The sequence below is a fragment of the Streptomyces sp. CB02959 genome, from assembly GCF_002803155.1.
Taxonomy (GTDB): Bacteria; Actinomycetota; Actinomycetes; order Streptomycetales; family Streptomycetaceae; genus Streptomyces.
This window is the reverse complement of sequence record NZ_NNBP01000035.1, coordinates 1-57,671: the sequence shown is the minus strand read 5'-3', so window position 1 is coordinate 57,671 and position 57,671 is coordinate 1. Positions and strand designations below refer to the sequence as shown.

At 73.2% G+C, this 57,671-nt stretch carries 48 protein-coding genes; 27 read left to right on the top strand and 21 right to left on the bottom strand.

Annotation, left to right across the window (positions count from 1 at the left end; translation table 11 throughout):
• Positions 1–104 precede the first annotated feature (104 nt).
• The gene (gene recQ / locus CG747_RS39385; protein ID WP_374701876.1) at positions 105–2,168 is read left to right on the top strand and encodes a DNA helicase RecQ; all 2,064 of its coding nucleotides are present in this window, start codon (positions 105–107) and stop codon (positions 2,166–2,168) included.
• A gap of 216 nt (positions 2,169–2,384) precedes the next feature.
• Here recQ and CG747_RS39380 read toward each other — a convergent pair whose 3' ends face one another.
• Both CG747_RS39380 and CG747_RS39375 read right to left on the bottom strand, forming a co-directional pair.
• Complete coding sequence (locus CG747_RS39380) at positions 2,385–3,677, bottom strand: ATP-binding protein (RefSeq protein ID WP_100606690.1); 1,293 nt, start codon at positions 3,675–3,677, stop codon at positions 2,385–2,387.
• On the bottom strand, positions 3,674–4,384 hold the full coding sequence (locus CG747_RS39375) for a hypothetical protein (protein ID WP_257981029.1): 711 nt from the start codon (positions 4,382–4,384) through the stop codon (positions 3,674–3,676). The genes CG747_RS39380 and CG747_RS39375 overlap by 4 nt, the downstream gene beginning before the upstream one ends.
• Positions 4,385–4,624: 240 nt before the next feature.
• On the opposite strand from CG747_RS39375, the gene CG747_RS39370 reads away from it, so the two are divergent.
• Positions 4,625–4,909, top strand: a complete 285-nt coding sequence (locus CG747_RS39370) for a hypothetical protein (protein WP_100606689.1) — start codon at positions 4,625–4,627, stop codon at positions 4,907–4,909.
• Positions 4,910–5,067: 158 nt separating this feature from the next.
• Here the strand turns inward: CG747_RS39370 and CG747_RS39365 are convergent, their stop codons facing one another.
• A complete protein-coding gene (locus CG747_RS39365) occupies positions 5,068–6,087 on the bottom strand; it encodes an isocitrate lyase/phosphoenolpyruvate mutase family protein (RefSeq protein WP_100606688.1) in 1,020 nt (339 codons plus the stop codon).
• A 63-nt stretch (positions 6,088–6,150) separates the two neighbouring features.
• Here CG747_RS39365 and CG747_RS39360 point away from each other — a divergent pair, with 63 nt between their 5' ends.
• On the top strand, positions 6,151–6,981 hold the full coding sequence (locus tag CG747_RS39360; RefSeq protein WP_257981028.1) for a helix-turn-helix transcriptional regulator: 831 nt from the start codon (positions 6,151–6,153) through the stop codon (positions 6,979–6,981).
• Positions 6,982–7,035: 54 nt separating this feature from the next.
• Here the strand turns inward: CG747_RS39360 and CG747_RS39355 are convergent, their stop codons facing one another.
• Positions 7,036–8,541: a hypothetical protein gene (locus CG747_RS39355; RefSeq protein WP_100606687.1), complete on the bottom strand. Its 1,506-nt coding sequence runs from the start codon at positions 8,539–8,541 to the stop codon at positions 7,036–7,038.
• A gap of 286 nt (positions 8,542–8,827) precedes the next feature.
• A complete protein-coding gene (locus CG747_RS39350; RefSeq protein ID WP_100606686.1) occupies positions 8,828–11,545 on the bottom strand; it encodes a D-alanyl-D-alanine carboxypeptidase family protein in 2,718 nt (905 codons plus the stop codon).
• Positions 11,546–11,807: 262 nt separating this feature from the next.
• On the opposite strand from CG747_RS39350, the gene CG747_RS39345 reads away from it, so the two are divergent.
• The 3 genes from CG747_RS39345 to CG747_RS39335 all read left to right on the top strand — a co-directional run bounded on the left by CG747_RS39345 (position 11,808) and on the right by CG747_RS39335 (position 14,192).
• Positions 11,808–12,575 carry a GPP34 family phosphoprotein gene (locus CG747_RS39345; RefSeq protein WP_100606685.1) on the top strand — a complete coding sequence of 256 codons (768 nt, stop codon included), beginning with the start codon at positions 11,808–11,810 and terminating at the stop codon, positions 12,573–12,575.
• 331 nt (positions 12,576–12,906) lie between these two features.
• Positions 12,907–13,773, top strand: a complete 867-nt coding sequence (locus CG747_RS39340; protein ID WP_100606684.1) for a helix-turn-helix transcriptional regulator — start codon at positions 12,907–12,909, stop codon at positions 13,771–13,773.
• A gap of 209 nt (positions 13,774–13,982) precedes the next feature.
• Positions 13,983–14,192, top strand: a complete 210-nt coding sequence (locus tag CG747_RS39335) for a DUF397 domain-containing protein (protein ID WP_100606683.1) — start codon at positions 13,983–13,985, stop codon at positions 14,190–14,192.
• A 148-nt stretch (positions 14,193–14,340) separates the two neighbouring features.
• On the opposite strand, the gene CG747_RS39330 is transcribed toward CG747_RS39335, so the two are convergent.
• The gene (locus tag CG747_RS39330; RefSeq protein ID WP_100606682.1) at positions 14,341–15,237 is read right to left on the bottom strand and encodes a hypothetical protein; all 897 of its coding nucleotides are present in this window, start codon (positions 15,235–15,237) and stop codon (positions 14,341–14,343) included.
• 170 nt (positions 15,238–15,407) lie between these two features.
• Here CG747_RS39330 and CG747_RS39325 point away from each other — a divergent pair, with 170 nt between their 5' ends.
• The 3 genes from CG747_RS39325 (at position 15,408) to CG747_RS39315 (ending at position 19,444) form a co-directional block, all read left to right on the top strand.
• A complete protein-coding gene (locus CG747_RS39325; protein WP_100606681.1) occupies positions 15,408–16,631 on the top strand; it encodes a PLP-dependent aminotransferase family protein in 1,224 nt (407 codons plus the stop codon).
• Between the two features lie 200 nt (positions 16,632–16,831).
• Entirely contained in the window at positions 16,832–17,617 is a 786-nt protein-coding gene (locus CG747_RS39320) for an SDR family oxidoreductase (protein ID WP_100606680.1), read from the top strand.
• Positions 17,618–17,920: 303 nt separating this feature from the next.
• Positions 17,921–19,444 carry a sodium:solute symporter family protein gene (locus CG747_RS39315; RefSeq protein ID WP_100606679.1) on the top strand — a complete coding sequence of 508 codons (1,524 nt, stop codon included), beginning with the start codon at positions 17,921–17,923 and terminating at the stop codon, positions 19,442–19,444.
• Between the two features lie 41 nt (positions 19,445–19,485).
• On the opposite strand, the gene CG747_RS39310 is transcribed toward CG747_RS39315, so the two are convergent.
• A complete protein-coding gene (locus tag CG747_RS39310; protein WP_100606678.1) occupies positions 19,486–20,607 on the bottom strand; it encodes an ADP-ribosylglycohydrolase family protein in 1,122 nt (373 codons plus the stop codon).
• Positions 20,608–20,873: 266 nt separating this feature from the next.
• On the opposite strand from CG747_RS39310, the gene CG747_RS39305 reads away from it, so the two are divergent.
• Together CG747_RS39305 and CG747_RS39300 are read left to right on the top strand one after the other, a co-directional pair.
• Positions 20,874–21,878, top strand: coding sequence for a D-2-hydroxyacid dehydrogenase family protein (locus tag CG747_RS39305; RefSeq protein WP_100606677.1), 1,005 nt, complete (start codon positions 20,874–20,876; stop codon positions 21,876–21,878).
• A 103-nt stretch (positions 21,879–21,981) separates the two neighbouring features.
• Positions 21,982–22,236, top strand: coding sequence for a hypothetical protein (locus tag CG747_RS39300; protein WP_100606676.1), 255 nt, complete (start codon positions 21,982–21,984; stop codon positions 22,234–22,236).
• 62 nt (positions 22,237–22,298) lie between these two features.
• On the opposite strand, the gene CG747_RS39295 is transcribed toward CG747_RS39300, so the two are convergent.
• From CG747_RS39295 to CG747_RS39285, 3 genes are all read right to left on the bottom strand, one after another.
• Complete coding sequence (locus CG747_RS39295) at positions 22,299–24,962, bottom strand: bifunctional FO biosynthesis protein CofGH (RefSeq protein ID WP_100606675.1); 2,664 nt, start codon at positions 24,960–24,962, stop codon at positions 22,299–22,301.
• Between the two features lie 178 nt (positions 24,963–25,140).
• Positions 25,141–25,542 carry a VOC family protein gene (locus CG747_RS39290; RefSeq protein WP_100606674.1) on the bottom strand — a complete coding sequence of 134 codons (402 nt, stop codon included), beginning with the start codon at positions 25,540–25,542 and terminating at the stop codon, positions 25,141–25,143.
• Between the two features lie 196 nt (positions 25,543–25,738).
• A complete protein-coding gene (locus CG747_RS39285; protein WP_100606673.1) occupies positions 25,739–26,563 on the bottom strand; it encodes a TIGR03619 family F420-dependent LLM class oxidoreductase in 825 nt (274 codons plus the stop codon).
• 227 nt (positions 26,564–26,790) lie between these two features.
• Here CG747_RS39285 and CG747_RS39280 point away from each other — a divergent pair, with 227 nt between their 5' ends.
• The gene (locus CG747_RS39280) at positions 26,791–28,308 is read left to right on the top strand and encodes a CehA/McbA family metallohydrolase (protein ID WP_100606672.1); all 1,518 of its coding nucleotides are present in this window, start codon (positions 26,791–26,793) and stop codon (positions 28,306–28,308) included.
• 79 nt (positions 28,309–28,387) lie between these two features.
• Here CG747_RS39280 and CG747_RS39275 read toward each other — a convergent pair whose 3' ends face one another.
• From CG747_RS39275 to CG747_RS39245, 7 genes are all read right to left on the bottom strand, one after another.
• On the bottom strand, positions 28,388–29,974 hold the full coding sequence (locus CG747_RS39275) for an APC family permease (RefSeq protein WP_100606671.1): 1,587 nt from the start codon (positions 29,972–29,974) through the stop codon (positions 28,388–28,390).
• Positions 29,975–30,241: 267 nt separating this feature from the next.
• Positions 30,242–31,714 carry an aldehyde dehydrogenase family protein gene (locus CG747_RS39270; RefSeq protein ID WP_100606670.1) on the bottom strand — a complete coding sequence of 491 codons (1,473 nt, stop codon included), beginning with the start codon at positions 31,712–31,714 and terminating at the stop codon, positions 30,242–30,244.
• The gene (locus tag CG747_RS39265) at positions 31,711–33,450 is read right to left on the bottom strand and encodes an amidohydrolase family protein (protein ID WP_100606669.1); all 1,740 of its coding nucleotides are present in this window, start codon (positions 33,448–33,450) and stop codon (positions 31,711–31,713) included. Before CG747_RS39265 ends, CG747_RS39270 begins: the two co-directional genes overlap by 4 nt.
• A gap of 67 nt (positions 33,451–33,517) precedes the next feature.
• Positions 33,518–34,654 (bottom strand): LLM class flavin-dependent oxidoreductase, encoded by a 1,137-nt coding sequence (locus CG747_RS39260; protein ID WP_100606668.1) that lies wholly within the window; start codon positions 34,652–34,654, stop codon positions 33,518–33,520.
• A 159-nt stretch (positions 34,655–34,813) separates the two neighbouring features.
• Positions 34,814–35,599, bottom strand: coding sequence for an SDR family NAD(P)-dependent oxidoreductase (locus tag CG747_RS39255; RefSeq protein WP_100606667.1), 786 nt, complete (start codon positions 35,597–35,599; stop codon positions 34,814–34,816).
• Between the two features lie 51 nt (positions 35,600–35,650).
• Positions 35,651–36,601 (bottom strand): TIGR03619 family F420-dependent LLM class oxidoreductase, encoded by a 951-nt coding sequence (locus CG747_RS39250; protein WP_100606666.1) that lies wholly within the window; start codon positions 36,599–36,601, stop codon positions 35,651–35,653.
• 260 nt (positions 36,602–36,861) lie between these two features.
• Complete coding sequence (locus CG747_RS39245) at positions 36,862–37,161, bottom strand: hypothetical protein (protein WP_100606665.1); 300 nt, start codon at positions 37,159–37,161, stop codon at positions 36,862–36,864.
• Positions 37,162–37,494: 333 nt separating this feature from the next.
• Between CG747_RS39245 and CG747_RS39240 the strand changes: the two genes are divergently transcribed.
• The 5 genes from CG747_RS39240 (at position 37,495) to CG747_RS39220 (ending at position 40,817) form a co-directional block, all read left to right on the top strand.
• Positions 37,495–38,721 carry a helix-turn-helix transcriptional regulator gene (locus CG747_RS39240; protein WP_100606664.1) on the top strand — a complete coding sequence of 409 codons (1,227 nt, stop codon included), beginning with the start codon at positions 37,495–37,497 and terminating at the stop codon, positions 38,719–38,721.
• Positions 38,722–38,871: 150 nt separating this feature from the next.
• A complete protein-coding gene (locus CG747_RS39235; RefSeq protein WP_100606663.1) occupies positions 38,872–39,090 on the top strand; it encodes a hypothetical protein in 219 nt (72 codons plus the stop codon).
• The gene (locus CG747_RS39230; RefSeq protein ID WP_100606662.1) at positions 39,077–39,586 is read left to right on the top strand and encodes a DUF6879 family protein; all 510 of its coding nucleotides are present in this window, start codon (positions 39,077–39,079) and stop codon (positions 39,584–39,586) included. Before CG747_RS39235 ends, CG747_RS39230 begins: the two co-directional genes overlap by 14 nt.
• Positions 39,583–40,416: a helix-turn-helix transcriptional regulator gene (locus tag CG747_RS39225; RefSeq protein ID WP_100606661.1), complete on the top strand. Its 834-nt coding sequence runs from the start codon at positions 39,583–39,585 to the stop codon at positions 40,414–40,416. The genes CG747_RS39230 and CG747_RS39225 overlap by 4 nt, the downstream gene beginning before the upstream one ends.
• Positions 40,417–40,601: 185 nt before the next feature.
• The gene (locus CG747_RS39220; protein WP_100606660.1) at positions 40,602–40,817 is read left to right on the top strand and encodes a hypothetical protein; all 216 of its coding nucleotides are present in this window, start codon (positions 40,602–40,604) and stop codon (positions 40,815–40,817) included.
• An 85-nt stretch (positions 40,818–40,902) separates the two neighbouring features.
• Here the strand turns inward: CG747_RS39220 and CG747_RS39215 are convergent, their stop codons facing one another.
• Entirely contained in the window at positions 40,903–42,234 is a 1,332-nt protein-coding gene (locus tag CG747_RS39215; RefSeq protein ID WP_257981026.1) for an amidohydrolase family protein, read from the bottom strand.
• Between the two features lie 657 nt (positions 42,235–42,891).
• On the opposite strand from CG747_RS39215, the gene CG747_RS39210 reads away from it, so the two are divergent.
• The 6 genes from CG747_RS39210 (at position 42,892) to CG747_RS39185 (ending at position 50,373) form a co-directional block, all read left to right on the top strand.
• Positions 42,892–45,828 carry a BTAD domain-containing putative transcriptional regulator gene (locus tag CG747_RS39210; RefSeq protein WP_100606659.1) on the top strand — a complete coding sequence of 979 codons (2,937 nt, stop codon included), beginning with the start codon at positions 42,892–42,894 and terminating at the stop codon, positions 45,826–45,828.
• A gap of 229 nt (positions 45,829–46,057) precedes the next feature.
• Complete coding sequence (locus tag CG747_RS39205) at positions 46,058–46,243, top strand: hypothetical protein (protein WP_100606658.1); 186 nt, start codon at positions 46,058–46,060, stop codon at positions 46,241–46,243.
• Between the two features lie 248 nt (positions 46,244–46,491).
• Positions 46,492–46,680 carry a hypothetical protein gene (locus tag CG747_RS39200; protein ID WP_100606657.1) on the top strand — a complete coding sequence of 63 codons (189 nt, stop codon included), beginning with the start codon at positions 46,492–46,494 and terminating at the stop codon, positions 46,678–46,680.
• A gap of 325 nt (positions 46,681–47,005) precedes the next feature.
• A complete protein-coding gene (locus tag CG747_RS39195) occupies positions 47,006–48,589 on the top strand; it encodes a class I adenylate-forming enzyme family protein (protein WP_100606656.1) in 1,584 nt (527 codons plus the stop codon).
• Positions 48,590–48,682: 93 nt separating this feature from the next.
• On the top strand, positions 48,683–49,291 hold the full coding sequence (locus tag CG747_RS39190; RefSeq protein ID WP_100606655.1) for a TIGR03086 family metal-binding protein: 609 nt from the start codon (positions 48,683–48,685) through the stop codon (positions 49,289–49,291).
• 116 nt (positions 49,292–49,407) lie between these two features.
• A complete protein-coding gene (locus CG747_RS39185; protein WP_100606654.1) occupies positions 49,408–50,373 on the top strand; it encodes a TIGR03619 family F420-dependent LLM class oxidoreductase in 966 nt (321 codons plus the stop codon).
• Between the two features lie 37 nt (positions 50,374–50,410).
• Here the strand turns inward: CG747_RS39185 and CG747_RS39180 are convergent, their stop codons facing one another.
• Entirely contained in the window at positions 50,411–52,057 is a 1,647-nt protein-coding gene (locus CG747_RS39180; protein WP_100606653.1) for a FadD3 family acyl-CoA ligase, read from the bottom strand.
• A 111-nt stretch (positions 52,058–52,168) separates the two neighbouring features.
• Here CG747_RS39180 and CG747_RS39175 point away from each other — a divergent pair, with 111 nt between their 5' ends.
• The 3 genes from CG747_RS39175 to CG747_RS39165 all read left to right on the top strand — a co-directional run bounded on the left by CG747_RS39175 (position 52,169) and on the right by CG747_RS39165 (position 54,660).
• Positions 52,169–53,320 (top strand): lipid-transfer protein, encoded by a 1,152-nt coding sequence (locus CG747_RS39175; protein WP_100606652.1) that lies wholly within the window; start codon positions 52,169–52,171, stop codon positions 53,318–53,320.
• 72 nt (positions 53,321–53,392) lie between these two features.
• Entirely contained in the window at positions 53,393–53,875 is a 483-nt protein-coding gene (locus CG747_RS39170; protein WP_100606651.1) for a Zn-ribbon domain-containing OB-fold protein, read from the top strand.
• Positions 53,872–54,660: an enoyl-CoA hydratase/isomerase family protein gene (locus tag CG747_RS39165; protein ID WP_100606650.1), complete on the top strand. Its 789-nt coding sequence runs from the start codon at positions 53,872–53,874 to the stop codon at positions 54,658–54,660. Before CG747_RS39170 ends, CG747_RS39165 begins: the two co-directional genes overlap by 4 nt.
• Positions 54,661–54,697: 37 nt before the next feature.
• On the opposite strand, the gene CG747_RS39160 is transcribed toward CG747_RS39165, so the two are convergent.
• Positions 54,698–55,282 carry a hypothetical protein gene (locus CG747_RS39160; RefSeq protein ID WP_100606649.1) on the bottom strand — a complete coding sequence of 195 codons (585 nt, stop codon included), beginning with the start codon at positions 55,280–55,282 and terminating at the stop codon, positions 54,698–54,700.
• A 208-nt stretch (positions 55,283–55,490) separates the two neighbouring features.
• Here CG747_RS39160 and CG747_RS39155 point away from each other — a divergent pair, with 208 nt between their 5' ends.
• Entirely contained in the window at positions 55,491–56,198 is a 708-nt protein-coding gene (locus CG747_RS39155; RefSeq protein WP_100606648.1) for a hypothetical protein, read from the top strand.
• Positions 56,199–56,240: 42 nt separating this feature from the next.
• Here the strand turns inward: CG747_RS39155 and CG747_RS39150 are convergent.
• On the bottom strand, positions 56,241–57,671 hold a 1,431-nt coding region (locus CG747_RS39150; RefSeq protein WP_257981025.1), incomplete at its 5' end, for a PQQ-binding-like beta-propeller repeat protein.

The window sequence follows — 57,671 nt, the reverse complement described above, 5'->3', positions numbered from 1 at the left end:
GCTCGGGCCGTGGCGCTCGCGGGTGGAGTTGTCCACAGGCGCGACGGCGAGTGCCTCGGAGCTCGTAGGCTTTCGGGGTGGTTCCGGCGGACGTGGGAGTGGTCGTGGGCGTGGAAGTCGACGTGGACGTGGCAGGTGCCCCGGGTGCGGGCGAGGCGGTGCAGACACTGCGCCGGGTCTTCGGGTACGACGCGTTCCGCGGGGATCAGCAGGAGATCATCGAGCAGGTGATCGGCGGCGGGGACGCCGTCGTCCTGATGCCCACGGGCGGCGGCAAGTCGCTCTGCTACCAGATTCCCTCGTTGGTGCGGCCCGGCGTCGGCGTGGTCGTCTCGCCGCTGATCGCCTTGATGCAGGACCAGGTCGACGCGCTGCGGGCGCTGGGGGTGCGGGCCGGGTTCCTCAATTCGACGCAGGATCTCGAGGAGCGGCGGCTGGTCGAGGCCGAGTTCCTCGCCGGTGAGCTGGACCTGCTGTATCTGGCGCCGGAGCGGCTGCGCGTCGAGCAGACCGTGCAGCTGCTGGACCGGGGGAAGATCGCGCTCTTCGCCATCGACGAGGCGCACTGTGTGGCGCAGTGGGGCCACGACTTCCGGCCGGACTACCTGATGCTGTCGATGCTGCACGACCGCTGGCCGGACGTGCCGCGGATCGCGCTGACCGCGACGGCGACGAAGGCCACGCACACCGAGATCACGTCCCGGCTGCGGATGGACGGGGCCCGGCACTTCGTGGCGAGCTTCGACCGGCCCAACATCCAGTACCGGATCGCGGCGAAGAGCGAGCCCAAGCGGCAGCTGCTGGAGCTGCTGCGCAGCGAGCACGTCGGGGACGCGGGGATCGTGTACTGCCTGTCCCGCGCCTCGGTGGAGAAGACCGCACAGTTCCTGGTGGACAACGGGATCGACGCGGTGCCCTACCACGCCGGGCTGGACTCCCGGGTGCGCGCGGAGAACCAGGCGCGGTTCCTGCGCGAGGACGGCCTGGTCGTCGTCGCCACCATCGCGTTCGGGATGGGCATCGACAAGCCCGACGTGCGGTTCGTGGCCCATCTGGACCTGCCGAAGTCGGTGGAGGGGTACTACCAGGAGACCGGCCGCGCGGGGCGGGACGGCCAGCCGTCCACGGCCTGGCTGGCGTACGGGCTGCAGGACGTAGTGCAGCAGCGGAAGATGATCGACGGCTCGGAGGGGGACGACGCGCACCGGCGCCGGCTCTCCGCCCACCTGGACGCGATGCTGGCGCTGTGCGAGACGGTGGAGTGCCGGCGCGTGCAGCTGCTGGCCTACTTCGACCAGGAGAGCGGCCCCTGCGGCAACTGCGACACCTGCCTCACCCCGCCGCAGACCTGGGACGGGACGGTGGCGGCGCAGAAGCTGCTGTCGACGATCGTGCGGCTGAAGCGCGAGCGGGGCCAGAAGTTCGGGGCGGGGCAGATCATCGACATCCTGCTGGGCCGGAAGACCGCCAAGGTCATCCAGTTCGACCATGATGCGCTGAGCGTCTTCGGGATCGGGGCGGATCTGCGCGAGGCCGAATGGCGCGGCGTGGTGCGGCAGTTGCTCGCCCAGGGGCTGCTGGCCGTGGAGGGGGACTACGGGACGCTGGTGCTCACCGAGACCAGCGGTGAGGCGCTGCGCGGGCAGCGCCAGGTGGCGATGCGGCGGGAGCCGGAGAAGGCGGCGCGGGCGGCCAAGGCAAAGGCCAAGGGCAAGCGGGCGCCGGTGGATCTGCCGGAGGCGGCGCTGCCGGTCTTCGAGGAGCTGCGCGGCTGGCGGGGCAGCACGGCGAAGGAGCAGGGCGTTCCCGCGTATGTGATCTTCCACGACGCGACGCTGCGGGAGATCGCGGTGGCGCGTCCGACGAGCATCACCGAGCTGGGCGCCATCGGCGGAGTGGGCGAGAACAAGCTCGCCAAGTACGGGGAGCAGATCCTGGAGGTGCTGGCCGGAGGGGCGGCCGCGGCCGGGACGCCGGGCCCGGCGGCAACGCCGGAGGCCGGGCCGACGGGAGCGGCGGGCACCGCCGGGCCGACGGGAGCAGCACGAGCGGCTGGAGTGGCGGGAACTGCGGGAGCGGCGAAGCCGGTGGCAGCCGTGGCGGCCCCGGTGTCGGTGTTCGAGGAGGACGAGGTGCTGCCGGAGCCGCCGGACGACATCGACTGGTGAGCCAGCGTCGGCCACCATGAGCGCATGGCGTGAGGGGTCGGCCTGACGGGGCGGGGTGACGACGGGACGGGGTGACGACGGGACGGGGTGACGACGGGACGGGGTGACGACGGGACGGGGTGACGACGGGACGGGCGCGTCGCGGCGCCGCCGCCGTGACGCGGCCCGGCCCCGCCCGCCCCACCCCCGCCTGATCGGCCCGGCGCCACCCGTCGCCTACGCCGTGGGACCGGCCCCCGTCGGGGGAGTCGGCGGGAAGGTCAGGACGGCGAGGGCGCCGCCGTCGGGGGCGTTGCCGAAGTGGACGTCGATGCCGAGGACGGCGGCCTGTCCGACGGCGATGGTCAGGCCGAGGCCGTGGCCCCGGCCCCGGCCCGGGGCGTCGGTGCGGAAGCGCTGCGGACCGTGGTGGAGCAGCTCGGCGGAATAGCCGGGGCCGTGGTCGCGGACGGCGATGGTCGAGGCGCCCCCGGGCAGGGCGTCGACGGTGACCGTGACCGGCGGGCGGCCGTGCCGGTGGGCGTTGAGGACGAGATTGGCGAGGATGCGGTCCAGGCGGCGCCGGTCCGTTTCGACGACCGCGTCGGCGTGGATCCGCACGTCGGCGTCGAGGCCGGTGGTGCGGACGGAGTGCAGGACCAGCGGGCCGAGCTCGTAGGCGGCGAGGTCGGCGTGCTCGGTGCCGGAGTCCAGCCGGGAGATCTCCAGCAGGTCCTCGGTGAGCCGGTGCAGGGCGCGCAGCCGGTCGTTGATCATCTCCTTGGGGCGGCCCTCCGGGAGGAGCGCGGCGGAGGCGAGGATGCCGGTGAGCGGCGTGCGCAGTTCGTGGGCGACATCGGCGGTGAAGCGCTGTTCGGCCTGGAGGCGGCTCTGGAGGGTGGCGGCCATGGAGTCCAGGGCGGCCGCCACCGCGGCCACCTCGTCCTGCGCCACCCGTCCACCGCGTTGGGTCTGACCTGCGGTTCCGTCGACTCTGGCGTCCAGGTCGCCGGCGCTGATCCGGCGGGCGACGGCCGCCGTGGTGGTCAGTCGGCGGCTGATGTGCCGGGCCAGGAAGAGGCCGGCCGCGGCGACGGCCGCGGCGGCGAGGACGGCCGAACCGAGGATCGCGGTGTCGAACTTGTCCAAGGTCCAGCGGGTGTTCCCGTAGGGCGACCAGACGGCCATGATCTGGTGGTCGGCGGGCGCCGCCGCCCACATGACGGGTTGACCTCGATAGCTGCCGACCATGCTGCCGCGCCGCCCCTTGCGCACCAACTGCCGCAACGCGTCAGGCAGTTCGGGCGGATCGAGGACGGAGTTGATGCCTTCGCGCGAGGTGCCGTACTCGAAGAGGTCCAGTGCGGTGTCCAGGTCCGCGCGGGTCTCCTTGCGCACCTGGCCGACGGTCTGGCGGGCCACCGCATTGTGCACCAGCACCCCGAGGACGGCGGCGACCGCGCAGCACACCGCCGCCACGGTCAGCGAGATCTTCCAGCGGAGGGAGAGCGCCGGGCGGGGGCGCCTCACGGGGGACTCCCCGCCGGGCCGGGGGCGGGCGAGGACGGCTTGGGCTTGCGGGCCAGGTCGAGGGTGAGGTCCCACAGGCCCATCGAGCGGCCGTCCCAGACGTAGTCGGTGACGCTCACGTAGCGCGGGTCCTTGGTGGGTTCGCGGATCGCGAGGTGGCCGGCGGCCAGCTCCACACCGGCCAGTACGGCGCGCAGGGCGAGGACCCGGGTGACCACCTCCTTCCGGACGGTGTAGACGCGCAGTTCGCTGGTCCGGTCGTCGAGGTCGACGACGGCGATCAGGTCGGGCTTGCCGTCGTCGGTGAGGTCGTGCAGCTCCGGGCGGCGCACGGTGCCGGGCTCGGGCGGGGTGCCGCCGGACGCGGTGAAGTCCGCGTCGAGGACGGCGAGCGGGTCGGCGTCGGCCATGCTGCCGCTCGGGATGCGCGGGAGGGCGGGGAGCGGCTTGAGGGCGGCGGGGTTCTCGTTCTCGCGCAGCGGGGCGGGCGAATACCGCGGCCAGAGTTCCAGCGGCGCGTTGACGCGGCGCGCCTGCCCCTCGTCCTTGAGCCCCTCGGGGCTGGCGCAGCCGGCGAGGAGGGCCAGCGGGAGGGCCGCGGCGAGGGCGAGGGGTGCGGCCAGGGCACGGGAAGCGGGCGTCGGGGTGCGGGGGCGGGCGGCCGACGCGCTCCATGCGGGACGAAAAGCAGGGCGAAATGCGGACATAGCCTGACCAAGCTACCCAAGGTGTTGGGTCGGGGAATCCTCGGGACGACCGTTCCGGGTGAATGGGCCATCGGGCGGCGCTCCGCGGCGGCCCGCCCGGCCGCTTCGTCACAGGACTGACCGGAGAGGTGGGGCCGGCTGTTACACAACGTACGGATCGCCGTTATGGACCCTCCGTAGCGTGCTCACACGTACCGCATCCGCAGGGTGGCCGCCGGTCGCCCCCGTCGAGGAGTACCCATGCGTGCTCAGCGCCGCTCCGTGATCCGCACCGCCACCGTCGCCACCGGTGCACTGGCCGTCCTGCTGCTGCCCACCGGCGCAGCCTTCGCCGCCGACTCCACCGGGCCGACGGAGAGCCGGACGTCGATCGTGCTCCCCGACGAGGGCCTGGCCGGTCTCGCGGAGAAGGCCGGTCACCTGCCGAAGGCGGGCCTCATCGGTGGCGCGGCCGCGCTGGGCGCGGTGGGCGTGGGCGTCGCGGTGCAGCGGCGGCGGCACGAGTCGTCGAACCGGTCCCGCTGACACCACGGCACGAGCCGGCGCACCGGTCCCGGCAACGGCATGCGCCGCCGGACCCGTCCCGCTGACGGCACACGTCGCCGGACCGGTCCCGGCAACGGCACACGTCGGCGCACCGGCCCCGGCGAGCAGCCGTCACGACGCGACCGCGGCCTGGAAAGCTAACCGGCCCCGCCATCCCCACCGGTCCCACCAGCCCCTCCCCCGGTGAGGCGCTGCACCTCCCCGTAAGCCGGCGCCGCCCCGAAGTCGTACGTCGGCGCGCCCCCCGATCCGCCCCCCAAGCCGTCCCCCGGACCGTCCCCCGGACCGTTCGCGGACGCCGGGGCCGCCACCCCGGCCCCGGCGGGCCGGGCGCCGCTCGCCCGGAACGCGTCCGCCGCCGCGCAGGCCGCCCCCAGGGCCGTACGGAACAGCAGTGAGCCGGTGCTGACGCGGCGGACGCCGAGGTCGGCCAGGTGGCGGACGGTGTGCCGGCCGGGGGCGAACAGGACGTTCAGGGGCGCGGCGATGCCGTCGACGAGCACCGTGAGCTCCGCGTCGGCGCTGACGCCCGGTACGAAGATGCCGTCCGCGCCGGCGGCCACGTAGGTCTCGGCTCGGGCGAGGGTCTCCGACAGCGGCGGCGGGGTGTCCACCAGCCAGTGGGTGTCGATCCGGGCGTTGACGAAGAGACCCGGCGCGCGCTCCTTCACCGCGCGGATCAACTCGGCCTGCCGGGCGGGGTCTTGGAGCCCTCCGCCGCCGGGGAGCCCGTCCTCCAGATTGATCCCCGCCGCGCCGCAGTCCGCCAACTCGGCTACCAGAGCGGCGACTTGTCCGGGGCCGCCGCCGTATCCGCCCTCGATGTCGACGGTGTACGGGCAGCGCAGCCGGCCCGCGAGGCGGCGCGCCAGGGCCAGCGTGGCGTCCCGGGCCTCGGAGCCGCCCTGGCCGTCCGGATGGCCGTGCGCGGCCGCGACGCCCAGGCTGGTCGTGCCGATCGCCGGGTGCCCGGCGTCGGCGAGGGCGAGGGCCGAGGCGCTGTCCCAGGCGTTGGGGAGCAGCAGCGGGTGGCCCGGAGCGTGGTGGAGCGCGTGGAAGGCGGCGAGGTGCGCGGCGGGTCCCGGCGCGCCGGCCGCGTGCCGGTCGCCGCTTCCGCCGTCGCCGGTGCCCGCGCCGCTGCGCGTGTCGGTGGTCATGCGGGCACCGTAAGGCGGTGACGTGTCGGTGGTCGCCGAAGTGTCGCTGCGGACAATGGGCGTATGACGTCGCCGAAGCGGACACCGGAACGGCCCGGAGCCGGCCCACCGGCACGGGCGCGAGCGGACGCCCGGGAACGGGCCGGGGCCGGGGCAGCCGCCCCCTCGCACCCCCTGCCGGCCCCCGACTACAGCCAGGAGCTGGCCCGGCTGGCCGCGCTGCTGGCGGACCGCACCCGGGCCGCGTGCTGCCTGGCGCTGCTCGACGGGCGGGCCTGGACGGCCGGCGAACTCGCCGCGTACGCACGGGTGGCGCCCTCCACCGCCAGCGAGCACCTGTCCCGGCTGATCGACGGCGGGCTGCTCGTCGAACGGCGGCAGGGCCGGCACCGCTACGTCCAGCTCGCCGGACCGCGCGTCGCCGAACTGCTGGAGTCGATGACCGCGCATCTCGACCCGCCGGCCGTGGCGCCGCGCGGGCTGCGGGCGGTCAACGCCTCGGCGGCGCTGGCCCGCGGCCGCACCTGCTACGACCACCTGGCCGGCCGGCTCGGCGTCGCCCTCACCGATGCCATGACCACGCGCGGCCTGCTGGACCAGGACGGTGGTTTCACGCTCACCGACAGCGGCCGGGAGTGGTTCGCGGACGCCCTCGGGGTCCCGTCCGACGCGCTGCACGGTGGCCGCCGCCCGCCGGCCCGGGGCTGCCTGGACTGGACCGAACGCCGTCAGCACCTCGCCGGCACGGCCGGTGCCCGGCTCTGCGACCGGCTGCTGGAGCGGCACTGGATCCGGCGGATCGGGACCGGGCGGGCGGTCCGCCTCACCCCGGAGGGCACGACCGCGCTACGGGAGCTGCTGGGGTTCGACGAGCAGGCGGCCGGGCTGGTGTGACGGCGGCGGCCACCCGGCCCACCACAGCTCCCCACCGGCCCGGCCGCCCCGCGCTCAGCAGCGGCCGCCGCCGCCCGGACCGCCCACCCGCACGTAGAGCGTGACCCGCGCCCCGCGCACCTCCGTGCTGCGGCAGACCGCGAACGCGGAGCGCAGCGTGGCCCGCTTGGCGATCTCCTGGTCGCTGCTGTCGGCCGGCTGCCCGGCCGGGTCCCCGGCGACCACGATGCGGCGACTGGCCAGCATCCGGTCGCGGATCTCGTCGCCGGAGCGCTCCGTCCCGTAGAGGGTGTGCGACGCCACCGGGCTCTCGTCCAGGGCGAGGTCGTGCAGTCCGCGGAAGTCGTGCGGCCGGGTCGCCCGCCAGATCCGGCGGCGGGACGGCGTGAAGAGCAGCCCGTCGCCCGGCTCGGACAGCTGCCGGACGGCCTGGGCGACCGCGGTGACGTCGTCGACCCGGCTGTCCGGGCTGCGCAGGTGGACGTCGACCGGGAGCAGCGCGACCAGGACCAGCCCCACCGCCGCCAGCCGCCGCAGCCGCCGGCCGCGGGTCTGGCCCGCGGCGCCGGCCGGCCGCAGCAGCCGGGCCACCGCGGCGCCCGCGACCAGCGCGAATCCGACGACGTAGTAGAGGACGTAGCGGTCCACGTAGGCGGGCTCGACGTTCGACAGGAGCAGCAGCAGGACCGTGGGGAGCAGGAGCAGCGGCAGGCCGAGGGCCCGCAGGCCGATCGGGCCGCGGGACCGCACCGGGACACGGGCGCAGAGCACGCCGACGACGGCCAGCACCGCGAACGTCAGGAGCTGGAGCGGATCCGGCCACATCAGCCAACTGATCTGGGCCGACTGGCGGGTGCTGAACACGGCGATCGGGGCGAGCACGGCGAGCACGGTGCCGGCGGCCGCCAGCCAGGCCCGCCGGAACCGGCGGGGCAGCCGGGCCAGGACGACGGCGGCGCCGTGTGCGGGCAGCGCCAGCGACGCGAACTCGTGCAGCAGACAGGCGAGCAGCAGCAGCGCCGTGTAACCCCACCACAGCGCGCGGCGCGGCCGGGACCGGGAGGTGCCGCCGCGCGGCGGCGCCGTTGAGGGGCGGTGGTCGGGTGCCGGGCCGGCGGCCAGCACCAGCAGGTACGACGCCCAGACGACCAGGGCGCAGACCATCGCGTACGAGCGGCCCTCCTGCGCGTACTGCTGGACGACCGGGATCAGCGCGAAGGTCAGCCCCGCGCACAGCCCGGCGCGCGGGCCGGCCAGGCGCTGCCCCAGCAGGGCCACGCCGGCCGCAGCGGCCGTCATGGCCACGACCGACGGCAGCCGCAGGCCGATCACCGCGCCGAGGGTGTCCCCGAGGGCGGCGTCGTAGACGGCGAACCAGCAGTGCATCAGCGCGTAGTACAGGCCGTGCACGACATCGGCGTGCAGCAGCGTCGCCCCCAGGTCGGGCAGGCTGCGGTGCGCCATGTCGTAGGTGACCGCCTCGTCCCGCCAGATGGCGTCCTGGCGACGGATCCCCCACGCCCCCAGGAAGAACATCAGCCCCGCGGGCACCAGCACCACCGCGCTCCGTATCGCCCAGGCGCGGCGGACGGCGGCGAAGGGGTCGGCGTGCGGGTACGCCGGGTACGCAACGGCCGCCCCGGCCCCGGCGGATGACGAGAGCGCCCGGGTTGCCTGGTGCGGCTGCGACGGCTGGTGCGGCTGCGGCGCTTGCGACGCGTCGATGGCGGGCTCCGGTCACATCGGGGGCGGCGCGGCCGGCCGGCCGTGCCGGCCGCGGGGCGGACGGAAAACGGCCGGACGGCCGGGGGATGAGGGACATCCACCCGGCCGTCCGGCCGTCATCTCAGCCCAGTCGGATCAGTCTTGCACCGAACGAAGGCTTGGCGAGGGCCTTCTGGAGCGCCACCGGCACCCGCTGGGCCTCGGCCCCGCTGCCGACGATCAGCTCGCCGACCACCGTCCCGGCCGCCGCCTCGTGCGGTGCGACCTTGCCGCCGTCGCCGACCTGCAGCGCCAGCTTCTGGCCGGGGACGCCGATCGCCTTCAGGTCCTTGGTGGCCACGACCGGGGTCTGGCCGCCCAGGCCGTCATCCACGTAGCCCACGACCTGGCCCTTCTTCACAGCGGTGGCCGAGGTCAGGGCGTTGCGCACCGCCTCGATCACCTTCTTGCTGTTGTTCTGGACCATCGTCAGGCTGTTGGAGCCGTTGGGGTCCAGACCCTGGAAGTGCTGGTCCATCATCGTGCCCAGGATCAGCACGTCCTTGCCGTCCACCGTCTTGTACGCCGCCCACGACAGCGTGCCGCCGGCCGCCGAACTGGAGCCGGTCTTGATGCCCTTGACGCTCAGCCCGGCCACGATCAGACGGTCGTTGTTGTTGTTGATCCGCGTCGGCAGACCCGGAATGTCGGCGTTGGGCAGTGCGACTATCGGCCGGAAGGCGTCGAACTTCATGACCGCCTCGGCCAGCTTGAGCTGGTCGACCGCGGTGCTGACGGTCCTGGCGTCCAGGCCGCTGGGGTCGGTGTAGGTCGTGTTCTTCATGCCGAGTTCCTTGGCGGCGTCGTTCATCTTCTTGACGAACGCGGCCTCGGAGTCGGAGTTGGTGTCCCAACGGGCCAGCAGCCGGGCGATGTTGTTGCCGGACGGGATCATCAGCATCTTGAGCATGTCCTGCTCGCTGAACTTCTGACCGGTCTTGAGCCCCTCGATGCGCGACTCGCTCTCGGAACCGCCCTCCGCCACCGTCTTGGCGTCGACCTCGATCTGCGGCCCCTTGTCGTCCTTGCTCTTCAGCGGACGGTCCTTGAGGATCACGTAGGCCGTCATGATCTTGGCGACGCTCGCGGTCGGGACGGGCTTCTCCTCGCCGAACGTCCCCAGTGCCCCGGAACCGACGACCTTCACCGCCGCCTGCCCCTTCTCGGGCCACGGGATGGAGAGGTTGCCGCCCTCGAAGGTGTACGACGACTTGGCGTCGCCGAGGGTCAGCGTCGGGTCGGGCAGCGGCCGCACCGCCTGGACCACCGCGAAGATGATCGCCAGCAGCACCGCCAGCGGCGTCCAGATCTTGAACCGCCGGACGACGACGCGGACCGTGGTCTCGGGCGGCGGCGGGGTGTTGGTGAGCTTGGCCAGCAGATCGAGCGGCGGCAGCGGTTCCTGCCGGGTCCGCTCGGAGTCGGCCTCGGCCGCGGACGTGCCGGGCGCGGCCGAGGCACCGGCGGCGGCCGGGGCCTTACCGGTCTCGGACTTCCCGTCCGCCTTGGACGCCGCGGCGGGCGGCATCGCGCCGGGGGCCTTGCCCGCAGCCTTCTCAGGAGACTTCGCAGCGGACTTCTCCGGCGCGCCGTCCGAGCCCTTGCCCTTCGCGGCGCCCGGCTCCGTGCCCTTCCCGCCGGAGGCCGCCCCCTTCGCCTTCTCCTGCCCCTCGTCCTGGCCCTTTTCCTTCGGACCCTTTTCCTTCTGGCCGTCTTCCTTCTGGCCCTTTTCCTTTTCCGGTTCCTCGCCGTCCGGGGTGCCGCCGGGCTTGCGGACCGGGGTCTTGGGCGCGGTCTTACCGATCGACCGCTCCGCCGAACCGTCGTCCGACGACTTCAGCGCCACGAACTGACTGGTCCGCTCGGCGTCCCGCTCATCCGCGTCGGCAACGCCCTCGGCCTTCGCCTTGGCATCCTTGGCATCCTTGGCACCATCAGCACCATCGGCCTTGGCATCCGCAGCCTTGGCGCCCGCGTCCTCACCGGCGCCCTTACCCGCGTCCTTACCGAGCTTGAAGACGGCGGTCTGCTGGTCGACGGGACCTTCCGCCGCCCCCTTGCCGGACGCCTTGGGCTTCCCGGTCTTCGCTACGGCAAACACTCGCGTCGCGTCATCGGCCGGTGCCTCGTCGGCGCTCTCGCCGGTCCCCTTGCCCGCGCTGAGCTTCTTCGGCTCGACCGTCTTGAAGACCGCGGTCGCCTGATCGACGCCCTCGCTCTCGTCCGCGTCCCCCGAGTCGCCCGCTCCCGCGGAGTCCGCCCCGGAGTCCGCCCCCGAGCCCTTGGCCGAGCCCTTCGCGGACCCGCCCTCGGCAGCCTTCTCGGCGGGCGCGGCCTTCTCCTCGGCGGGCGCAGCCTTCGCGTCCGCGGGCGCATCGGCCTCCAGACGGCCCGCTGCCGCCTTGGCCTTCTCCGCCCCCTCGGGACCCCCAGAACCGCCCTGTGCGGCCTCCTGAGGCGCCTCAGCCGCCTTCACGGGCTCGTCGGCGGACTCCTCGGCGGCCTTCGCCTCGTCCGCCTCGGCCTTCTCCTCCGACGCCTTCCCCTCGGAAGTCTCCCGCTCGGAAATCTTCCCCTCGGAAGTCTTCTGGTCGGAAGTCTCCGTGTCAGCCGCCTTCTTCACCCCGCCCCCGGAGTCCTTCTCCGACTCCTCCGGCTTCCCCTTCGCCGCGCCGTCCCGATTCCCCCGCTCCTCGCGGAGGATCGCCAGCCGCGGGTCCCGTTCGGTGCGCGCCGTCTCCCCCGACGACTGCTCCTTGCCCGACTTCTTGTCCGACTTGTCGGGGGACTCGCCCGCCACCGATGTCTCCTTCACTACGTCGCAGTGCCCTGCCTGGTGCCAGCTGGTACCGAGCGGAACCAGTGTTCCCAAGTCTCCTGTGTCCGAGCCGCCGCTTCCCACCGCCACGCGAACCAGTGGATGCGGCGCTCCTCGGAAGATGTCGCCGACGTGCTAGACGAGAACGACATACCTACCGGTTCCCTACCGAACCCCCCACGCACCCTCGACAGATGAATGTGAGAGGGGTCACCCTGTCATTCATCCACGCGGGGAGGCTTGGATGGGCAGGAGCCGCAGAACAATTCCGGAGGAGCTTCTGCTGCTGGCTTTGGACCCGACCACGGGCACCACAGCACAGCCGCAGTCGCTCGACCTCGGCCTGGCCGGGGCCCAGCTCGTCGAGCTGGCTCTGGCAGGACGGATAGCCCCAGACGGGGATCGTATCGCCGTGGTGATGGCACGGCCGACAGGAGATCCGACTCTGGACTCAGCGCTCGAACTGCTGCGCCGTCGCGGCAGTCCGGTGCGCGCGGTCCACTGGATCGGCGGGCCCCGGCTGGGGCTGCGCCAGACCTACCTCACGCATCTCGAACGGTGCGGCATGGTGCATGCCGTGGCGGGCCAGATGTGCGGGGTGCTGCCGACGACGCGCTACCAAGCGACGGAGACGGCCATCAGCCGGGAAATCAGGACCCGGCTCGACAACGCGATCCGCACTGGCGTCCCACCGGACCCGCGGACCGCGGCGCTCGCCGCACTGGCCCACGCGGTCGGCCTCGGCAAGCACCTGTACCCGGGGAACGAGGGGCGGTCATCGCGCTCCCGACTCCGGGACCTGATCCGGCACGACCCGATGGGCGGGCTGGTCGCACACGCCGTCATGGACGTCCAGAACGGCGCCGCGGCGCAGCCGCGGCGGGGTTCGGGACCGGGCGGCGGTCCGGTGCCCCGGAAGGCGGCGGCCCGCACGACGGCCGACGCGACCGGCGTACCCGGCCAGTCCCGACGACACGGGCACGGCAGCATGGCCCGGGTCGGCGCCCACTGAGGGCACCGGCACCGTAGGGGTGCGCCAGCCCGCGCTTCGCCGGGCCCGGCGCGCACCACCGGATGCCGCCGCGCACCACCGCACCACCAGGGCAGCACCCGCACCGGGGTTGCCCCGTCAGCGCCACCGCACCGCCCCTTCCCGGACCGTTCGGGAGCCGCAGCGAGAAGCGCGGGGTGGCGGGCCGAGCCGTTCGGACGACGGCACGGTTCGCCACCCCGCGCACATGTGCGCTCGCCTACTGTGTTCATTTGACTGCGCGGCGTCCACATGAAGTGGCAGTCTGCTCAACAAGAAATGACAGCAGTACGGAGCCGGAGGTGCACGTACCGTGGCGTCCAACGTCAACCCCACCGTCAGGCGACGCCGATTGGGCCAGGAGCTCCGCCGGCTCCGGGAGGACAAGGGCCTGACGGCGGAGCAGGTGGCCGAGCGGCTGCTGGTCTCCCAGTCGAAGATCAGCCGACTGGAGAACGGCCGTCGGAGCATCAGCCAGCGCGATGTCCGCGACCTGTGCGGGGTCTACGAGGTCGAGGACCGCCGGATAGTGGATTCGCTGATGCAGATGGCCAAGGATTCGCGCCAGCAAGGCTGGTGGCACGCCTTCGGCGACATCCCGTACAGCGTCTACATCGGCCTGGAGACCGAGGCGGCGTCGCTGCGGACGTACGAATCCCTGCTGGTGCCCGGTCTGCTACAGACGCCCGGTTATGCCGAGGCGGTGATCCCCGGCACGGTCCCGGAGCTGGCGCCGGAGGATCTGGAGAAACGCATCCAGGTGCGGATGCGCCGCCAGGAGCGGGTCCGGGAACAGGAGCGCCCGCTGCGGCTGTGGGTCGTGCTGGACGAGAGCGCGCTGCGCCGGGTGGTCGGCAGCCACCTGATCATGCGCGAGCAGCTGGAGCACCTCGTCGAGGTGAGCACGCTGCCGCATGTGACGGTTCAGGTGCTGCCCTATGACGCCGGTGCGCACGCCGGGATGTCGGGGACGTTCTCGATCCTGGAATTCGACGACGCCGCGGATTCCAGCGTGGTCTACATCGAGGGTGTCACCAGTGATCTCTATCTGGAGAAGACCAACGATGTGCACAAATACACGATCATGTACGAGCATCTGCGGGCGCAGGCGCTGAGCGCGGACGTCAGTCGCGAGTTCATCGCGGAGGCCGCGAAGCGGCATGCGGACGCCACGAGTTGAAGGCGTTGGGGCGGGGGCAGCGGCCCGGAAGGCGCGGAATGTTGAATTCCGGTGAACGGGCCCGCACGGTACACCTGAGCCACCGCGTCTGAAAAGAGATCACGAAATATGCCATTCGGACGGGTGAACGGCCCTCTGCGGCCGGTGATGTTGGCGCGTAGCGTCGTCCTCACCGAATTCGCGGTAACTCACAGTAAGGTGGAGTGACAATGGCCGTTCAGCCCAATTCCGCGTTCTCCTGGACCAAGTCCTCGTACTCCGGTGGCAATGGTGCCTGTGTGGAGATCGCCGTTCCGACCACCGCGGCCATCGCGGTGCGCGACTCCAAGGTCCCCGACGGTGTGCGGCTCACCTTCGACAACTCCTCCTGGAGCAGCTTCGTGTCGGACGTCGCGGCGGGCACCTTCGACCTCTCCTGAACCGAGTCGTCACCGACCGCAGTCCGTGTGACGTCAGCGCGGATACGAGCCCTCTCGACTGGATCGCCGTCCCGGCCGAGGGGGCTCGGGCGTGTCCGCGTACGGGCCGGCGGGGCGGACCGCCACGGACGGTCATCGGCCGGGCCGCTCAGCGGAGTTCGGCCACATAGCGGTCGGTGCCCGGGACGGTGGGGATGAACGGGGCCACCAGCTCGACGCGGCCCAGGCCGGAGGCGGCGACCTCGGTCGCCAGGCCGGTGAAGTGCTCCGCCCAGGCGTGCCGCGGGTCCTCCTGGAGGAACCACAGCAGGGTCAGCCGGGTGTCCACCCCCTCGACCTGCTTGACGTAGGCCATCCGGTCGCCGGGCAGCGGTGTCGGCCGGAAGACGGTGACCAGGGCCGACGGCGAGCCGGCCAGGCGCCGCGGCAGATGGTGGGAGCACAGCCACTCCAGCAGGGCGGCGCGCGACTGCGGGCCGTCCGCGTCGATCACCTCCAGGACCAGCCCGGCGTAGGGGTGGTCGAGTGCGTGGAAGTCGCGGGGGCCGGCCGCTCCGTCGCGGTAGACGGTCGCCGCGTGGTCCTGGAAGGCCGTGAAGACGTGGGTGCGGTCGTGGTGGACCCGGCCGTCGCGGTTGAGGCGCTGGTTGATGGCGACGGTCCACCGCATATGGGCGTCGTAGCGGCCCTCGGTGAGCCAGTAGGTGGAGAGGTAGCAGCCGGCGGTGACCGGGCGGGCGACGGCGGAGCGCTCCGGGTAGCGCAGGAGTTGCAGATCGCGGGTGGCGACCCAGCGGCGGCCGGCGAAGATCCAGGGCATGGCCATCGCGCCGGCGATGTAGTGGTCGTCCTCGTACCAGCGGTTGTAGGCGTGCTCGTGGCCGGGATGCGGTTCGACCATGGTGATCAGGGCGTGGCCGGGGCGGACGCCGTAGGGGCCGGTGGCGGGGAGGGCGGCGTAGGCGGCGAGTTCGCCGGCGGCCCGCCCCTGTGCGGTGTCCTCGTCGGCGGTGTGCCGGTCGGCGTGGTGGTCGTCGGTCGTCATGGCGGACAGGTGTAGCTGACGTAGCGTCAGAAGGGGAGGGGTGCGGGCGGGGATCCCGGGTGGCGGTTCAGTATGCGGGCAACCCTGTCCGGTCGGCCGAAACATGTCTAAGCTGCCCGGCATCTGCAGCTAACGGTGGTTAACGCAGATCACGAGCGATTGGAGCTGCCATGCCGGACCAGGCCCTGACCCCTGCCGCCGCCCCCGTCCCCGAGCTCGCCGCGCGGGCGGCCCGGACCGGCAGCTCGCCCGTACGCGACATCCTGGCGCTGACCGCCCGGCCCGAGGTGATCTCGTTCGCCGGTGGGCTGCCGGCGCCCGAACTCTTCGACGTCGAGGGGATATCCGCCGCCTTCCGGGAGGTGCTGGCGCGGGCTCCGCAGCAGGTCCTGCAGTACTCGACCAGTGAGGGCGATCCGGAGCTGCGGGCGGCCGTCGCGGCGCGCACCACGGCCCGCGGGCTGCCCACCGACGCCGACGACCTGCTGGTCACCACCGGCTCCCAGCAGGGGCTGACGCTGCTGGCCGCCGCCCTGTTGGAGCCGGGCGACGTGGTGCTGGTCGAGGATCCCTGCTATCTGGCGGCGCTGCAGATCTTCTCGCTCGCGGGCGCCCGGGTGGTGGCGGTGCCGACCGACGACGGGGGGCTGGACCCGGCGGCGCTGGACGAGATCGCCGCCCGCGAGAACCCCAAACTCCTCTACGTCATCCCGACGTTCCAGAACCCCACCGGGCGGACGCTGGACGCGGAGCGGCGGGCCGCGGTCGCCGAGGTCGCCGCCCGGCGCGGACTGTGGATCGCCGAGGACGACCCGTACGGGGAGCTGCGCTTCGAGGGGGAGCCGCAGCGCTGGGTGGCGTCCTTCCCGGGGGCGGAGGACCGTACGGTGCTGCTCGGCTCGTTCTCCAAGGTGATGGCGCCCGGGCTGCGGCTGGGCACGCTGCGGGCGCCGGCCGCGCTGCGGCGGGCCTGCGTCATCGCCAAACAGGCCGCCGACCTGCACACCTCCACCATCGACCAGGCCGCCGCGGCGCGGTACCTGGCGGACTCGGACCTGGACGCGCACCTGGCGCGGGTCAGGGGCGCCTACCGGGAGCGGCGGGACGCCCTGGTGGACGGGCTGAGCGAAGCGCTCCCCGAGGGCTCGCGGTGGAACCGCCCGGCGGGCGGGATGTTCGTGTGGGCGACGCTGCCCGCGGGGTACGACGCGACCGCGCTGCTGCCGGAGGTGGTGCGGCACGACGTGGCGTACGTCCCGGGTGCGCCGTTCTTCGCCGGGCGGCCGGATCCGGCGGCGATGCGGCTGTCGTTCGTGACCCACCCGGCGGAGGAGATCGGGGCGGGGCTGCGGCGGCTGCGCGCGGGACTGGCGGCGGCGCGGCCGACCGCGTGACGGAACCGGGCGGCGGGACCGGGCGGCGGGGGTCCACGGGCCCGTCGCGGGGCGCGGAATCAGCCGTTCCGCGGGGGTGGCCGTGCCCGGCGCCCCGCCGGCCTTCCCTTCGCCGCGCGGCCCGCCTACCCTGACCGTCCGCCACACTACTGACTCACCGTCAGTTCTCTGCTGTGGGCCGGACGGCAGGAGGGTTCCGCATGCTGCTGCGCGACAAGACCGTCATCGTCTCCGGCGTCGGCGCCGGGCTCGGCCACCAGGTCGCGGCGGCGTGCCTGCGGGACGGCGCCCGGGTCGTGCTGGGCGCGCGCACCGAGCGGAACCTCGCGGCGACGGCGGCCCGGATCGACGCGTCGGGCGAGCGGACGGCCTGGCGGGCGACCGACATCGGCGACGAGGCGCAGTGCACGGCGCTGGCCGGACTGGCCGTGGCGCGGTTCGGCGGGATCGACGCGGTGGTCCATGTCGCGGCGCTGGACAGCCACTTCGGCGGCCTGCGGGACGCCGACTTCGACACCTGGCGGCAGGTGGTGGACGTCAACCTCTTCGGCACGCTGCGGATGACCCGCGCCTGCCTGCCGGCGATGGCGGCGGGCGGCGGCGGCTCGGTGGTGATCATCGGCACCCAGTCGTCGGTGGCCGCGCCCTCGCAGGTGCAGCAGGCGGCGTACGCGGCGTCCAAGGGCGGGCTGGTGTCGGCGATGTACTCGCTGGCGCGGGAGGTGGGGCCGGACCGGATCCGGGTCAACACCGTGCAGCCGGGCTGGATGTGGGGACCGCCGGTGGCCGAGTACGTGCGGCACACCGCGCGGGCCGAAGGGGCGCCGGAGTCCGAGGTGCTGGGGCGGCTCACCGGGCGGATGGCGCTGCCCGAGCTGGCCACGGACGCGGACGTGGCGGAGGCCGCGGTCTTCCTCGCCTCGGACCGGGCGCGGGCCATCACCGGGCAGTCGCTGCTGGTGAACGCGGGCGAGCTGATGCGGTAGCGGCCGGCCGCCGTCGCGCGGCCGTACGGGCCCCCGCCCGTACGGCCGCTTTTTCGTGCCCGCCCGAGGGTGTTCCCCCGCGCCCGGACGGGGGCGGGGGGCTCGGCGTTCCGCTCGCTCTCGTTCGCTTCGGTGACCTGTGTTCATATCCATGACCGTCAAGACCCTTGACCGGCAGTCGCGCAGAACGGTTCAATCCCCGGAGTTCCCCGCTCCTGAGCGGGTACTCGGCACCGCAGGACCGCGTCACGGCGAAATGCTTCCACATCTGGAACGTTCACAAGGCGGACCCCTGGAGGGGGCATGAACAGTCTCGACTGGGCCGTACTCATCGGCTACTTCGGCGTGATGGTCGCGATCGGGGTGTGGTCGCACCGGCGCGTGACGGACGTCGCCGACTTCTTCACCGCCGGGGGGCGGATGCCGTGGTGGCTGTCCGGCATCTCGCACCACATGTCCGGCTACAGCGCGGTGATGTTCACCGGATACGCGGGCATCGCCTACCAGTACGGCGTCACCTCCTACGTCACCTGGTCCTTCCCGATCGCGGTCGGCATCGCCATCGGCGCCCGGCTGTTCGCCGGGCGGCTGAACCGGCTGCGGTCCCGACTCGGGGTCGCCTCGCCGCTGGAGTACCTCAAGAGCCGCTACGACCTGCGCACGCAGCAGGCCCTCGCCTGGTCGGGCGTTCTGTTGAAGATCGTGGACGTGGGCGCCAAGTGGGCGGCGATCGCCACCCTGTTGTCGGTCTTCACCGGGATCTCCCTCGACCACGGCATCCTCGTCACCGGGGTGGTCACCGGCATCTACTGCACGGTCGGCGGGCTGTGGGCGGACGCCCTGACGGAGTTGGGGCAGTTCGTCATCCAACTGCTGGCCGGGGTCGCGATGCTGGTGGCCGTGCTGGGCGAACTGGGCGGCGCCAGCGGGTTGTGGACTCTCTGGGACCGGCTGCCGGACGGGCACTCCCGGCCGACCGCCGGCCCGTACACCCTGGCCTTCCTGCTCGCGTACCTCTTCATCAAGACCTTCGAGTACAGCGGCGGGATGTGGAACCAGGCCCAGCGCTACATGGCCACCCGCAACGCCCGGGAGGCGCGGCGCTCGGCGCTGCTGTCCGCGGCCCTGTGGCTGATCTGGCCCGCCGTCCTCTTCTTCCCGATGTGGGCGGCGCCGCTCCTGGTGACGCCCGGCAGACCGGACGCGTCGGACGCGTACGCGCTGCTCACCGAACGGCTGCTGCCGCACGGCCTGCTGGGGCTGGTCGTGGTCGGCTTCTTCTCGCACACCATGGCCATGTGCTCCTCGGACGCCAACGCCATCGCCGCGGTCTTCACCCGGGACATCGCACCGGCGGTGTCGGCGCGGGCCCGGGCGTGGTCGCGCCGGGCCGGGCTGGTGGCGGCGCGGCTGTCGACGGTCTGCTTCCTGGCGCTGTCGATGGCGGTCGCGACGCAGGTCGACTCGCCGGCGTTCAAGGACATCATCACCGTCGTCATCAAGTGGGTGGCCGGACTGGTCGGGCCGGTGTCCATCCCGTTCCTGCTGGGGCTGGTGCCGGCCTTCCGCCGGTCCGGGCCGACCGCGGCGCTGGTGTCCTGGGCGGCCGGGCTGGGCGCGTTCTGGCTGACGAACTACGGCCTGGCCGGGGTGCAGTTGCAGGTGCAGATCGTGGCGCCGGTGGCGACGTCGCTGGTGCTGTTCGCCCTCCTCGGCCTGGTGCGGCCGGAGCCGAGCGACGCCCGCGACGCCCTGCTGGCCAGGATCGACGGCGACGGCGAGGAGGACGGGACGACCCGGCCGGCGGCGGTGCCGAGCGGGTCGTGACGGCGGGTCGCGGGTGGTGGGCGCCCGCGCGCCCGGGGGAGTCAGGCGCGCGGGTAGCGGGCCAGCCAGCCCGCGGCGGAGCCCGCGGGGCCGTGCAGTGCGGGGCCCTGGGTCATCTCCATGGCGAAGTCGTCGGCGAGTTCGAGGATGGTGGAACGGCCCTCCAGTTCGACCACCCAGTCCGGGGGGAGGGCGGTCTCGCCGTGCAGGGCGCCCAGGAGGTTGCCGCAGAGGGCGCCGGTGGAGTCGCTGTCGCCGCCGTGGTTGACCGCGAGCAGCAGACCGTGCCGGATGTCCTCGGCGACCAGGGCGCAGTACACGCCGATCGACAGGGCCTCCTCGGCGGTCCGGCCGCCGCCCAGCGACTCGACCCGGGCGGGCGTCGGCATGCCCTGCCGTACCGCGCCCAGCGCGCGCTTGAGGGCGTCGGTGGTCTCCTCGTGGCCGGGGCGGGTGGCGAGGTGGGCCAGCGCCTTCTGGACGGCGCCGTCGAGGACCTCGCCGCGCGCCAGCGAGTGGCTGATCACGGCGAACGCGCCGGCCGCGAGGTAGCCGGTGGGGTGGCCGTGGGTCTGCGCCGCGCACTCGACGGCGAGTTGGAAGACCAGCTGCGGCTCCCAGCCGACGAGCAGGCCGAACGGCGCGGACCGCATCACCGCGCCGCAGCCCTTGGAGTCCGGGTTCTTCGGCTTGTCGAGGGTGCCCATCACCTCGTCGCCGAGGCCGCTGAGGCAGTCCCGGTCGGGGGTGCGGCGGGCGTAGAGCCACTCCTCGCGGGCCAGCCAGCCGTCGTCCTCCTTGCGCTCGTCGGGGCCCCAGTCGCGCTGGGTGGCGGCCCAGCGGAGGTAGGCGCGGTGGACGTCGGTGGGCGGGTGCCAGGCGCCGGTGTCGCGGCGGACCTGGGCGCGGATCAGGCCGTCCACGGTGAAGAGCGTCATCTGGGTGTCGTCGGTGACCGCACCGCGCCGCCCGAAGGCGGGGACCAGGTCGGTCACGCCGTCCTGGCCGTGCGCCTCCCGGATCGCGTCCAGCGAGTCGGACTCGACGGCGGCGCCGAGCGCGTCGCCGATGGCGCCGCCCAGCAGGCAGCCGCGCACCCGGCTGCGGAAGTCCTGCTGTTCGGCGCGGCCCCAGATGGCGGTGCCGCCTGCCGCCGCGTTCATGCCGGAACCCCGCTCGGCTCGGGCCCGCCGCCGCCCGGCGCGCACCGGTCGAGGGCTCTCGGCCCGCCTTCGGCCGGGGTGACCCCCGTGCTGTGCTCGGTCACTGCGCCCTCCCGACGCTCGGACGGTCCGGGGCCTTGCGGACGCCCCTGGCGCAGCACTGTAGCGACCGGGAATGATCGAAACCGGGCCGGGTTTGTATCAGGTTCGTATCGTGAGGTGACGGGTGGGACGGCCCCCTTCCCGTCCCCGCTCCGGGAGGCCCCATGACTTCGCCCGCCGCCGCGCCCGTGCCGGGCACCGCCGGCGCCGCCGCCGCGCGCTGCGCCGTGCTCGACGACTACCAGGGCGTGGCCCTCTCCCTGGCCGACTGGTCCCCGCTGGCCGGCGCCGTGGACGTCCGTGCGCTGCGCACGCCGCTGCGCTCCGAGGACGAGGTGGTCGAGGCGGTCGGCGACTGCGAGATCGTGGTCGCGATGCGCGAGCGGACGCCGTTCCCGGCCTCGCTGCTGGCCCGGCTGCCGCGGCTGCGGCTGCTGGTCACGTCCGGTATGCGGAACGCGTCGATCGACCTGGCGGCGGCCGCCCGGCACGGCGTCACGGTCTGCGGCACCGCCAGCAACGGCGAGCCGCCCGTCGAGCTGACCTGGGCCCTCATCCTGGGCCTGGCCCGCAACGTCGTCACCGAGAGCACCGCGATGCGGGCCGGCGGCCCCTGGCAGAGCACCGTCGGCGCCGATCTGCACGGCCGGACGCTGGGGCTGCTCGGCCTGGGCCGGATCGGCAGCAAGGTGGCCCGGGTCGGCCTGGCCTTCGGGATGGACGTGGTGGCCTGGAGCCCGCACCTGACCGCGGAACGCGCCGCGGAGGTGGGCGTGCGCGCCGCCGCCGGCAAGGAAGAGCTGCTGGAGAGCAGCGACTTCGTCTCCGTCCACCTGGTCCTCGGCGACCGCACCCGCGGCCTGCTCGGCGCCCCGGAACTCCGCCGGATGCGGCCCACCGCCTATCTGGTGAACACCGCGCGGGCCGCCATCGTCGACCAGTCCGCGCTGCTCCGGGCCCTGCGCGAGAAGTGGATCGCCGGCGCCGGCCTGGACGTCTACGAGCAGGAGCCGCTGCCCGCGGACGCCGCCCTGCGCACCCTCCCGAACGTGCTCGCCCTCCCCCACCTCGGCTACGTCACCCGGCGCAACTACGAGGGGTACTTCCGCGAGGCCGTGGAGGACATCGCGGCCTATCTGGCGGGGGAACCGGTCCGGAAGCTGGGCTGAGGGCCCGTCGGCCCCCGGTGTTTCGGCGGCGGCCGGACGGCGGATTTCCGCACCGCCCGGCCGTTCGGTGATGGCCGTGCCGCCCGCTGGGCATGCTTTCCCCATGTCCGAGTACGAGTGGGACCGCACCACCATGGCCGTCGTCGCCTCGGCTCTGTCCGGTGACAGCGACGGTGCGGTGGAACTCCTCCGGCCGCTCCCCCAGCGCGATGTGTGCCATGTCGCGGTGCGGCTGGCCGCCATGGCCGCCGACGCGCTGATCGTCGCCGCCCAGGACGCCGGCGGCGACCGCGAGGAGGCGCTGTCGCAGTGGCAGCAGTGCATCCTCCAGCACGAGGCGGAGCACGGCGGGGAGTGACCCGCCGGCCCGGCCGGGGGGGGCGTCCCCGATCGGCCGGGCCGGCGCCGCGGTGCGGGCCGCTACTCCACCACCGGCAGCAGCTCCGGCAGGTGGCCGTCCGACGCCAGCGCGGCGGCCTGGCGCTCGGCGGGGACGTCGGCGTAGGTGGTGGTCCGGGGGCGAGCCGGGCGGCCGGCGAGGTCGGCGATGCCGATCAGGTCCTGGATGGAGCGGTAGGAGCCGTAACTCGAACCGGCCATCCGGGAGATGGTCTCCTCCATCAGGGTGCCGCCCAGGTCGTTGGCGCCGGAGCGGAGCATTTCCGCCGCGCCCTCGGCACCCAGTTTCACCCAGCTGGTCTGGATGTTGGTGATGTGCGGGTGGAGCAGGACCCGGGCCATCGCCGTCACCGCGCGGTTGTCGCGGGTGGTGGGGCCGGGACGGGCGATGCCGGCGAGGTAGACGGGGGCGTTGGTGTGGATGAAGGGCAGCGTGACGAACTCGGTGAAGCCGCCGACGCCTTTGGACAACGCGGCCTGCTGGATCTCGGCCAGCAGCCGGAGGTGGCCGAGCCAGTGGCGCGGCTGGTCCACATGGCCGTACATCATTGTCGACGAGGAGCGGATGCCCAGCTCGTGGGCGGTCTTGACGACCTCGACCCAGGTGGCGGTGGGGAGTTTTCCCTTGGTGAGGATCCAGCGGACCTCGTCGTCGAGGATCTCCGCGGCGGTGCCGGGGATGGTGTCCAGACCGGCGGCCTTGGCCTCGGTCAGCCACTCCCGGATGGACAGGCCGGTGCGGGTCGCGCCGTTGACCACCTCCATCGGGGAGAAGGCGTGCACGTGCATGCCCGGGACCCGCTCCTTCACGGCGCGGGCGATGTCGAAGTACGCCGTGCCGGGCAGGTCGGGGTGGATACCGCCCTGCATGCAGACCTCCACCGCGCCCACGTCCCACGCCTGTTGGGCGCGGTCGGCGACCTGGGAGAGGGAGAGGGTGTAGGCGTCGGCGTCCGTGCGGCGCTGGGCGAAGGCGCAGAACCGGCAGCCGGTGTAGCAGACGTTGGTGAAGTTGATGTTCCTGGTGACGATGTAGGTGACGGCGTCGCCCACCGTGGCGCGGCGCAGGTCGTCGGCGATCCGGCAGAGCGCGTCCAGCGCCGGGCCGTCGGCGTGCAGCAGGGCGAGCGCCTCGGCGTCGGTGAGCTTCGTCGGGTCGTCGGCGGCCTGGGAGAGCGCCTGGCGGACGTCGGCGTCCAGCCGGGAGGGCACCATGCCGGGCGCGGCGGCCTCGCGCAGCGCCGCCCAGTCGCCGTACACCTCGTCGAAGTCGTCGCGGCGGTCCGCCGTCCGGCCCTCGGTGTCGATGGTGCGGTGCAGGTCCGTGCGGCCGGTGGAGACGAACCCCTCCTCGGGCTCCTGCCAGGGGCGGCCGGTCACCGCGGCGTCCTCCCGGGCCAGGCCGGTGGCCGGGTCGGCGAGGGCGGTGACGTGCGGCAGCAGCCGGGGGTCCAGCCAGGGCTCGCCGCGCCGGACGAACTCCGGGTAGACCGCGAGGCGTTCGCGCAGCCGGAAGCCCTCGGTCGCGGAGTGCTCGGCGAGCGTGTCGATCTGGGGCCAGGGGCGCTCGGGGTTGACGTGGTCCGGGGTGAGTGGGGAGACGCCGCCCCAGTCGTCGATACCGGCCCGGATCAGCCGGGCGTACTCCCCGTCCACCAGGTTGGGCGGCGCCTGGAGGCAGGCGGTGGGGCCCATGATGTGCCGGGCGACGGCCACGGTGGCGACCAGCTCGTCCAACTCGGCGTCGGGCATCCCGCGCATCGCGGTGTCCGGCTTGGCGCGGAAGTTCTGCAGGATCAGTTCCTGGATGCCGTGGTAGGCGCGGGAGATGCGGCGCAGCGCGAACAGCGACTCGGCGCGCTCCGCGTGGGTCTCCCCGATGCCGATCAGCAGACCGCTGGTGAACGGGACGGAGCTGCGCCCGGCGTCCTCCAGGACGCGCAGCCGCACCGCGGGCTCCTTGTCCGGCGAGCCGTGGTGCGGGCCGCCGGGCTCGCTCCACAGGCGCTCGGCGGTGGTCTCCAGCATCATGCCCATCGACGGGGCGACCGGCTTGAGGCGCTGGAAGTCCGTCCACGACATCACACCGGGGTTGAGGTGGGGCAGCAGCCCGGTCTCCTCAAGGATGCGGATGGCGATGGCGCGGACGTAGGCGATGGTGTCGTCGTACCCCTCGGCCGCCAGCCACTCGCGCGCCTCGGGCCAGCGCTCCTCGGGCTTGTCCCCGAGGGTGATCAGGGCTTCCTTGCAGCCGAGTTCGGCGCCGCGGCGGGCGATCGCCAGCACCTCGTCGGGGGACATGAACATCCCGTGGCCGGCCCGGCGGAGCTTGCCGGGGACGGTGGCGAAGGTGCAGTAGTGGCACTTGTCGCGGCACAGGCGCGTCAGGGGGATGAAGACGCTCTTGGAGTACGTGATGACGCCGGGGCGGCCGGCGGCCTCCAGGCCCGCGTCGCGCACCCGGGCCGCCGAGGCGCACAGGTCCTCCAGGTCCTCGCCGCGCGCCTGGAGGAGCACCGCGGCCTCGGTGACGTCCAACGCCACGCCGTCCCGGGCCCGCTTGAGCGCCCGGCGCATCGCGTTGGCCGTCGGCCGGGGGGCCGCCCCGCTCCGGTCGGCCCCGTCCGATACCTGGTCAGATCCCCGGTGGGAGCCCTGGTCGGATCCCTGCGCGCTGGAAGTCATGCCCCGAGCATACGAGCGGCCGCCGACATCTCCGCGGCCGGATCCGGGGCGAGTGGTGTGCCGCTGATCACGTTAAACGGAGGTTGTCTCCGCACGATGGGGGCACTGCCCGGAAGGCGGCCGCGGCATGCCACGGGCCGGTCCGGCAGGGCCGGACCGGCTCGGTGCGCCGCGGCGGTCAGAGCGAGCCGAGCAGTTCCTCGGAGTAGGTCCGGGTCAGGAACTCCATGGCGTGGCCGTCGGGGTCGTCGACGTACACGCCGCGGCCGCCGTCGCGGCGGTTGATCTGCTGCGGATTGGAGTGCCGCGGGTCGGCCCAGTAGGGCAGACCGCGCTCCTGTATGCGCCCCAGGATCCCGTCGAACTCCTCCTCCGTCACCAGGAACGCGTAGTGCGTGGCGACGAACTCCCGGCCGCCGGCGACGTGCTCGGCGTAGTCGAGGGTCACCCCGTTGTCCATCTTCAGCGCGGCGAACGGGCCGAACGCCTTCGGTTCGGGGGCGTCCAGCAGGTCGGCGAGGAAGCGGGCCGAGGCGAAACGGTCCTTGCTGTGCACGATCGTGTGGTCGAGGCGGGGCATGGCGTCTCCTTGGTCTCCGAGAGCTCGTGGAACTCCTCCGGGAGGGTGGTCCCTGATGCCTTCACCTTCGACGCTACGCCCGGCGGCACCACGGCGGATCGGTCTGAGGTACCGCACAGCGGGAGCGCGCCGTACACCGATGGTCCTAGGGCGCGGGCGGGGCGCCGGACCACACTGCCGCCGGGCGCGGCGCCCGTCACAGGTACTGCGCGAAGTCGTCCAGGGTCCGCAGGACCTCCGCCTCACCGGCCGCCGGCAACTGGAGGACCACCTCCCGCACGCCCAGCTCCCGGTAGTGCGCCAGCTTCCCCGGCGTCGGGCGGACCGCGTACGGCACCACCTCCGGCTCGCCCGCGCGGCCGGCGTCCGCCCAGGCGCGCCGCAGAGCGGGAAGGGTCTCCGACAGACCGCCGCCACCGATGGGCAGCCAGCCGTCCGCGGTGGCCGCGATCTCCGCCAGGAGCTTGGGCCCCGCCGCGCCGCCCAGCAGCACACGCGGAGCGCCGCCGACCGGCTTGGGGTGGGCGAGCGAGGCCCGGACGGACCCGAAGGGGCCCTGGTACGCGGTCGGTTCGTCGGCCCACAGGGCGCGCATCAGCGCCAACCGGTCGCGCACCAGGGCGCGCCGGGTCGTCCACTCCACTCCGTGGTCGGCCGCCTCCTCGACGTTCCAGCCGTAGCCGACACCGAGGGTGAAACGGCCACCGGAGAGGTGGTCCAGCGTCGCGATCTGCTTGGCGAGGTCGACCGGATCGTGCTGGGCGACGAGCGTGATGCCGGTGCCCAGGCGGAGCCGCTCGGTGACCGCGGCGGCCTGGCCGAGGGCGATGAACGGGTCCAGGGTGCGGCCGTATTCGCGGGGCAGCGGCTCGCCCGTGGGCGCCGGGGTGTCCCGGGAGGCGGGGATGTGGGTGTGTTCGGGCAGGTACAGCCCGTCAAAGCCGCGCTGCTCCAACTCGTGGGCCAGTCGGACCGGCCGGATCGTCTCGTCGGTCAGGAACAGCGTGGTCGCGATCCGCATGCTGGCGGTACCTCCGCGTCAGGAGTGGTCGGGCGTCGGGAGCGGTCGGGCAGGTGGAGTGACCGCATGTTGCCGCACCGTCCGCGAGTTATCCACAGGGCTTTCCCCGCGTGTCACACACGCGTAGAACAGTTTTCACACCGCGCAACGACGCAGGGACGGCACGAGCGCGGCACGCGGCGGACGGGCCGCGGCGGGACGGACAACGACGACGCAGGGGGGCGGAGATGGAGCGACGCGAGGTACTGAAGATGTCGGCGGCCGCCGGCGCGGCGGGAGCGCTGACACTCGGACGGGTGAGCTTCGCCGAGGCGGCACCGACCACCGGGCGGGCCGGCGGCGGACCGGCCGAGCAGAGCCGCACGGTCACCGGCCATCTGCCCGCCGGCGCACCGGACTTCGTCTACGTCCCGGTCGACGTCCCGCCCGGCGTACGGGAGATCGCGGTCGCCTACCGCTACGACAAGCCGACCGTGCCCGACGGCACCGCGGGGAACGCCTGCGACATCGGCATCTTCGACGAGCGGGGCATCGCGCTGGGCGGCGCCGGCTTCCGCGGCTGGTCGGGCGGGGCACGGACGGAGTTCTTCCTGCGGGCCGACGACGCCACCCCGGGCTACCTCCCCGGCCCGGTCGGCCCCGGCACCTGGCACATCGCCCTCGGCCCGTACACCGTCGCCCCGCAGGGCCTGGACTACGAGGTCACCATCACCCTGCGGCACGGCCCCCCGGGGACCACCCCCGCGCCCGTGCACCCTCCGGAGCGGGCCCGCGGCCGGGGCCGCGCCTGGTACCGCGGGGACAACCACCTGCACTCCGTGTACTCCGACGGAAAGCGCACCCCCGCCCAGATCGCGGCGCTGGCCCGGGCCGCCGGGCTGGACTTCCTCACCACCACCGAGCACAACACCACCGCCGCCCACCGCGCCTGGGAGGGCCTGTGGGGTGACGACCTGCTGATCCTGACCGGCGAGGAGGTCACCACCCGCAACGGCCACGTGGTGGCGATGGGCACCGACCCCGGCGTCTTCATCGACTGGCGCTACCGGGCCCGGGACAACGCCTTCGGCCGGTACGCCCGGGCCATCCGCCGGGCCGGCGGCCTGGTGATCCCCGCGCATCCGCACGCCACCTGCGTCGGGTGCAGCTGGAAGTTCGGGCTGAACGACGCCGACGCGGTCGAGGTGTGGAACGGCCCGTACGGCCCCGACGACGAGATCACCCTCGCCGAGTGGGACAACACCCTGGTCACGCACGCCCGGGGCGGCGGCGCCTGGCTGCCCGCCGTCGGGCACAGCGACGCGCACCGCGATCCGGACGTGGTCGGCCTCCCGCAGACCGTCGTCCTGGCCGACGACCTCTCGCGCCGCGCCCTCCAGGACGGCATCCGGGCCGGCCGGGTGTGGATCGCCGAGTCCGCCGGGATCGACCTCTCGTTCGCCGCCACCGGCGAACGCGGCGAACACGCCGGGATCGGCGAACGCCTGGCGCTGCCCGGTACGGCCGGGGTCACCGCCCGGCTGACGGTCTCCGGGGCGCCCGGCTGCACGGTCTCCTTCGTCACCGACCAGGGCCGCCGGCACACCGCGCCGCTGCCGCCGTCCGGGAAGGGCACGGTCACCTGGCGGACCACGCCCGACAACGCCGCGTACCTACGCGCCGAGGTCCGCCACCCGTCGTCGGCGGCGGACCTCCCGGGCCCGATGGCGGCGCTCACCAATCCGATCTTCCTGGGGCGGAGGTAGCGCGGGGCGGGCGTGGGGCGGGGTGGGGGTGGGGGTGGGGCGGGGGGGAAGCCCCCCAGGGCCCCGAGCCCCAAGCCCCCTACTCCTCCACCACCAGCGCCGGAGTGGCCCGGGTGAGGACCTCGCCGCGGAAGAAGGCCGGGCTGCGGCGCTGCATCACCAGCATGAGCACGGCGCCGAGGAGCAGCAGGCCGACGCCGATGAGGAACACCGATCCGATGCCGAAGACCGAACTGCCCGACCCGTACGCCGGGTTCCACATGTCGATCAGCGTCTTGGTGAAGACCGACGCCAGCAGCACTCCGCCCAGCAGCGGGAAGACGCCCTTGAGGAAGAGGTCGCGGACGGAGTTGCGCAGGTCGTGGCGGAAGAACCAGGCGCAGGCGAAGGCCGTGATCGAGTAGTAGAAGCAGATCATGAGGCCCAGCGCGTAGATGGTGTCGATCAGCACGTTCTCGCTGATGAAGCTCATCACGGCGTAGAAGACGCCGGTGGCGACGCCGGCGGCGACGGTGGCCTGGCCCGGCGAGCGGAAGCGCGGGTGGATCTTGGCGAAGGAGGCCGGCAGCGCCTCGTAGGTGCTCATCGCCAGAACGGTCCGGGCGACGGGGATGAAGGTGGTCTGCAGGCTGGCCGCGGCCGAGGCGAGGACCGCGACGAAGAGCAGTACGCCGAGCACGGTGCCCATGACGGGGTTGGCGAGGGCGGCGAAGACGTTGTCGGCGGTGTGCGGGTTGCCCAGCCCCAGGCCCTTGCCGCCGACGCCGGCGAACATCTGCGAGCCCACGGCGGTGAGCAGGTAGGAGCCGATCAGCACGAGCATGGCGAGCAGGGCGGCGCGGCCGGGCGTCTTCTCGCTGCCGGCGGTCTCCTCGTTGACCGTCAGACAGGTGTCCCAGCCCCAGAACATGAAGATCGAGAGGGAGAGTCCGGCGGTGAAGGAGGAGAAGGACTTGACCGCGAAGGGGTCGAGCCAGGTCCAGGAGAAGTGCAGGGAGCCGGCGAAGTCCCCGGAGCGCGCCTTGACCACGGCCATCGCCACGAAGACGGCGAGGACGGCGAGTTGGAGGCCGACGAGGGTGTACTGGACGCCCTTGGTCGCGGTCATCCCGCGGTAGCTGATGGCGGTGGCGACGGCGATGAAGGCCAGGCACGTCAGGACGTGGGCGATCCGGTTGTGGTCCAGGGCCGCGACGGTGGGTGAGCCGGTGAGTTCGCCGAGCAGCAGGTAGAAGAACGAGGTGGCGACGCCGGCCAGGTTGGAGAGCACGATGATCGTCGCGATCACCAGGCCCCAGCCGCACATCCAGCCGACCCGCGGCCCGAATGCCTTGACGGTCCAGGTGAAGGAGGTTCCGCAGTCGGGGACGGCCTTGTTCAACTCGCGGTAGGCGAAGGCGACCAGCAGCATCGGCAGGAATCCGGCCAGGAAGACGGCGGGCATCTGCACGCCGACCTCGCCGACCGTGGGGCCGAGCGTGGAGGTGAGGCAGTAGACGGGGGCGACGGTGGAGATGCCGATCACCGCGCTGCCGAGCAGGCCGACGGAGTTACCGCTGAGGCCCTTGCTCCGGGTGTCACCGGAACCGCTGCGGGCGTTACTGCCGGTAGCCGCGACGCTCGTTACCGTGTCTCCGGTCTGGGGCCGGGGGTCAACCTGAACCATGAACAGGACGTTAAGCGCTGCTGTTTCCGTATCCGGAAGATGATCCTCCGGACCACCGGGCTTCACTCCGCAGGAAAAATTGATACCCCAGACACTTATTCACAAGAATAATTCCAGTTGAACCTTGGACTTCACGGGCGCGACTGAAGTCTTCCGCATTGCGAGAACCGCAGCACTGTCCGTTTTCGACCGGTTCAAAATTTTCCCGTCCGAATTTCGAACGTCACACTCCGGCCATCAGAACGCCACCCGTCCGGCCACCCGCCCTCACCCCGGCCAGACGATCGCCTGCACCTCGCTGTACGCGTGCAGCGCGTACGAACCGACGTCGCGCCCCACCCCGCTGCGCTTGAAGCCGCCGAACGGCGCCTCCATGTTCCGCCCCACCGTGTTGACGCCGACCCCGCCGGCCCGCAGCCGCCCCGCCACCCGGAAGGCGCGGGCCACATCGCCGGACCAGACGTAGTCCAGCAACCCGTAGTCGCTGTCGTTGGCCAGCGCGATGCCCTCCTCCTCGTCGTCGAAGGGGACCACCGTCACCACCGGCCCGAAGATCTCCTCCCGGACCGCCCGCATCGCGGGGGTGCAGTCCGCGAAGAGCGTCGGCGCCACGTAGAAGCCGCGCGCCTGCGCCGGACGCTCGCCCCCGGTCACCAGGCGGGCGCCCTCCTTCACCGCCAGCGCCGTGTACGCCTCGACGCGGTCCCGGTGCGCGGCGGAGATCACCGGGCCGACCACCGTGCCCGGCTCCCGCGGATCGCCGACGGTCAGGTGCTCCGCGTACCGCGCCAGCCCCGCCACCAGGCGCTCGTAGATCCCGCGCTGGGCCAGCACCCGGGTCGGCGCGGTGCAGATCTGCCCGCTGTAGAAGGAGAAGGTGGTGCCGATGCCGGACACCGCCGAGGCCAGGTCGGCGTCGTCGAAGACCAGCGCCGCGCCCTTGCCGCCCAGCTCCATCAGCTGGCGCTTCATCCCGCGGCCGCACTCCTCCGCGATCCGCTGCCCCACCGCGGTGGAGCCGGTGAAGCTGACCATGTCCACGCCCGCGGCCGCCACCGCCGCCTCGCCGACCTCCGGCCGCGCCCCGCTGACGACGTTGACCACCCCCGGCGGGACCCCGGCCTCCGCCAGCGCCTCGGCCATCCGGTACACCGACAGCGGGTCCTGCGGGGCCGGTTTGACCACCACCGTGTTGCCCATCGCCAGTGCCGGCGCGACCTTCCCCGCCGGGTTGGCCCACGGGTTGTTGTAGGAGGTGATGCAGGTGACGACGCCCACCGGGCGGCGCACCGCGACCGCACCGAAGACGCCCCCGCCGCCCATCGGCCCGGCCGCGTTGATCTGCGGCGGCACCGCGGTCTCCACCGGTTCCAGGGCCCCGCGGGCGTACCGCTCGAACCGGGCCGCGGACACCCCGACCTGGAGGGCCCGGGCCGTCCCGGTCGTCGCGCCGCTCTCCGCCTGCGCCAGCTCCGCGTAGCCGGCGGCCTCCCGGCGGATCACCCGCGCCGCCCGGTCCAGGACGGCCGCCCGCTCCTCGGGGGCGGTCCGCGACCAGCCGTCGAAGGCGTCCCGGGCCGCGTCCACCGCGGCTGCCACCTGCGCCCGGCTCGCCTCCGGGGCGGCCCCGACGACCTCCTCGGTCGCCGGGTTGACCACGTCGTAGTGGCCGCCGTCGGGCGCCACCCACTCCCCGCCGATGTAGAGCCGCTGCTCGGCCGGGTGCCTGCCCGTGCTCACCTGGTGCTCACCGTCCTCGTGTCCCGCCCGGACCGCAGTACGGTCCCGGGCACCGCGCCGGTCACCACGTCGTCCCGGATCGTCTCCACCCCGTTGACCCGCACGCTGACCACGCCGATCGCCCGGGAGTCCAGCCGGGGGCTGTCGCCGGGCAGGTCGTGCACCAGCGTCGCGGCCCCCGCGTCGATCCGCTCGGGGTCGAAGAGCACCAGGTCGGCGTGGTAGCCCTCGGCGATCCGGCCCCGTTCGCGCAGTCCGAACAGCTGCGCCGGGTCGTCGGTCAGCATCCGCACCGCCTGCTCCAGCCCGACCAGCTTCCGCCCGCGCAGGCAGTCGCCGAGGAAGCGGGTGGTGTACGGGGCGCCGCACATCCGGTCCAGGTGGGCGCCGGCGTCCGAGCCGCCCAGCAGGACGTCCTCGTGCTGCCAGGTCTGCTGCCGCAGTGCCCAGCTGTCGGGGTCGTTGTCGGTCGGCATCGGCCAGAGCACGGTGCGCAGTGCGTCGTCGGCGCAGATCTCGACCAGGCAGTGGAAGGGGTCCTGGCCGCGTTCGGCGGCGATGTCCCGCACCACCCGCCCGGACAGTCCCTCGTTGGCCGGTGTGTAGGTGTCCCCGATCACGTACCGGGCGAAGTCGGTCAGTCGCCGGAACACCCCGGCTTCCTTGCTGTGTGCCCGGCGCAGCATCTCGGCCCGGACGTCGGCGTCGCGCAGCCGGGCGATCCGCTCGGGCACCGGGAGGCCGAGGATCTCGCCCCAGCCCGGGATGAGGTTGAGGGCGCAGAAGGTGCCCAGTGACATGTTCATCGGGGTGAGGATCGGCATGGTCAGGGCCACGATCCGGCCGCCTGCCTTGCGGGCTCGTTCGCTGGCGACGAGTTGCCGGGGCACCCGTTCGGGGACCGCGGCGTCGATGGTCAGCACGTTCCAGTTCAGTGGGCGTCCGGCCGCCGCCGACATCTCCACCAGCAGGTCGATCTCGTCGTCGTCGAACCGGTCCAGGCAGCCGGCGACGATCGCCTCCAGCTGGGTGCCTTCGTGCTCGCCCACCGCCTTGGACAGTGCGAGCAGTTCGTCGGGGCGGGCGTGCCGGGAGGCGACGGGTTTGCCGTCGCCGTCGGAGTGGGTGGAGGACTGGGTGGTGGACAGTCCCCATGCCCCGGCGGCCATCGCGTCGTGGAAGAGCCGGAGCATCGCGTCGAGTTGGGCGGCGGTGGGCTGCCCGCCGATCGCGTCCGGGCCCATCACGTGGCGCCGTAGCGCGCAGTGCCCGACCATGAAGCCGGCGTTGACCGCGATCCGCCCGTCCAGCGCGTCGAGGTACTCGCCGAACGTGTGCCAGTCCCAGGGCGCGCCCTCCTCCAGCGCGACCAGCGACATGCCCTCGACCTTGCTCATCATCCGCCGGGTGTAGTCGGCGTCCTCGGGCCGGTCGGGGTGGAGCGGGGCGAGGGTGAAGCCGCAGTTGCCGCCGGCGACGGTGGTCACGCCGTGGTTGAGGGACGGGGTGGCGTACGGGTCCCAGAAGAGCTGGGCGTCGTAGTGCGTGTGCGGGTCGATGAACCCGGGGGCGAGGACCAGGCCCCGCGCGTCCTCGTGCGTCCGGGCCTCCTCGGTGACGGTGCCCGGCCGGGCGACCACCGCGATCCGCCCGTCCCGGATGCCGACGTCGGCCGCGAAGGCCGGCGCGCCCGTGCCGTCCACGACGGTCGCGGCCTGGATGAGGTGGTCGAGCATGGCGTGCGTCCTTTCTCGGTGCGGGGCGTGTGCGGGGCGGGCGGGTGGCGCGCGGGGCGGGTCGGGTTCAGCCGGCTGTGGTTCCCGCGGCCTGCCGGAAGCGGGTGGTCCGGTGCACCGGATCGGTGTCGATCTTCGGGATGACGTGCTCGCCGATCAGCTTGATGCTGTTCATGGTGTCCTCGTAGGACACTCCGATCGGCAGTCCGAAGGAGAGCTGGTCGGCGCCGGCCTGCTCCCAGCGCTTGCACTGCCGCAGCACCTCGTCGGGGTCGCCGCAGATCATCAGCTCCTCGGCGATCAGCAGCTCGATGATCTCCTCGGTGTAGTCCGGGAGCAGTTCGGGCCACTGGGGGATGCCGTCCGGCCGCGGGAAGGTGTCGTGGTAGCGGAAGAGCAGCGACTGGAGGTAGTTGAGCCCGCCGCCGACCGCGATCTGCACGGCCTTCTCGTGGGTCTCCGCGCAGATGGCGGTCGACGTCACCATCACGTTGTCGTTGACGAAGTCGCCGATCGGCTCGGCGTCCTTGACCGCGTTCTTGTACGAGTCGACGACCCACTCCATGTCGGCGACCTTCTGCACGCTGAAGCCGAGGACGCCCAGCCCCTTCTTCCCGGCCATCGCGTACGAGGACGGCGATCCGGCCGCGTACCACATGGCCGGGTGCGATGCCCCGTACGGCTTGGGCAGGATTTTGCGGGGCGGCAGTTGCCAGTGTGTGCCGTGGAACCCCTCGTACTCGTCCTGGAGCCACATCTTGGGGAATTCCGCGATGGTCTCTTCCCAGATCTCCTTGGTGTGGTTCATGTCGGTGATGCCCGGCAGGAACCCCAGGATCTCGTGGCTGCCGGCGCCCCGTCCGGAGCCGAACTCGAAGCGTCCGGCGGAGAGGTGGTCGAGCATGGCGACCTTCTCGGCGACCTTGACCGGGTGGTTGACCGGGGCGAGCGGGTTGAAGATGCCGGAGCCCAGGTGGATCCGCTCGGTCGCGTGCGCGAGGTAGCCGAGGTAGACGTCGTTGGCGGAGAGGTGGGAGTACTCCTCCAGGAAGTGGTGCTCGGAGGCCCAGGCGTATTTGAAGCCGGACTTGTCCGCCTGGATGACGTACTCGGTCTCCTCCATCAGTGCGTGGTGCTCGGCCTCCGGGTCGGCCTGCGCACGCGCGGCGGGCACGTAGCCCTGCACAAAGAGCCCGAATTCCAAGGGGGTTCACCGTCCCTTATCCGCTGCTGCGGCTATTTCTGACGTACCGTCAGATTGGCTGCCACCGACTGTTCCAGCGGCACCGGGACCCGTCAATACCCGCAACCCGCAAACCTGACGGTGCATCAGCTACGGGTCCGCACGCGCCGCCCGGCACCCTCAGAACGGGCTGACCCCGGCCAGCCACCCGCCGTCGATCACGAACGGCTGCCCGGTGATGTACGACGAGTCCTCCCCCGACAGGAACAGCGCCAGCCGGGCCACCTCCTCCGGCCGCCCGATCCGCCCCAGCGGCACCAGCTTCCGGTACAGCTCGCCCACCGCCCGCGCGGTCTCCGCAGGGTCCGCCGACGGATCCAGCGCCGCCGGGTTCGTCATCGGCGTGTCCACCGCCCCCGGGCAGACCGCGTTCACCCGTATCCCCTGCGCCGCCAGCTCCAGCGCGGCGACCCGGGTCAGCCCCACCACCGCGTGCTTGGTGGCGGCGTACGCCCCGACGAACGCCATCCCGGTCACCCCCGCGTACGAGGCGGTGTTGACGATCGTCCCGCCGCCGGCCGCCGCGATCCGCGGCGCCACCGCCCGCATCCCCAGGAAGCAGCCCGTCTGGTTGACCGACACCACCTGCCAGAACTCCTCCAGCGGGGTGTCCACCAGCGTGTTGAACCGCAGGATCCCGGCGTTGTTCACCAGCCCGTCGATCTTCCCGAACGCCTCCTCGGCGGCCTCGACCAGCGCCGCCCAGTCCCCCTCCACCGCCACGTCCAGATGCACGAACCGGGCCCGCTCCCCGCCCAGTTCGGCCGCCAGCGCCTCCCCCTGTTCGTCCAGCACGTCGCCGAGCACGACGCGCGCCCCCTCCGCCACGAAGAGCCGCGCCTCCTGCTCCCCCTGTCCGCGTGCCGCCCCGGTGATGACGATGACCCTGCCGTCGAGCTTGCCCATGCCTGCGCTCCTGTGGTGTGCGTACGGATGACGGTCCCGGTGTGCGTGCGCTCAGCCGTTCAGCAGCGGCCCGACCTCGGCCCCGAAGGCCGCGACCTGATCGACCAGCTCCGCCCGCCCCCGACTGCGGAACCGCACCTGGATCTGGTGCACCCCCATCGCCCCGTACTCGCGCAGCGAGGCGGCGATCCGCTCCGGCGCCCCGGCGAGCGTCCGCCGCCCGACCTCCCACCCGGGCTCCCCCACGTACACCGGCTCGGCGATCGCCCCGATCTCGATCGGCTCCCCGATCCCCGCCTCCTCCCGCAACCGCCGCACCGCGGCGATCTGCCCCGGCAGCTGGTCCCGCCGATCCCCCTGCGGCAGCCACCCGTCCCCCTTCACCGCGGCCCGCCGCACCGCCGCCGGGGACGAGCCCCCCACCCACACCGGCGGCCGCGGCAGCTGCACCGGCCGCGGCGCCTGCCCCAACCCCCCGAACGCGAACCGCTCCCCCTTGAACTCGGGGAACTCCTCCTCCCCCAGCGCCGCCTTCAACGCGTCGATCGCCTCGTCCAGCACCGCGCCCCGCCGCGCGAAGTCCACCCCGAGCGCCTCGAACTCCTCCCGCACATGCCCGGCGCCGACCCCGAGGACCAGCCGCCCGCCCGACAACCGGTCCAACGTCGCGTACTGCTTGGCGCTGAGCAGGGGGTGCCGCAGCCCGACCACCGCCACATGACTCAACAGCCGCACCCGTTCCGTGACCGCCGCCAGGTAGGAGAGCGTGGCCACCGGGTCGTACCAGACCGTCCCCATCGCCCCGGCCAGCCGCCGCGGTATCGCCACGTGCTCACAGCACGCCACGTAGGCGAACCCGGCCCGGTCCGCCGCCTGCGCCACCGCCACCAGATCCTCCGGCCCGGCCGCCGCCTCCCACCCCTCCGCGAAAAGCGCGCTCTGCGCCTGCACGGGCAGCTGCATCCCGTACACCAGCCGCCCCTGCGGCAGCACTTGCACCATGACTGCACCCCTTGTCCGTCCCTGCCCCACGCCACCGCGTGGCGCGCGAAGTGCGGACATGGTGATACCTGACGGCCCATCAGACAAGGGTGCGGACACCGCGACGGCCCCGCCCACCCCGACACCCGGGGCGGGCGGGGCCCACCTCCCTCACCGCACCGCACCCGGCGCGGCACCCTTCAGGGGAACGCCCGGGACGCCCCCCGCAGGACGGACCGGGGCCGACGAGCCACACCCGCCGGCCCCGATCGGGGGAGCTCCTAGCCGGGCACACCACCCGACGCACCCAGCCGAGCACCGCGGCTCACCGCCACCCGACGGACATCGCGCAGCGCACGCGTCAAATTCCGTGCCAGGAAACGAAGTTCCCGCTCCGAGAGCCTGGATTCACCGAGCATGCCGTCGGCGTGCGCGACCAGCCCCTCCGCCATATCCAGCTGAACGGCCTCCACCCGGTCCGCCATCCGGGACACGAACCCCTCCCCGTCCCCCAGGACGAAGCAGGTCTTCCCCTCCGGCGACACCCACGGCAGCAGCCGCGGCACACGCACCTCGCTCACCGCCCCGCCACCTCCACCCGGCGCCGTCCCGAGGCGGGCACCGACAACCGCAACGGCGGCTCGAAGATACGGGCGATACAGTGCGGCATGTCGACGCTCCTCTGAGGCGTTGGCCACGCCCCCGGGCCGTTGCTGCGGCCGCGGGGGTCTTCGGTGGTTGCGTACCGACCGACCGTATGGCTCCAGAAGAAGACGAAGGGCCACGGTTTGTAGCCCCGCCCCCATGAGCTGCTTCCTCCCGTGCCCTCCCTCGGGTGACGGCAGGGCGATCGCTACGCACAAGTCCGGTCCGGGCGTACCGTTCTGAGTGTCGACGTCAGAACGGAGCCCACCATGGCGCACTTCCCTGACATGCGAGAGACGGACAGCAACGGCCAGCGGCTGGCGCGCATCCGAATGCGCCGCCGGTGGACTCAACAGCGCCTTGCCACGGAGACCGGATACAGCCTCTCGGCAGTGAAGGCGTTCGAGCAGGGGCGCAGGGCGCTGGACCGGCCCGCGGTGATCCTCGCCATGTGCCGTGCTCTCGACTGCCACCCCACCGAGATCACCGGAGGTCCGGTGATCCCGCCGCAGTCCGACCTCGCCGGGCAGGCGGCCGTCGCCGGTGTGGCCGCGGTCCGGCGCGCAGTGCTTCGGCACGGTCGGCCCACGCGCCCGACCGACGACGAGGCCGCGGGCGTGGACCTCGTCGAGCTCCGCGCCCGGACCCGTGCAGCCAACAGCGATCGCCAGGCGGCCAAGTTGGCGAACGCCGGCGAGGTCCTTCCCGCCTTGCTGCGAGACCTGCAGGTAGCGGCCGAAGTCTCCGAAGGCGCCGCGCACCGGGAGGTGTTCTCGATGCTGGCCACGGCCTACGAGTGCGCCATGCAGTACCTGTACAAGCTCGGTCATGTCTCCGACGCCACCCTCGCGACAGAACGGGTCGTCTGGTCCGCCGAAGCCACCGGCGATCCACTGCGCGTCCTGGCCGCCCAGTGGTATGACGCAGGCGAGTTCCTGAACATCGGTGAGCACGACGAGGCAGGAGCCATCATCGACGCCGCATTGACGGCCCTTACGCGCATGCCGTCGCCACCCCCCGAGGCAGTGTCGCTGCGTGGCGCCTTCGAGTTGAAAGCCGCGTTGAACCACGCACGCGCTGCCGAAAAGGACGCGGCCGACCGGCATTGGCGCCGAGCAGAGGCCGCGGCGGCCCAGCTTGGTCGCGACCGCGACGATTGGCACCTCCAGTTCGGCCCGACGAACGTGGCCATCTGGGGCGTGAGCCTGCCCGTCGAGCTGGGGCATGGCCGCCTCGCCGTCGAGAGGGCGAAAAAGGTCGAACTGCCCGAGACCTACAGCCGCGAGCGACGCTCACACCATTACATCGACGTGGGACGTGCGCACTTCTACAACGGCCAGCGCGACCAGGCGCTCGACGCGTTCCTCCGCGCCGAGCACCTCGCTCCGCAGGCGACCCGAATGCATTCCGGAGTCCGCGAGACCGTGGGGACGATGCTCCGCACGCAGAAGCGCGGGCGACTGGCCGAACTGGGAATTCGCCTGGGGGTCGTGTGAACGGGACCACCTGAAGGGGCCCTGAAAGCTTGCGCGGTCACCCGCACGCGGCCTTTCCCGTTGTGGAAAGGATCAGTCCTTGACCGGCCCATCACCGCGTCGGAGCATCGAACACGACGGGGACCACCCGAAGACGTCGAGGGGGAATCCATGGCCGCCGAGCCACTGCGGAAACTGTCCGGGTCTCCGGACTGCAAAAACGGCACCTGCCCGACCCTGTGGGCCAAGACCGCCACCGACGACTACGTGGTGCAGGGATACGTGATCAGCGATCCGGAAGAACTGGCGCAGCTCGCTCTCCCCGAAGGGGAAACCGCCGTGCGGATTCCCGCAGCGGTTCTGGAGGAGTACTTCCGTGCTCAGCGGTGAGCAGTTCGGCCGGCTCTTCGACGCCTTCGAGCGGACCGCGTTTCGGCTGGAGACACTGCCCGAGTACGACGTGGAGGAGGAGCGTGAAGAGATCGCCCGATTCCTCGCCGGGGAGGACATGGGCCCGGAATGGGCCGACAACCCCTGGGTGCGATCGATGACCGACAAGGGCAAGCAGGTCTCTCGGGTCCACGTCCTCACCTCACCGCTGACCGACTACCTGCGGTACGAACTGGCGGCGTACCCCGGCAACATCGAGGCCGGGGAATCCATCGGGATCGTCGACCTCGCCGAGCGGCCCGTGACAGGTCTGCCCGACCATGACTTCTGGCTGTTCGACGACCGGCAGGTGTACCGCATGCACTACACCGAGTACGGCGCGTTCATCGGCGCCGAACTGCTGCCCCCGGACGAGCTCGGCGCGTACCAGGGCTACCGCGACGTGGCACTGACGCATGCCGTGCCGTTCGCCGACTACCAGGAGCGGCACCGCTGAGCACGGAGTCCATCGGCAGAGCCCTGCGGACGCTGCGGATCGCCTCCGGACTGACCGGAAGCACCGTGGCCCGCAGGGCCTCGATGTCGGCCGGAAAGCTGTCCAAGATCGAGAACGGGCGGACCCTCCCCACAGTTCAGGACGTCGACCTGGTCCTGAGCGCCGTCGGCGTTTCCGAAGCGGTGAAGGGCGAATTCCTGGCCACGGCCCGGACGGAAGTCACAGAGGCCACTGCGTGGCGCCTGCTGCGCCGCATGGGACCGTGGAAGCACCAGAACACCATCAAGGCCATTGAGGCCACCACCGTGCGTCTCAGGCTCTTCCAGGGACAGCTGATTCCGGGACTGCTCCAGACCCCGGAATACGCGTCCGCGGTCTTCAGCCTGCCCCCGGCGCTGCCAGAGCCGACCAGGGCGCGCACGGTGGCCGCACGGCTTGAGCGACAGGCGACCTTGTACGAAGCAGGACGGAGCTTCCACTTCCTGATCTGTGAGCACGTCCTTCGCTGGCTGGTCTGCAAGCCCGCCGTGATGGCCCTCCAGCTCGATCGCCTGGTGTCCCTCGCCCGACTCCCCCGCGTCCGCATCGGGATCGTGCCGCAGAACGGCCGCATGCCGGACTTCCCCATGAACTGCTTCAGCCTCCACGACGACCGGCTCGTCATCGCCGAGACGTTCCACGCCGAGTACACCACTCGGGATCCCAAGGACGTGGGGACCTATATCGAGACGTTCGACCGCTTCTCCCACATCGCCCTGTACGGAGACCTGATGAGGGCCGCCGTCGAGGAAATCCGGGACGACTTCTTGAGGGAACGGGAAACCGGCTAGGCGCCCGCCCCCTCCCCCGGGACGATGGCCGCGCCGGACAACGGGCGAGACTCCCGCCCCGACCGCGGAAACCTGGACAGTCGAGCGGCCGGAGCGGGTGACCCAGCCGCAGGAACCCTGCGGGATCACGGGCCGTGCCTCGACGGTACGGCGGCACGGCCCCTCGGAGAAGAGGAGGTTGACAGATGAGCGTCGCAGCCGTGGAGACGTACGAGACGCGCACGCCCGACGCCGAGGGCTGGCGCGGCATCCCGTTCCGGCGCCCCCGGGACGGGCAGGTCGTCGCACAGGACGACGGCGGGAAGCACGACGGGGGCCCGATGCCCCCGGAAGCACCGCGCGACCCGCAGCCGCAGGGCGGCGACGGCGCGTGTCCTGCCGCCAGCCGGCCGCTCGGCTGAGCGGGTCGAACCGGTAGCCGGTTTAACCGGTCCCGTCCGTCCACGTCGGCCGGACGGGACGCTGCCCGCCCCCGCCCCCGCCAGATCAGCTGCCCCCCGCCGACGGCCCCCAGAGCCCCTCCCCCGTCAGTCCCAGCAGTTCGATCGCGTTGCCGCGGACGATGCGGTCGATGACGTCGGGGGCGAGGTGGCCCATCTGGGTTTCGGCGACCTGCCTGGACTTGGGCCAGGTGGAGTCCGAGTGCGGGTAGTCCGTCTCGTAGAGGACGTTGCCGACGCCGATGGCGTCGAGGTTCTTCAGGCCGAACGCGTCGTCGAAGAAGCATCCGTAGACGTGGCCGGCGAAGAGTTCGGACGGGGGGCGGTGGACCTTGTCGGCGACGCCGCCCCAGGCGCGGTTCTCCTCCCAGACCACGTCCGCGCGCTCCAGGATGTACGGGATCCAACCGATCTGCCCCTCGGCGTACATGATCTTCAGGTGGGGGAAGCGGTCGAACTTGCCGCTCATCAGCCAGTCGGTCATCGAGAAGCAGCAGTTGGCGAAGGTGATCGTGGAGCCGACGGCGGGCGGGGCGTCGGCCGATGTGGACGGCATCTTCGACGACGAGCCGATGTGCATGGCGACGACCGTGCCGGTCTCGTCGCAGGCGCGCAGGAACGGGTCCCAGTAGTCGGTGTGGATGCTGGGCAGTCCCAGGTGGGGCGGGATCTCGCTGAAGCAGACGGCGCGGACGCCGCGGGCCGCGTTCCGGCGGACCTCCTCGGCGGCCAGTTCCGCGTCCCAGAGGGGGACGAGGGTCAGCGGGATCAGCCGGCCGGCGGCCTGCGGGCCGCACCACTCCTCCACCATCCAGTCGTTGTACGCGCGCACCCCGAGCAGGCCCAGTTCGCGGTCCTTGGCCTCGGTGAAGGTCTGGCCGCAGAAGCGCGGGAAGGTGGGGAAGCAGAGGGCGGACTGGACGTGGTTGACGTCCATGTCGGCCAGGCGTTCGGGGACCGAGTACGAGCCGGGCCGCATCTGCTCGTAGGTGATGCCCTCCAGTTTGATCTCGTCGCGGGAGTAGCCGACGGCGGTGTCCAGACGGGTCAGCGGGCGGTGCAGGTCCTCGTAGATCCACCAGTCGGCTATCGGGCCGTCGTCGCCGGGGGCGCCCATCTTCGGAGCGAACTTCCCGCCGACGAAGGACATCTCCTTGACGGGTGCGCGGACGATGCGCGGGCCGGTGTCGTGGTACTTCGACGGGAGCCGGTCCCGCCAGACGTCGGGGGGCTCCACGGTGTGGTCGTCGACCGAGATGATCCGGGGGAAGGGCGCGTCGGGTGACTTGGATTCCTTGAATTCCTTGGATTTCTCGGCTTCCTCGGCGCCCTTGGGTGCTGTGGATTCCCTGGGTTCCGCGGGCTGCTTGGTCTCCATGGGCGTTACCGTAGCGCTGATCTGACGGTCCGTCAGTAACGCGGACGGAGTCGGCCGGACCGGTGCGGGCGGGCCCGGCCGCCCCACCGGACCCGCGCCCGGCCCCGCGGCGAAAGCCCGCGGAAGGGCGACGGAAGGGCGACGGAAGGGCGACGGAAGGGCGACGGAAGGGCGGGGGAACGGCGGCGGAACGGCGGCCGAAGGGAGAACCGGCCGACCCCGCAGGGCGTGTACGCAGGCGGGTCGGGCGGCCGGTACCGGGCCACCGGCAGAAACAAACCAGCCAGTCGGGGATGGGGTCCGGAGCCCCGGGTAGAGGGGCCGGGGGCGTCCGGCCGGTGTACGGGGAGGGCGAGCGGCGGACCGGCCAGTTAGGGGACGAGCGGGTGCTGGCGGGCGCGGAACACGGCGTTCAGCTGGGCAAACACGCCGGGAGGACGCCGGGGCGGGGCCCGCGGGGGAGAACGGAAGGTTCCCCTCCACGTATCCGGCGGGGCGACGCGCCGCCCGGCCCGCACCGCGCGGGGAGGCTTTGTGCACGCTCCGGACCCCTACTGACGTAAGAGGCCGCGACAAGGCAGACTGACCGTTGCGCACAAGGTGAAGGCGCGAACGGCCAGGACAGGGCGGACGGACGGGACACGGCAGGGGGACACCATGGACGACGGTCCGGGACAGGTGCGGGAGCGGCTGCGCTTCACCGTGCTCGGTCCCGTGCGGGCATGGCGCGGTGAGACGCCGCTGGCGGCGGGGTCTCCGCAGCAGCGTGCCCTGCTCGCCGCGCTGCTGCTGCGCGGCGGGCGGACCGCGACCGCGCCCGAGCTCGTCGACGCCCTGTGGGGCGACGAACCGCCGCACGCCGCGCTGGCCGCCCTGCGGACGTACGCCTCCCGGCTCCGCAAGGCGCTCGGCGACGACGCGGAGGCGCTGGTCAGCGAGTCCGGCGGCTACGCCCTCCGGTCCGTGGACGGCCTGCCCCTGGACCTCGACCACGACACCGCCGAGCAGTACGCCGCCGAGGCGGAGAAGGCCAAGGCCGCCGGCGACCGCGGCCGGGCCCGCGAACTCCTCGACGCCGCACTGGACCTGTGGGACGGCGAACCGCTCGCCAGGGTGCCCGGCCCGTACGCCGAGAACCAGCGGACCCGCCTGGAGGAGTGGCGGCTGTCGCTGACCGAGACCCGCCTCGACCTGGGCCTGGAGGCCGGCCACCACGCCGAGTCGGTCTCCGAGCTCACCGCCCTGACCGCCGCGCACCCGCTGCGCGAGCGGCTCCGGGAACTGCTGATGCTGGCCCTCTACCGCAGCGGCCGCCAGGCCGAGGCGCTCGCGGTGTACGCCGACACCCGCCGGCTGCTCGCCGACGAGTTGGGCGTGGACCCGTGCACGTCGCTCTCCGAACTCCAGCAGCGGATCCTGCGGGCCGACGCCGAACTGGACGCCCCGGCCGTCGCCGACCCCGGATCACCCGAGGGCACCTTCGTCCGCCCCCGCCAACTCCCCGCCACCGTCGCCGACTTCACCGGCCGTGCCGCCTTCGTCACCGAACTCAGCGACCAGCTGGCGACGGCCGAGGGCAGCGTGATGGCGGTCTCCGCGGTCGCCGGCATCGGCGGCGTCGGGAAGACCACCCTGGCGGTGCACGTGGCGCACACCGCGCGGGAGCACTTCCCGGACGGCCAGCTCTACGTCGACCTCCAGGGGGCGGGGCACAACCCGGCCGAACCGGAGGCGGTGCTCGGCGCCTTCCTGCGCGCCCTGGGCACGCCGGACTCCGCCATTCCGGACGGGCTGGAGGAACGCTCCGCCTTCTTCCGCTCCACACTCGCCGGGCGCCGCGTACTGGCGCTCCTGGACAACGCCCGCGACGCGGCGCAGGTCCGGCCGCTGCTCCCGGGGACCGAGGGCTGCGCCGCACTGGTCACCAGCCGCTCCCGGATGATCGACCTGGCCGGCGCGCACCTGATCGACCTCGACGTGATGAGCCCGGAGGAGGCCCTGCGGCTCTTCACCCGCATCGTCGGCGAGGAGCGGGTCACCTCCGAACGGCAGGCCGCCATGGCGGTCGTCGGCGCCTGCGGCTTCCTGCCGCTGGCCATCCGCATCGCCGCGTCCCGGCTGGCCGCCCGCCGGACCTGGACGGTCTCCACGCTCGCCAGCAAGCTCGCCGACGAACGCCGCCGGCTGGACGAACTCCGCGCCGGCGACCTGGCCGTGAAGGCCACCTTCGAGCTGGGCTACAAGCAACTGGAGCCCGCCCAGGCCCGCGCCTTCCGCCTGCTGGGCCTGGCGGACGGCCCGGACATCTCCCTGGCGGCCGCGGCGGCCCTCCTCGCCCTGGACCTCGACGACGCCGAGGACCTGGTCGAATCCCTCGTCGACGCCTCCCTGTTGGAGTCCGCCGCACCCGGCCGCTACCGCTTCCACGACCTGGTCCGCCTGTACGCGCGCTCCTGCGCGGAACGCGACGAGCACCCGCCGTCCGAGCGGGGCGCGGCACTGTCGCGCCTGCTGGACTTCTATCTGGCCACGGCCGCCCACATGTACGCCATGGAGCGGCCCGGGGACCGGCTGGTGGACCACATGGAGCGCCCCGACTACCCGGGCCTGGTCTTCGCGGACCGGCCCGCGGCGCTGCGGTGGCTGTTCGGCGAGGCCCGCTGCCTCCTGGCCTGCGCCCAGCAGTCCACCGCGGCGGGTACGTTGCGGCGCGCCGTGGACCTGCTGCTGCTCACGCTGGACCTGGCCGAGTCGAGCGCGGACTCGCACCAGTACGAGCAGGCCAACGTGGCCCTGCTGGCCGCCGCCCAGGAACTCGGCGACCAGCGCGCCGAGGCCCGCCTGCACACCTCGCTCACCAACGTCCGCACCCTGGCGGGCCGCCTGGACGAAGCCGACACGCACGCCCAGTCCGCCATGCTGCTGGGCCTGGCCACCGGGGACCCGTTCTCGTCGTCGAACGCGCCCAACGACCGCGGCATCATCGCCATCGTCCAGCAGCGCTACGCCGACGCCGAGCCCTACCTCAGCCAGGCCCGCACCGCCTTCCGCGACGACCACAACCCGCAGTCCGAGGCCAGCGCGCTGTGCAACCTCGCGCGCGTGCACCTGGAGACGGAGCGGCTGGACAGCGCCATCCGGCTCGCGGAGGAAGGCATCGCCATCTACCGGGAGCTCGGTGCCACCCGCCGGCTGGCCAACGGGATGTACACCCTCGGCCTCGCCTTCAAGCGCGCGGGCCGGCTGGGCGACGCCACCGCGCAACTCGGCGGGGCGCTGGCCATCTTCCAGGACAACCGCCAGCGGTTCTGGGAGGGCATGACCTTCTTCCGGCTGGGTGAGGTCAACCTGGAGAACGACCACCCGGCGCAGGCCGCCAACCACGCCGAACAGGCCCTCGCGGCACTGCGCGGGGTCGGCGGGGAGTGGTGGCGGGCCAACGCCCTGACGCTGCTCGGCCGCGCGCTGAACGCCATAGGGCACACCGGCCGGGCCCGGGTCTGCTGGCAGGAGGCGCTGCCCGTCTACGAGAAGCTGGGCGCGCCGGAGGGCCGTGAGGTGCAGTCCCTGCTCACGCTGCCCGCCATCGCCTGACCCCGGCCCGCCCGTTCCCGCACTGCGCAGCAGGTGAGCGCGGCGTTTATCGATCGTTCATCGCGGCGGTCCACTCTCTCTCATGTCGAACCGCCGCCTCGGGGGGCAAGCGGCTCGGCTGTCAGGCCCCATCGTTAAGGTGAGCGGCCGTGGAACGTCCGTCCGGCGACCAACAGGGGAGTCGCCGGCCGGGCCTTCCGAAAGCGCCCACACACAGGAGTTGATTGTTGTGACGAACGAGCAGGCACCGGCACGCAACGAGCGCGACATCATCAAGCCGATGGACAAGCACGCGCCGATCGCCACACCCGGCCTCGGTAAGAAGGCACCCGTGAAGCCCGTGAACGCCGAGGCGTCGCCGGCCGGCACCGTCACCGCGCAGGACAAGCACGCCCCGCTGGGCGAGCCGCGCTAGTCAGACCGCATCGGGGGAATCCCAGGAGAGCCCGGGGGGGGGATTTTCCAGGGGTTTCGGGGGACGGCAGGGGCTGGTCCCGATGGCATGGAGGGGAGCCATCGGTACCGGCCCCTGCTGCTTGTCCGCACACGGCCGGACATTCGGCCGTACTCCATCACTTTCCGGCCAGGCCACCGAACATCTGTCCAGTCGTGGTTAGCCTCACTTGGCAAGTGGCCATCCCATCTTCAGAGAAGGAGACCAGAGTGACCCGCACCGTTCACACTGTCACCCTTGCCGCCGTCACCGTCGCCCTGCTCGGCGCCGCCACCGCGCCGGCGCTGGCCGCCGCGCCGCACGCCCGGCCCGGTCTCGTCCAGCCCTTCGACCGCCATGCGCCCATCACCAGCGCCGTCACCAGCGCCGTCGCCCCGCAGGACCGCCACACGCCCTGATCCGGGCGCCCGGGACCGCGGGCCGGCCGCCGGCCGCGCGACGCCGCCCGAGCACACCTCTTGTCCACCACCCGCCGGTCGTCGCCTTCCTTGCCGTCCCGCCCGTTTCTCCACTCCTTCTTCTTCTCTTTCTTCCTCCGCTTCTCCGTCCTTGTCGACGACTTGTCCACACGGCACCGGCGGGGTCGTGCAGCCGCATGACCCCGCCGGTGCCGCTCTTCGCCCCCGCAGGTATCTGATGTTGCGTCAGATTGGGGTACAGTCCCGCCACTTGGATCCAGCACGCCGGCGGAACAGCCCGCCCGTCCACCCCAGGAGGCGCGCCGTGTTCGAACCCGCCCGTATACGCACGCTGTGGGAACTGGTCGAGTACCGGGCGCGGGCCTCCGGAGACGCGCCGATGTTCTTCGACGGGGACGGCGGCCGGACCGCGACCTTCGGCGAGGTACGACAGGCGGCGCTGCGCGCGGCCGCCGGTTTCCGGGAGCTGGGGATCGGTCCCGGTACGCGGGTGATGTGGCAGCTGCCGACCCGTGTCGACACGGTGGTCGCCTCGCTCGCGCTGGCCCGGCTCGGGGCCGTGCAGACGCCGGTGCTCCATCTGCACCGGGCGCGCGAGGTCGGGTTCATCCTGGCCGAGTCGGCGGCGGAGTTCGCCCTCGTGCCCGGGGTGTGGCGGGGGTTCGACTATCCGGCGATGGTGCGCGGCGCGGCCGGGGAGCACTCCGCGGTGCGCGTGGTGTCGCTGGCGGACGGGCTGCCCGACGGGGATCCGGACGCGCTGCCGGAGCCCCCGGAAGGCGGGGACGACCGCACGCGCTGGATCTACTACACGTCCGGAACGACCGCCGCGCCCAAGGGAGTCGAGCACACCGACGCCTCGCTCGTCGCCGGCGGCGTGGGGCTGGCCACCGCACTGGGCATGTCGGCCGACGACATCGGCTCCATCGCGTTCCCGTACGCGCACATCGCCGGGCCGGACTACGTCATCGCCATGCTGGTCAGCGGGTTTCCGGCGGTGGTGCTGGAGACGTTCGACGCGGCGCGGGCGGCCGAGGTCTACCGGCGCCACGGGGTGACCATGGCGGGCGGCAGCACCGCGTTCTACCAGGCGTTCCACGAGGCGTCGCGGCGCCGCCGGGCGGCCGCGCCGGACGCCGGCCCCCTGATCCCCTCGCTGCGGCTGCTGTCCGGCGGCGGGGCACCGCTGCCGGCCGAGCTGTACCGGGCGGCCGGGCGGGAGTTGGACTGCGCGATCGTGCACGGGTACGGGATGACGGAGTGCCCGATGATCGCGATGGGGACGCCGTACGACAGCGACGAGCAGCTGGCGCACACGGTCGGCAGGCCGGTGGCGGGCGCCCGGGTGCGGATCGTCCGGCCCGACGGGAGCCCGGCCGCGCCCGGCGAGACGGGTGAGGTGACGGTCGGCGGGCCGATGGTCTTCCGGCGGTACACCGATCCCGCGCTGACGGCCGAGGCGTTCACCGCGGACGGCGCGTTCCGCACCGGCGACCTGGGCCGGCTGCGCGCCGACGGCCACCTGGTGCTCACCGGGCGGCTCAAGGACATCATCATCCGCAAGGGCGAGAACATCTCCGCGCAGGAGATCGAGGACCTGGTGCACACCCATCCGGCGGTGGCGGAGGCGGCGGTGATCGGGCTGCCGGACCGGGAGCGGGGCGAACGGGTCTGCGCGGTGGTCACGCTGGCCGGGGCGGGGGACGGCGCTACGGCTACGCCCCGGCTCACCCTGGCCGACCTCACCGCGCACCTGCGGGCGGCCGGGCTGATGACGCAGAAGCTGCCGGAGCAGTTGGAGATCACCGAGGCGCTGCCGCGCGGCGGACCGCTGAACAAGGTGGTGAAGGCGGCGCTGCGGGAGCGCTACGGGGCCCTGCGGACATGAGCCGGGCGCGCCGATGAGTTCTCGGCGCGCCGGGGGTCTTCACTGGTGGAACCGGCCGCGGCGGCCGGTCCGGCAAGGGAAGGGACCCGGATCATGACCGAGAAGACGGAGCGGACCGCGGTGATCGATTTCGCGGCGCAGGCGCAGGAGGTGGCGCGGCTCGCCGCGGGCACCACGGAGCGGCAACTGGCGGCGCCCACCCCGTGCGCCGCATACGCCGTACGGCATCTGCTGGGCCATCTGGTGGGGCTGACCGCCGCGTTCCGGGACGCCGCGCGCAAGGACCTGGGGCCGACGACCGACACTCCCCCGGGCTCGGCGCTGCCCGACCTGGCCCCCGAGTGGCGCGCCGAGCTGACCCGGAACCTCGACGGGCTGGTGGCCGCCTGGCGCGACCCGGCCGCCTGGGAGGGCGAGACGCGGGTGGGCGGGGTCTGTCTGCCCGGGGCCGCCGCGGGCGGCTTCGCACTGAACGAGCTGGTCGTGCACGGCTGGGACCTGGCGCGCGCCACCGGCCAGGAGTACGCGCCCGACGAGGCGAGCCTGCGGCTCGCACTCGGGCTCCTCGAAGCCACCGCCGCCGCCCAGGGGGGCCCGTCGCCCTTCGGACCGCCGGTCCCGGTGGCGACGGACGCGCCGCCGCTGGACCGGGCGGTGGCCCTCAGCGGACGGCGGCCGGACTGGACCGCGCCGGCCCGCTGACCTGCCGACGGCACCCCGCCGTGCCGTCCGGCCCTCCCCTTGACCCTCACATCCGTGTGAGGCCCTAGAAAAGGGGCCGTCCGACCGAGTCACCCTTTTCGGGAGCGGAGGCCCCCATGAGCGACGCCGTCACCACCCACCGCGCCACCACCCGGCACCAGGCCGGGCCGCACCGGACCGGTACGCACCCCGCCGGTCCGGGCGCGGCCGGGCGGCCGGACCGGATGCGGCTGCACGTCGTCCTGCCGTCCGAGTCGGGGGCGATGGCCGCCGAGGAGCTGGCGCGGCTGGCCCGGTCGGCCGAGGAGCTGGGGTACGCGGGGGTCTGGCTGCCGGACCACCTGCTGCCGCCGGACCCGTACGGGCGGCCGCCGGAGGGCTACGGCGGGGTGTACGAGCCACTGACCACGCTCGCCTACCTGGCCGCGGCGACCGAACGGATCACGTTGGGCACCTCGGTGCTGATCGCCCCGCTGCGCGAACCGCTGCTGCTGGCCCGGCAGTCGGCGACACTGGCCCGGCTGAGCGGCGGCCGGTTCGTGCTGGGCGTCGGCGTCGGGTGGCAGCGGTACGAGTTCGACGCGGCCGGGGTCGACTTCGGTGACCGCGGCGCGCGTACGGACCGGGCGCTGCGGCTGGTGCGGCACCTGCACACGGGGGCCGGCGGGCCGTACGACGACGGGCCGGTGGCGTTCGACGGGCGGGCGGCGTTCGAGCCGGTGCCGCGGGAGCCGGTGCCGTTCCTGATCGGCGGGAACGCGGACGCGGCGCTGCGGCGCGCGGCGGAGTTCGGCGGCCACTGGCAGGGGGTGGGGCTCGCCCCGGGGCGGTTCGCCGAGCGGGCGGCGGAGTTGGCCCGGCGGGCCGCGGCGCGCGGGACCCATGTCACGGCCGGCACCCGGATCGGCTGGGAGGGCCCGGACCGGACGGTGGCGGACGTGGCGGCCGAGGTCGCGGCCTGGGAGGCGGTGGGCGCGGCGGAGCTCGGGGTGTGGTTCGGGGCGGCGGGCCGCGGTTTCGCCGACCGGATGCGGGCCCTGGCGGAGCGGACCGGGGTGTCCGGCGGCCGCATCGCGTGCTGACCGCCGGGCCGTCGCGCTCCGCCTCTCCCGGGGGAACTCAGCCGGGCACGCCCTGGCCGGCGCCCGCGGCCCCGCCCCGCAGCAGCCCCTTCACCACCTTCCCGCTCGCGTTGCGCGGGAGGCCGGCGACGAACTCCACCTCCCTGGGGACCTTGTAGTTCGCCATCTCACGGCGCGACCAGGCGATCAGGTCGTCGGCGGTGAGCCGGGCCCCGGGGCGGCGGACCGCGTACGCCTTGCCGACCTCCCCGAGACGCCGGTCGGGGATGCCGATGACGGCGACCTCGGTGATGTCCGGGTGGCGGGCGAGGAGTTGCTCGATCTCGGCGGGATAGGCGTTGAAGCCGCCGACGATGAACATGTCCTTGATGCGGTCGGTGATCCGGAGGTTGCCGGCCGGGTCGAGGACGCCGACGTCGCCGGTGCGCAGCCAGCCGTCGGGGGTGACCGCCGCGGCGGTGGCGGCCGGGTCCTCGAAGTAGCCGGACATCACGTGGTAGCCGCGGACCAGGACTTCGCCGGGCTCGCCGGGCGGCTGCGGGCGACCGGTGGCGTCCACGACCCGGACCTCGGTGTCCGGTATGGCCCGGCCCGAGGTCGACGCGATCACCTCGGGCGGGTCGCCGCGGCGGCACATGGTGACCACGCCGGTGCTCTCCGACAGGCCGTAGGCCGTCAGGACGGTGGCCACCTTCAGCTCGCCGCGCAGCCGTTCCACCAGCTCCAGCGGGACGACGGCGGCGCCGGTGACGACCAGGCGCAGCGCCGAGAGGTCGTGCAGGGCGCGCTCGGGGTGGTCCAGGAGCTGCTGGTGGAGGGTGGGCGGGCCGGGGAGGACGGAGATCCGCTCGGCGGCGATGTTGGCGAGCGCGGTCTCCACGCTGAAGACCGGCTGCGGCACCATCGTGGCGCCGCGCAGCAGGCAGGCGACGATGCCGGCCTTGTAGCCGAAGGTGTGGAAGAAGGGGTTGACGATGAGGTAGCGGTCGCCCTCCTCCAGGCCGGCCAGTGCGCTCCAGACGTCGTAGGCGCGCAGGGTCTGGCCGTGCGTGATCACGGCGCCCTTGGGGTGGCCGGTGGTGCCAGAGGTGAAGATGAGGTCCGAGGGGTCGTCGGGGCCGAGGGCGTCGGCCCGGGCGCGGACCGTGCCGGCCGGCACCGCCGCTCCGGCTGCGAGGAAGTCGCGCCAGGTGGTGAAGTCGGCGGGGGCGTCGTCGGCGAGGACCACGACCCGTTCCAGGTGCGGCAGTCCGGGCAGCGGGCCGCGGCCGTCGCCCCGCTCGGCGGCGCGGCGCAGCGAGGCGACGTAGGACGTGCCGAGGAAGGTGCCGGTGACGAAGAGGACCTTGGCGCGGGTGCGGCGCAGGATGCCGGCCGCCTCGGTGCCCTTGAAGCGGGTGTTGACCGGAACGAGGACCGCCCCGGAGGTCACCGCGCCGAGGGCGGAGACGATCCAGTCGAGGGTGTTGGGCGCCCAGACCGCGACCCGGTCGCCGGGGGCGACGCAGGCCGCGACGCAGGCCGCCGCGGCCCGCTCCACCCGCGCGCCCAGCTCGGCGTAGGACACCCGGGTGCGGCCCTCGACGACGGCCTCCCGGGGGCCGTACCGCGCGGCCGCCGCACGCACCAGGTGGGCCAGCGAACCGTACGCCGTGTCCGCCCGCGCATCGAGCTGTTCGCCCATCGCTGCCTCCCGCTCCCGGCAAAAGACCCCGTACCGCAGTAGCTGACTGTCCGTCAGATTAGCGGTAGCCTCCTCCGCTGTCAGCAGTGACGACCGACCACGGAGGTGGCGATGGGGGCGACCCTCAAGGACGCTACGGCGATCGTCGGTATCGGACAGACACCCTTTGCCAAACAACTCCCCGCATCCGAGAAGGCGTTGGCGTGCCGGGCGATCGTCGCGGCCCTGGACGACGCCGGGATCGCCCCCTCGGAGGTGGACGCCTTCGCCTCGTACACCATGGAGGAGACCGACGAGGTCGAGGTCGCCAAGTCCATCGGCGCCGGGGACGTCACGCACTTCTCCAAGGTCGGCTACGGCGGCGGCGGTTCCTGCGCGACGGTGGCGCACCTGGCCGCCGCCATCGCCACGGGGCAGGCGAGCGTCGGCGTCGCCTGGCGGTCCCGCAAACGCGGCTCCGGACCGCGGCCGTGGACCAACACCCGCGCCCAACTCCCCACCCCGGGGCAGTGGACCCGGCCCTTCGGCCTGCTCCGCCCCGCCGACGAGATCGGCATGCTGGCCCGGCGCTACATGCACGAATACGGCGCCACCCGCGATCACTTCTTCAACGTCGCCCTCGCCTGCCGCAACCGCGCCAACCAGAACCCGGCCGCGATGATGTACGACCGCCCGCTGACCCGCGAGATGTACATGACCGCCCGCTGGATCAGCGAACCGCTCTGCCTCTTCGACAACTGCCTGGAGACCGACGGCGCGCTGGCCTGCGTCGTCGTCTCCGCCGAACGGGCCCGCGACTGCCGCCGGCGACCCGCCTACATCCACGCCGCCGCCCAGGGCCTGCCCGCCCAGCACCACGGCATGGTCAACTACTGGAACGACGACCCGCTCACCGGCCCGGCCCAGGCCGCCGCCCGCCACCTCTGGAAGGGCGCCGACCTGGGACCGCAGGACGTCGACGTGGCGCAGATCTATGACGCGTTCACCCCCCTGATACCCCTCTCCCTGGAGGGCTACGGCTTCTGCGGACGCGGCGAGGGCGCGGCCTTCACCGAGGGCGGCGCCCTGGAGATCGGCGGTCGGCTCCCCCTCAACACCGGCGGCGGCGGCCTCTCCGAGGCGTATGTGCACGGCTTCAACCTCATCACCGAAGGCGTCCGCCAACTGCGCGGCACCAGCACCGCACAGGTCCCCGACGCCGCCACCTGCCTCGTCACCGCGGGCGAGGGCGTGCCCACCTCCGCACTGCTGCTGAGGAGTTGATACGCGATGCGTGCAGACCACTCCCCGGGCGGGACCACCGCCGGGACCGAATCCGTAACTGTCCGTGACTCCATGACCACAAGCCTGCCACCCGCCACCGACAATCCCCCGGACCCCGGCGCCGGCCTGCTCGTTCCCGTCCCCGACGACGACGGGGCGCCGTTCTGGGAGTACGCGGCCCGCGGCGAACTCCGCGTGCAGACCTGCACCGACTGCGACGAACCGCGCTTCCCACCTCGCCCCTGCTGCCCGCACTGCCAGTCGTTCACCGCCCACTGGCAGCGGATGAGCGGCCGCGGCCGGATCTGGTCGTACGTCGTGCCCCACCCGCCACTGCTGCCCGCCTACGCCGCCCAGGCCCCCTACAACGCGATCATCGTGGAGCTGGCCGAGGCCCCGCGGATCCGCCTGGTGGGCAACCTCGTCACCGCCCCGGACGCCGCCCTGGACTCCGTCGATCCGGCCCGGCTGCGCATCGGCGCCCCGGTGAAGGCGGTCTTCCACCCGATGCCCGGCGGGGTGACCGTCCCCCGCTGGGTCCTGGAGCGGCCGTGACGTCCCCCGGGGTCCGCGCCGAGACCGCCGACGGGGTCGCCCTGGTCACCCTGGACCGCCCCGCCCGGCACAACGCCCTCGACCTCGCCACCGCCGCCGAACTCGCCGCCCTCTGGCGGGAGTTCCGCTTCGACGACACGGTGCGGGCGGCGGTGGTCACCGGCGCCGGCGGCCGCGCCTTCTGCACCGGCATCGACCGCGCCGCCGACGTGCCCCAGCCGTCCTCCCCGTTCTCCGTCGACGACCCGCTGCTCCGGATCGGCCCGAAGGCCAACGACCTGTGGAAACCGGTGCTCGCCGCGGTCGAGGGGATGGCCTGCGGCGGCGCCTTCTACCTGCTGGGCGAGGCGGAGTTCATCATCGCCGCCGAGGACGCCACCTTCTTCGACCCGCACACCGCCTACGGGATGGTCAGCGCCTACGAGTCCATCCTCATGGCACAGCGCATGCCCTACGGGGAGATCGCCCGGCTCGCCCTGATGGGCACCGCGGAACGGCTCGGCGCCCGGCGGGCCCACGCCATCGGCCTGGTCTCCGAACTGACCCGGCCCGGCGCCGCGGCACAGACCGCGCTGCGCCGCGCCGAGGTGCTGGCCGCCCAGCCCACCGAGGCCGTCCAGGGCACCGTCCGCGCCCTGTGGGCCGCCAAGGAAGCCACCCGGGCACAGGCCCTGGCGCACGCCCCGCAGCTGATCGCGCTGGGCAACCTGCCGCCGGACCGCCAGGCCGCGCTGTTCACCGCCCGCCCACGGAACACCGGGGACGCCCCGCCGCCCGTCAGATGACCCGCCGCACACCGGTCAGGTCACCGCGGGACCCGCCTCACATCTTGGTCTTGCTCGCCCGGGTGATCTGGCAGGTGTACCAGAACGCCTGCCAGGAGGACTGGTTCAGCGTGTACTTGGCGGTGTAGGTCTCGGTCGCGCCGGGCGCCACCACGACGCTGCGCTGGTGCTCCCCGTAGGACGAGCCGTCCGCCGGCCGGTCCTTCATCCAGTCGATCCGCATGTCGTAGGAGTACGAGCTGGTCGTGGACGGGTTGGTGATGGAGACCGTGTACGTGAACTGGCGCAGCGAGGCGGAGAAGTCGCAGCCGCTGCCGCGGACGTCGGACCGCCCGTCCGGGTTGTAGGTCTCCTGCGTCGGCGACGGCGAGTAGCTGTCGAAGGAAGGCGTGTCCGTCGGCGTCGGGTGCAACGGGTCGTAGCTGGAGGAGGGCGACGCCGTCGCCCAGTCCGGCGGCGGCACGTTGATCTTGGGCCGGGCGAACGCGCAGCCGCCGACCGTGGCGAGCGTGACCGCCGCCACCGCGACCGCGGCCCCCGCCCTGATCCCCCTCCGGACCCGGTCCCGGTCCGCGATGCCTCCGGCAGCCGTGCCCGTACGCGTGCGCGTGCGCTGCTCCATGCTCTTCGCCCATCCCCCGTTGCTACGTCCAAGACGCGCCACCCCGAGGGTTGACGCGTGCACGGCACCCTAGCAAGAGCCGGGACACCCCGTACGGGAGCCTCAGCGGAGGAGGACCGCATCCGGCCGCCCTTGTCTAGCGGGGGCAGACGGGCAGGCGTAGCGTCGGTCACGGGACGACGGGACGAGTCGAAGCGAGGCGACGCCGGTGGTGCGCAACGTTCTCGGCTCCCTGATCGCCCTCATCGGAGCGACGGCCGCCGTCTGGAGCCCCTTCCGTCCCTGGTACGACGGCCGTCACGGAAGCGACATCCGGATCGAGGACCTCTTCAACGGCCTCACGGACAACGGCGCCACGCTCTTCGGCTCCCTGGTGCTCCCGATGGTCTTCGCCGGGCTGCTGACGCTGATCGGTGTGGCGCTGCGCTCCCGATGGCTCATCACCCTCGCCGGGCTGGTCGTCCTCGGCTTCACCATCCTGTGGATGGTCCGCCAGGGCCAGAGCGCGGGCGAACTCACCGCCGGGACACACGGGCTGGGCGTCGGCGTGGCCAACGCCCTGGGCGGCGGCGCACTGCTGATCCTGGGCGCCCTCGTCATGCGCGGGCGCGCCCGCCGGGTCCCCGCGGACGAGGACTACGACGAGGCCGAGGCCGAGCCGTACTACCCGCCACCCGACACCTGGGACCCCGGCCACCAGCCCACCCAGGAGTGGCACCCGGAGCCGTACCGCCCCACCCCGGCGACGCCGCCCGTGGAGTGGGGCCGCGACCAGCGGCCGCCCGGCCCCGAACACGGCCAGGACGACCGGCCGACCCGGCCGACCCGACCGGACTGGCCGGCCCCGCCCGACGGACCGGAAGCACCGGGCACACCGGGCGACCACGGGGGGCCGACCGGACCGCACCGGCCCTGAGGCCCCCGACAGGCGGGACTGTGCGGACCCCGCCTACCCGGCCTACGGGCGCCGGGCCAGGCCCGTCCCCTTGGCGGCGTCCAGCGCGTACACGCAGCGGTCCTTGCTGCAGGCGTAGACCACACCGCCGACCGCCACCGGCGAACCGGTGATCTCACCACCGGTGGCCAGCTTCCAGCGCAGCTGACCGCCCATCGCGTCGAGGGTGTACAGGCAGTGGTCGGCGGACCCGAAGTGCACCCGGCCCTCGGCGACGACCGGGGAGCCCACCACCTCGGCGCCCGCCTGGAAGCGCCAGCGCGGGGTGCCGGTCACCGCGTCGAGGGTGTAGAGCGCCTTGCCGCTGCCCAGATGGACGGCGCCGTGCGCGACCAGGACCGGTTCGGTGGACTGGCGGGCCTCGGTGGCGATCCGCCAGCGGTCCCGGCCGTCCGCCGCGTCCAGGGCGTAGACCGTGCCCAGGTAGTCGGCGAGGTAGAGGCCGCCGCCGGTGACGGCGGGGCCGGGCGCGAAGGCGGGCGGGCTCAGGAAGACCGCGGGCGCCTCGAAGTGCCAGCGCACATCGCCGCGGGCGGCGTCGAGGGCCAGCACCCGGGTGCCGGCGACCACGTACACCGCGCCGTCCGACGCCGGCAGCAGCCGCATCGGGACGCCGCCGCAGGACGCCGCGTCGCCCACCGGGTACGACCAGCGCTCGGCGCCGGTGCGCGCGTCCAGTGCCTTCAGCCGGGCCTCGGCCCAGACGTAGACCGTGCCCTCGTGCTGCACGGGCGCGGCCTCGGGGTTCTCGAATTCGGTCTGGGCGCCGGTGAGCTCCCACCGCAGCTCACCGGTGGTGGCCTCCCATGCCTGGACGCCGCCGCCCCGGGTGCTGGTGACGACGGTGCCGCGGTCGGCGGTCAGGGCGTAGGTCCACCCCTCGCTGTTCAGCCGCCAGCGCTCGTTGCCGTCGTCGGCGTCCAGGGCGTAGAGGGTCGGGCCGTCCGAGGCGTGGATCCGGCCGTCGGCGACCGCCATCGCCCAGGCGACGTCGCGGGTCTTGAACTTCCGCCGGCCGCTGGCCACATCGAGGGCGTGCACCTCGAACGAGGTCACGTAGAGCAGCTCGCCGGCGACCACCGGGGTGCCCCAGACGTCGTTCGACATCCGGAACCGCCAGGGGCGCCAGCGGCCCGGCTCGGCGGACGGTGCCTCCGGCGGGGCGGCCGGGGCGACGTCCGCATGGCCGGCGCTGCCGGTGGCCGCGCCCTGCTGCGGCACCCCGGCAGCCGCCGGGGCGCCGGCCGGCGGCCGGACCCAGTTCGTCGCGGCGGCAGCCGCTCCGCGCTGCTGCTGCGGGGCGTCCGTGGCGCGCGGCCCCGGCCCTATCGGGGCGGGCGAGCCGCCGAGCCGGACGGGACCGCCGGAGCCCTCCAGGGCCGGCGCGCCTCCCTGGCCGGCGGCCTGCGGCACCGGGGCCACCCCGCTGCGGGG

Bases quoted from the DNA above. Each gene is read 5' to 3' on its own strand.
- CG747_RS39365 (WP_100606688.1), bottom strand. From the start codon at position 6,087: ATGACCACCGACACGCGCAGCGGCGCGGGCACCGGCGACGGCGGAAGC.
- CG747_RS39320 (WP_100606680.1), top strand. From the start codon at position 16,832: ATGCTGCTGCGCGACAAGACCGTCATCGTCTCCGGCGTCGGCGCCGGG.
- CG747_RS39265 (WP_100606669.1), bottom strand. From the start codon at position 33,450: ATGCTCGACCACCTCATCCAGGCCGCGACCGTCGTGGACGGCACGGGC.
- CG747_RS39240 (WP_100606664.1), top strand. From the start codon at position 37,495: ATGGCGCACTTCCCTGACATGCGAGAGACGGACAGCAACGGCCAGCGG.
- CG747_RS39290 (WP_100606674.1), bottom strand. From the start codon at position 25,542: ATGCCCCGCCTCGACCACACGATCGTGCACAGCAAGGACCGTTTCGCC.
- CG747_RS39250 (WP_100606666.1), bottom strand. From the start codon at position 36,601: ATGGTGCAAGTGCTGCCGCAGGGGCGGCTGGTGTACGGGATGCAGCTG.
- CG747_RS39370 (WP_100606689.1), top strand. From the start codon at position 4,625: ATGCGTGCTCAGCGCCGCTCCGTGATCCGCACCGCCACCGTCGCCACC.
- CG747_RS39215 (WP_257981026.1), bottom strand. From the start codon at position 42,234: ATGGAGACCAAGCAGCCCGCGGAACCCAGGGAATCCACAGCACCCAAG.
- CG747_RS39275 (WP_100606671.1), bottom strand. From the start codon at position 29,974: ATGGTTCAGGTTGACCCCCGGCCCCAGACCGGAGACACGGTAACGAGC.
- CG747_RS39255 (WP_100606667.1), bottom strand. From the start codon at position 35,599: ATGGGCAAGCTCGACGGCAGGGTCATCGTCATCACCGGGGCGGCACGC.
- CG747_RS39335 (WP_100606683.1), top strand. From the start codon at position 13,983: ATGGCCGTTCAGCCCAATTCCGCGTTCTCCTGGACCAAGTCCTCGTAC.
- CG747_RS39305 (WP_100606677.1), top strand. From the start codon at position 20,874: ATGACTTCGCCCGCCGCCGCGCCCGTGCCGGGCACCGCCGGCGCCGCC.
- CG747_RS39235 (WP_100606663.1), top strand. From the start codon at position 38,872: ATGGCCGCCGAGCCACTGCGGAAACTGTCCGGGTCTCCGGACTGCAAA.
- CG747_RS39295 (WP_100606675.1), bottom strand. From the start codon at position 24,962: ATGACTTCCAGCGCGCAGGGATCCGACCAGGGCTCCCACCGGGGATCT.
- CG747_RS39280 (WP_100606672.1), top strand. From the start codon at position 26,791: ATGGAGCGACGCGAGGTACTGAAGATGTCGGCGGCCGCCGGCGCGGCG.
- CG747_RS39375 (WP_257981029.1), bottom strand. From the start codon at position 4,384: ATGTCCGCATTTCGCCCTGCTTTTCGTCCCGCATGGAGCGCGTCGGCC.
- CG747_RS39360 (WP_257981028.1), top strand. From the start codon at position 6,151: ATGACGTCGCCGAAGCGGACACCGGAACGGCCCGGAGCCGGCCCACCG.
- CG747_RS39210 (WP_100606659.1), top strand. From the start codon at position 42,892: ATGGACGACGGTCCGGGACAGGTGCGGGAGCGGCTGCGCTTCACCGTG.
- CG747_RS39170 (WP_100606651.1), top strand. From the start codon at position 53,393: ATGACCACAAGCCTGCCACCCGCCACCGACAATCCCCCGGACCCCGGC.
- CG747_RS39185 (WP_100606654.1), top strand. From the start codon at position 49,408: ATGAGCGACGCCGTCACCACCCACCGCGCCACCACCCGGCACCAGGCC.
- CG747_RS39160 (WP_100606649.1), bottom strand. From the start codon at position 55,282: ATGGAGCAGCGCACGCGCACGCGTACGGGCACGGCTGCCGGAGGCATC.
- CG747_RS39300 (WP_100606676.1), top strand. From the start codon at position 21,982: ATGTCCGAGTACGAGTGGGACCGCACCACCATGGCCGTCGTCGCCTCG.
- CG747_RS39315 (WP_100606679.1), top strand. From the start codon at position 17,921: ATGAACAGTCTCGACTGGGCCGTACTCATCGGCTACTTCGGCGTGATG.
- CG747_RS39310 (WP_100606678.1), bottom strand. From the start codon at position 20,607: ATGAACGCGGCGGCAGGCGGCACCGCCATCTGGGGCCGCGCCGAACAG.
- CG747_RS39325 (WP_100606681.1), top strand. From the start codon at position 15,408: ATGCCGGACCAGGCCCTGACCCCTGCCGCCGCCCCCGTCCCCGAGCTC.
- CG747_RS39180 (WP_100606653.1), bottom strand. From the start codon at position 52,057: ATGGGCGAACAGCTCGATGCGCGGGCGGACACGGCGTACGGTTCGCTG.
- CG747_RS39175 (WP_100606652.1), top strand. From the start codon at position 52,169: ATGGGGGCGACCCTCAAGGACGCTACGGCGATCGTCGGTATCGGACAG.
- CG747_RS39345 (WP_100606685.1), top strand. From the start codon at position 11,808: ATGGGCAGGAGCCGCAGAACAATTCCGGAGGAGCTTCTGCTGCTGGCT.
- CG747_RS39330 (WP_100606682.1), bottom strand. From the start codon at position 15,237: ATGACGACCGACGACCACCACGCCGACCGGCACACCGCCGACGAGGAC.
- CG747_RS39190 (WP_100606655.1), top strand. From the start codon at position 48,683: ATGACCGAGAAGACGGAGCGGACCGCGGTGATCGATTTCGCGGCGCAG.
- CG747_RS39220 (WP_100606660.1), top strand. From the start codon at position 40,602: ATGAGCGTCGCAGCCGTGGAGACGTACGAGACGCGCACGCCCGACGCC.
- CG747_RS39285 (WP_100606673.1), bottom strand. From the start codon at position 26,563: ATGCGGATCGCGACCACGCTGTTCCTGACCGACGAGACGATCCGGCCG.